Source organism: Flavobacterium sp. AJR, from assembly GCF_002156885.1.
Lineage (GTDB): Bacteria > Bacteroidota > Bacteroidia > Flavobacteriales > Flavobacteriaceae > Flavobacterium.
The window spans coordinates 1-57,671 of record NZ_NCWQ01000006.1; the positions used below are offsets into that span (position 1 = coordinate 1).

Below are 57,671 nucleotides of genomic sequence, written 5' to 3' on the forward strand. Positions count from 1 at the left end.
TGCCTATTTACCTATGAAACATATTAAGTTTATATCTGTTATTTTATTATTCTTGCTTTCCCTTTTAGGTAGCACGGAATTTTACAAATACTCTTTTGAACTAGATAATTATAATGGACAAGAGCATATTTTAGAGACTGTATCTTCAACTCTATCAATGTCTAATGATTTGGACGTGCATTTTATAATCAAAAAGATAAAAAATCGCATTGTAAGTTCTGAATCAAGTGCCTTAAAAAAAGATTACTACACCCAGTTAGTTCACTTTAAGGTTTTAAAGGACAATGTTATTTATAGTATCGCTACTATATATGAAAATCAGCGACATACTCACCTACACTTATATCAACTTTTCTAGATTTTAAGATTGTGTATTTTTATATGAAGTCTCTTTTGTAATAATGTTTTCCATTATTATAAAGGGGTTATAACTTATAAAAATAATTCTTAACGAACGGTATTCTCTCACCAGGGAATATACGATACACTTCCATATTCAATATTTTCTCATTTGCAACTCCCTATAAATCATTATTTGGGAGGCAACATATTTATATAATACTTTAAAAATTAATCATGATTATTAGTAAAAAACAATTCCTGTTGTACGGTTTATCGTTACTATTTTTAACCTCTTGCGGAGATAAAGCCCAAAAAGACTCTGCCAATATAAAAACACTACCAGTTTACAAGATTACTTTAAGAGACACTGTAGTTTCTAACCGATTTGTTGCAGATGTTCACGCCAAAAATAATGTTGAAATCCATGTACGAATACCAGGATTACTAGATAAAGTCTATGTTAGTGAAGGACAAAAGGTAAAAAAAGGACAAATCCTTTTTAAGATTAGCGATGCCGAATTACAAATACAACTTATAAAAGCTGATGCTGTTTATAAAAGCATGTTGGCAGACCTAAGAATGGCAAATGTTGAGCTTGAGCAAGCACAAACTCTTTTTAATAAAAAGGTCATTGCAAATCAGGAATTAGAATTATCTAAGGCAAAACATGATGCGGCTACAGCCAAAGTTGCCCATGCTGCTGCTGAGAAAAAATCGATTAATCAGCAAATAAGTTTTACCACATTAAGAGCTCCATTTGATGGTACAATAGATCGTATTCCGTTTAAGGAAGGAAGTCTTGTAGAAAATGGTTCGCTCCTAACTACACTTTCTCAGTTAGACGATGTATATGCTTATTTCTCTATACCAGAGAATATTTATTTCCAGATGATGGCAGATAAAAGCCTGAATACTAAAGGGGATATAAAACTGGTATTGCCAAACGGAATGGTATATGACCAACAAGGTGAACTTAAAACTGCCGATGGAGAGATTGACAGACAAACGGGTTCTATCCAATACAAAGCCAAATTTAATAATCCGCAAGGGTTTATAAAACATGGAACATCAGGAAAATTGATTATTTCTGAGCCAAGAACCAATGTTATGCTAATTCCTCATAAAGCAGTTTTCTCTATTCAGGATAAACAATTTGTATTTGTTGTAAACAAAGAGGGTATCGTAAAAATGACCAATATTACCATTGCTAGCACTCTAGATGATGTATATATCTTAAATAAAGGGTTGAAAAAGAATGATCTTATCGTACAAGAAGGTACTCAATCACTGAGAGACGGAGATAAAATCAATATAAAACAAATGCAAAGCGCAAGCTTGTAATCAATCACTTAATTACAATTAAAAAGATATAAAATGATAGAGATGTTTATCAAAAGAAAAATATTATCATTAATCATTTCGGTTATGATAGTTTTGCTCGGAATATTAGCTTTATTCCAGCTACCTATAACACAATTTCCAGATATCGTTCCGCCATCGGTAACAGTTACAGCAAAATATACTGGTGCCAATGCCGAGGTTTCTGCCAATGCAGTTGCGCTTCCTTTGGAACGAGCCATAAATGGTGTGCCGGGAATGACTTATATGTCTACAGTTACATCAAACGATGGTTTAACGCTGATTCAAGTATTTTTTGAAGTAGGAACCGACCCCGATCTGGCCGCGGTAAACGTACAAAACAGGGTTACCACAATACTAGATGAACTTCCCGAAGAGGTTATACGAGCCGGTGTAACAACCGAAAAAGAAGTTAACAGTATGTTGATGTACCTGAATGTTACTAGTACAGATAAAATTCAGGACGAACAGTTTATCTTCAATTTTACAGATATTAATATTCTGCAGGAATTAAAGCGTATTGATGGTGTTGGACGTGCAGAAATTATGGGTCAGAAAGAATATTCGATGCGAGTATGGCTTGATCCACAAAAGATGCTGTCTTATAATATTTCGGCAAACGAAGTTATAAACTCATTGCAAAAGCAAAATATATCTGCTGCTCCGGGTAAAGTTGGTGAAGGATCAGGACAACTGGACAGTCACGTTCAATATGTTATTAAATACGGAGGAAAATTCTATGAGCCTAAACAGTATGAAGAAATACCGCTAAGAGCAAACTCAGATGGTACTATCTTAAAACTAAAGGATATCTCAAAAATAGAATTGGGATCTATGAGCTACGGAATGGTTTCTAAGACCGATGGAAAACCTTCGGCTTCGATTATGCTTAAGCAAAGACCAGGTTCTAACGCCTCTGAAGTAATTGCCAGCGTAAAAGCAAAAATGGCAGAATTAAAAGGAACTTCTTTTCCTCCGGGAATGAATTATAATATTGCTTATGATGTATCTCGTTTTCTTGATGCATCTATAGACGAAGTTTTAGTCACTCTTGTAGAAGCTTTCCTTCTTGTTGCCTTTGTGGTTTTTATATTCCTTCAAGACTGGCGTTCTACTCTTATTCCTGTATTGGCGGTGCCTGTGGCTCTGATTGGTTCATTTACTTTTATGTCAATGATGGGCTTCTCTATAAACCTTCTTACGCTTTTTGCTTTAGTACTATCGATAGGAATTGTCGTAGATAATGCCATTGTGGTCGTCGAAGCCGTGCACGTTAAAATTACGGAAGAACACATGGATCCTTTACCCGCCACCATAAGTGCGATGAAAGAAATCACTGGTGCCATTATTGCAATTACTATTGTAATGGCTGCTGTATTTATTCCTGTAGCTTTCCTTAGCGGACCAGTTGGAGTTTTCTATAGGCAATTCTCACTTACTATGGCTATAAGTATTGTAATTTCGGGTGTAAATGCGCTTACGCTTACTCCTGCACTATGTGCTATAATGCTTAGAAAACATGATCCAAACAAAGAGAAGACATCATTGCTAGATCGTTTCTTTTATCGATTTAATAAATGGTTTGACAAAATTACTTCAAAATATATCAGAGTACTTTCTAAACTTGCAGATCGTAGCTCTGTTACCATAGGAATTTTGGTTTTATTCTGTATTCTTACTTGGGGTACATCTGCTCTTTTACCTTCAGGATTTATACCTTCTGAGGATCAGGGAATGGTATATGTAAGTGTAACTACACCACAAGGTGCTACTGTAGAACGTACAGAAAAAGTGCTTGACGAAGTAACCCGTATTGCAAAAGGAATAGAAGGTGTAGATAATGTTACTACACTTGCTGGTTATAGTATTGTTACCGAAATCGCTGGTGCATCTTACGGTATGGGAATGATTAACCTAAAAGATTGGAGTAATCGAGATATCTCTGTAAACGACTTTATTGCAAAATTAACAGAGAAAACAAAAGGCATTTCAGATGCGCAAATTGAAGTTTTTGCTCCGCCTACAGTTCCTGGATTTGGTAATACAAGTGGTTTCGAACTCCGTTTACTAGATAAAACTGGAGGTCCGATTAGTAACACAGATGAAGTTACTAAAAACTTTATAAAGGAACTAAATGCCACGCCCGAAATACAAAATTCATTTACGAGTTTTGATGCTACTTTCCCTCAATATATGATACATATTGATTATGATCTTGCAGCCAAAAAAGGGGTTTCTGTAGATAATGCTATGTCGACTTTACAAACAATGTTGGGATCGTTTTATGCTACAAACTTTATTCGTTTTTCTCAGATGTATAAAGTAATGGTACAAGCAAGTCCGCAGTTCAGAAAAAATCCTGAAAGTATACTAGATATGTATCTTAAGAATGATGCAGGCGAAATGGTTCCGTTTTCTACATTCGTAAAATTAGAGCGTGTTTATGGTCCAGAAGTTCTTACGCGTTATAATATGTACATGTCGGCGATGATCAATGGTGAACCTGCTCCAGGTTTTAGTTCTGGAGAAGCTATTGCAGCTGTAGAGAAAATTGCTGCCGAAAAACTCCCAGGTAAATTTGAACTAGAATGGTCAGGAATGACTCGTGAAGAAATCCTGTCAGGAAACCAAACGATATACATTTTTGCCCTGTGTTTATTGTTTGTATACTTATTACTTGCCGCTCAATACGAAAGTTTGCTACTTCCCTTCCCTGTACTATTATCGCTTCCTGTAGGTGTTTTTGGATCTTATCTTGCGCTTCTCGCTGTCGGGTTAGACAATAATATTTATGCTCAGGTTGCCTTGGTAATGCTTATAGGACTACTGGCCAAAAATGCCATCTTGATTGTAGAGTTTGCGATGGCTCAAAACAAACTAGGACAAGGTATAACCGAAGCTGCTATAGAAGGTGCCAGACTTCGTTTTAGACCTATCTTAATGACATCATTTGCCTTTATTGCCGGACTTATTCCTTTATGTATAGCTTCTGGTGCGGGTGCAATCGGTAACCGTTCTATTGGTACTGCGGCAGCTGGAGGAATGTTTATCGGGACAGTTTTTGGTCTTTTAATCATTCCTGGCCTTTATATACTATTCGCAAAACTTGAAAAAGCTTCGAAAAAATAAATTTAAACAATGAAAAATTCACTTAATAAATTCTATAAAAATACAATGCCTTCGGTAAGTTTCGAAGGAAGAAAAGCAATGTATGTTTTGCCAGTTGTATTTACCACGTTACTCTTTGCTTGTTCTGCCCCTAAAGTGGCAGAACAGCAAAAGGCTAAAACATTGCCAGAGAACTTTGATGTTAATCGTAAAACAACAACAGACAGTCTGCAAGTTTTTATTCCTGTAAAAACAGAAACGTATTTTAAAGATCCTGAGTTAGAAAAAATATTAGATATCGTTATTGCTCAAAATCCTGATTATCTGGCAATGCAAGAAAGAATTCTGATAGCAAATTCTCATTTAAAAGTTGCTAAACTGGCTTTGCTCCCATCATTTGATTTGGGGGCTGACCTTTCGGGGACGCGTTATGGTAAATATACAATGGATGGCGTAGGAAACTTTGATACCAATTTTTCTCAGAATATATCCGAAAAGCAAAGAATCAATACAGATCTTACCCCTAATTTGTTTTTAGGCGGAAAAGTATCTTGGGAAGCTGATATATGGGGGAAATTAAGCAATCGAAAAAAGGCTGCTCGTCAGCGATTTTTTGCTTCACAAGAAGGAATGAGATTATTACAAACCAGACTTTTGAGCGATGTTGCCGAACTATATTATAAACTGATAGCGCTAGATAAACAAGCTATTATTTATGAAAAAAACCTTAAAACACAGCAACGTGCACTTGATATCGTTTCTGCACAAAGGTCTGTTGGTAAGGCAACTGAATTAGCCGTACAGCAATTTAATGCTCAAAACAATAATATTTTGGCTGAAGCCGAAGAATTAAATCTTAGTATCGATCAAACCGAAAAAGCTTTGTTAACGCTTTTAGGAGAATACGGTGGTAAGATTACCAGAAGTAAAGAATTCTTATCAGGACATCTTGAGGTTTTGAATCAAAAAATAAGTGTTGATTCTATTATTCACAACCGACCAGATGTATCACAAGCGTATTTTGAATTATTGGCATCAAAAGCCGATGCTAAATCTGCTCGTGCTGCTTTCTTTCCGACTGTAAACTTGGGTGGTTATGCTGGATTTAACTCCTTCTCTTTCTCCACATTTTTTGATAGCGGATCATTTGCATGGCAATTACTTGGAGGAATTACAGCTCCGGTATTTAACAAAGGAGAAATTAAGCATGAATATTTTACAGCCAATAAAAGACAGCAAATTAGTTTTCTTGAATATCAAAAATCTATCACTGTTGCTTACAATGAGTTGAGTGCTTTATTATATCGTACAAAAGCTTTTGAAGATGTTCTAGCCTATAAATCAAAAGAAATTGAACATCTAGAAATTGCTGTAAATGTATCGAATGATTTGTATTTGAGCGGATATGCTAATTATCTTGAAATAATCAGTGCGCAAAAAAACAGACTTCAGGCTGAACTTGATTTTGTCGATATGCAATTAAAGAATGTAAACTCTCAAATACTATTGTATAAAGCTCTGGGTGGAGGAATAAATTAATTTTTTTCTTAAAATTAAGTCGCTAATAATTGAATTGATTTATAAGTAAACTTAATCATAATAAACCCGATCTTGTATCGGGTTTATTTTTTTAGACTAGTCTCAACTTAACCCTTTTTTATTATTTTTGATCGATTTTAAAAAACATCAAAAAGAACCCGTTAAGGCTGGAAATAATCTCTAAAAACCTGAAAATGAAACAGAAATCTATACTTTTTATTTTTTTAACGGCGCTTTTAATTTCTTGTAAGGATACTGTAAAACAGGAAAACAACCCTATAAAGTCTGACAGTATAAAACAAAAAGAGAAAAATACAGCATCAGTAATTACAGATTCATCAACGGCAGTTTATTTTATAAAAACCAAAATGATACCCGCTACGGATGAACTTAGAAAAGTCATCACAGAAAAAATTGAAAGCGTGGAAAGTGTTGATTTTACAGGCGATAAAATTCCTGATTATATCTGTAAAACGGCGATAGATTCATTAGGAATTGGAAATGAATACTGGATTTCATCGGAATATAAAACTATAAAAAAAGCAAAACATTATGACGGTTTTCATTATCGTTGGTTTATAAATTTAGATGATGATCCTGAACCTGAAATATTTGAAACAAACGGTGACGAGGATGGTGCAGATTACACTATTAGGGATCAGGATTTAATAATAGGAAAAGACAAAATATTGCTTTATATCAATCCGGTTATCATTGAAAATCAGAAAAAGTATTGGGGGTATTCCTGGGACGTAAAAAATATAATTGCCCGAAAAATCGGAACCGATATTGAACTGTTCTGCTCTTTAAACCATAAAGTAATCAGGGATGGGAATGAAGAATATGACCCGAAATTTCAGAAAATAATGCCCGTAATCTTTTTTACGGGACATCATACACAAGAGAGCGGAGATCATTTCATAAAAGAAGAACAATGGTTAACATTGAAAGAAATCATCAAACAAACCAAAAGATAAACCCTTAAAAAACAACACTTAATCTCTTGCCTAATTTTCTAAAACTTGTGTTTTTTTATTAAATATTCGCTCAGATCCTGAAAATTTTACTAAACACATAAACATAGATTTTATATGTAAAAAAGAGCAACGAAAAGAAATACATTTCTTTAACATAAAGAACTATGTTTATTTTAAACAAGTAAAACGCCTATTCTGAGAATCCAAAATCTATGTTTCTATGTGTTAAAATAATTACAACCAATAGATTATATTTTAAAATTCATTAGGTTTTGTTTTTGGGTTATAAAGCATTGCCGTACACAAACAGTTTTTCCTTTCTTTACTCATTAATATGGGGCAATTAATACAGGATTTGCAGCTTTCCCAAAATCGTTCGTCAGTAGTTAATTCAGAATAAGTAACGGGTTCAAAACCGAGTTCATGATTCATTTTCATTACTGTCAACCCTGTGGTTAGACTAAATATGCTAGCATTAGGATATCTTTGGCGGCTCAGCCAAAAGATTTTTCTTTTAATTCTTTTTGCAAGACCAGTATGTCTGAATTGTGGAGCGACTATTAATCCTGAATTAGAAACAAATTGTCCATTACCCCAAGAAGAAATAAAAGAGAAACCTGCCCATGTTCCGTCAGATGCAAAAGCAATAATAGCTTCTCCCTTTTTCATTTTTTCCTCTAGCGATTCTGGAGAACGTCCTGAGATTCCTGTTCCCCTTGCTATAGCCGATGATAAGGTCGTTTCGCAAATTTCTTTTATCCAAAATAGATGGTTGGCATTGGCGATTTCAATGGTGAAAGTTAGTAATTCCTCAGCTGGTTGAATACCTAATAATAAGGCTGTTTTGTCTGGGAATGGATCAGACAATAAAAAGGGGTTGTCTGAAAAACTTATGGTACGTTGTCGGGTTTTCATATCTAATTTAGCGTATTTGATTTTATTTATAATGCTAATACAAAATGAAATATTCAAATTACATACCAATGTAGGTTTATGGTTGCTGTGTAAGCGTTACAAACTGTCTTTGCTTGGTTTGCGCCAATAATAAGATATTTATTGGTAGATTCTATCCCTATCATAATGATAAGATTGTATCATTATGATATTGCTATAAACAAAAAATGATGAAATTATAAGTCTCATCATTCTTTTATATAAATATTCGCTTTGTTATTTTAGATAATCTGTTAGAGGTAAACTTTAGAAAACCTTTGAGCCTTTTTTCATTGAACCGTTAAATCTTTAGACGCACTGCGGTGCGTCTAAAGATAAACCTTTGTACCTCTGAACCTTTGCTTCTTAGAACCTTAGTCCCTCAGAACCTTCTAGTAAGCTAACAAATCCAAAAGTTCTTTCTCAAATCGACCTTTTGGTAAATATTGATCTTCAAGTGCTTTTGTAAACGGAATAGGAGAATCTAAACTCGCCACACGTTTTACAGGAGCATCTAAATAACGGAAACAGTTTTCCATAATTAATGCCGAGATATCACTTGCAATACCACCAAAAAGAGAATCCTCCTGATAAATTATTACGCGTCCAGTTTTCTTAACCGATTCAAAAATTGCTTCGGTATCCAACGGTTGTAATGTTCTTAAATCTAATAAATCAGCTGAGATTTCAGGATTTTTAGCCAACGTTTCCAGAGCCCAATGAACAGGAGCTCCAAAAGCAATGATAGTAACAGCTGTACCTTCTTTTAATAAAGCTGCTTTTCCTAACGGAATTGTATAATAATCTGTTGGAACATCTTGGTAAATACTTCTATATAATTGTTTATGCTCAAAGAACAAAACTGGATTTGGATCATTGATAGACTCATTTAATAGCCCTTTGGCATCATAAGGAAAAGCTGGGTAAACTACTTTTAAACCAGGAGTTTTTGTAAACCAGGCTTCATTGGTTTGCGAATGGAAAGGTCCTGCTTGAGTTCCGCCTCCACAAGGCATACGAACTACAACATCCGCTTTTTCTAACCAACGGTAATGTGATTTTGCCAATAAATTTACAATTGGATTAAATCCTGTTGAAACAAAATCGGCAAATTGCATTTCGACAATCGCTTTGTAACCATTTATAGAAAGTCCCATTCCGGCAGAAACCACAGCGCTTTCACAAATTGGCGTATTCCGTACACGTTCTTTTCCAAATAAATCTACAAAACCATCCGTAATTTTAAAAGCACCACCATATTCGGCAATGTCTTGTCCCATTATAACCGAATTAGGATGTAATTGCATTGATTGTTTTAAAGCTGAAGAAATAGCATCTATAAAACGGATATTTTTTTCTTCAGGATCTGGTGTGATTTCTTTATAGCTATATGGCGCATAAACATCATTTAACTCTTCTTCATACGAAGCCTCGATTTCAAATTCTACATTGGCAATAACCAAACTTTCTTCAATGTCCGTTTTAATATCTGCATGTAATTTCTCATCGTATTCAGGCGTTAATACCCCTATTTCTGTCAGGTAGTTCTTGTAATTATTTACAGGATCTTTTACTGCCCACATATCCATCAAGTCTTGCGGAACATATTTAGTACCACTCGCCTCTTCATGACCACGCATTCTAAATGTTTTAAACTCTAATAAAACAGGACGTGGATTTTCAATCATCGAAAGTTTTAATTCTGATAAAAGGTTATAAACCTCCAGAATATTATTCCCATCTATAATATGGCTTTCTATACCATAACCAACGCCTTTATCAGCAAGGTTTTCGCAACGATATTGCTCATTTGTAGGAGTCGAAAGTCCGTAACCATTATTCTCGATAATAAACATTACAGGTAATTCCCAAACAGCAGCAATATTTAATGCTTCATGAAAATCTCCTTCGCTCGTTGCTCCTTCACCAGTAAAAACAGCAGTTACCTTATTATTCTTTTTTAATTTATTAGCCAAAGCGATTCCGTCGGCAACACCTAATTGTGGTCCTAAATGCGAAATCATTCCGATAATCTTATATTGTTGTGTTCCGAAGTGGAAACTTCTGTCACGACCTTTGGTAAAACCATTTGCTTTTCCTTGCCATTGCGAAAAAAGACGGTATAATGGAATATCTCTTCCTGTAAAAACACCTAAATTACGGTGCATTGGCAAAATGTATTCATCGGAATCTAAAGCGGCAGTAACTCCTACCGAAATTGCTTCTTGCCCTATTCCAGAAAACCATTTAGAAACTTTTCCCTGGCGGATTAAGATGAGCATCTTCTCCTCTATCAATCTTGGTTTTAAAATTCTCTTGTATAAATCTAGTAGTTGGTCGTTGGTCAGTTTTTTTCTGTCAAAAATCATTTTTTGGTTTATTATTTAGTCAATGAATGTTGTAAAAATATAACAATTAAGCTATATTTTGTTATATAATTGTAAATTATTAGCATTTGTTGAAATAAAAATAACAAATTAGTTTTACATTTGCTCAAGATATGGTTTTTAAACCAATCAAGTTATCAATAAATATGTAAAGTATGCAAAACATTCCTAGTGTAGACTTACGTGATTTCCTTTCGGACAGCCCGGAACGTAAACAAAAATTTGTAAATGAAATCGGAAATGCATTTGAAAACATTGGCTTCGTTGCCCTAAAAGGTCATTTTTTAGATGATCAGTTAGTTGACGAACTTTATGGCGAAATTAGAAAATTTTTCGCATTGCCAATAGAATCTAAACATAATTATGAAATTCCAGGTATTGGAGGTCAGAGAGGTTATGTTTCTTTTGGTACAGAACACGCCAAAGGAAGAAAAGAAGGTGACTTAAAAGAATTCTGGCATTTTGGTCAGTATGTGAGTGAAGACTCAAAGTATGCCTCAGAATACCCAGAAAATGTTGAAGTAACAGAACTACCTAAATTTAATGCAGTTGGTAAAGAAGCGTACCAAATGCTTGAAAAAACTGGAGTTTATGTTTTAAGAGCTTTAGCATTACACCTTGGATTAGATGAATTTTACTTTGACAAATATGCCAAAGACGGAAATTCTATCCTACGTCCTATTCACTACCCACCAATTACATCTGAACCTAAAGATGCAATTCGTGCTGCTGCTCACGGTGATATTAACCTTATTACCTTATTAATGGGAGCGCAAGGAAAAGGATTACAAGTTCAAAATCATGATGGAGAATGGATTGATGCCATTGCCGAAGATGATCAATTGGTAATTAATGTTGGAGACATGCTTTCTCGTCATACCAACAACAGACTAAAATCGACTATTCACCAAGTAGTTAACCCTCCAAGAGAATTATGGGGAACATCTCGTTACTCAGTTCCGTTTTTTATGCACCCAGTAAGCGATATGCGTTTGGATTGTTTAGAAAATTGTATTGATGCCGAGAATCCTAAAAAATTCGAGGATATTACTGCTGGAGAATATTTATACGAACGTTTGGTAGATTTGGGTTTAATCAAAAAATAATCTTTAAATTTACCTAATAATAAAAAGACATTGAGTTTATACTTAATGTCTTTTTAATTTTAAAATAAATTACAAATGGACTTACAAGACCAACTAAAAAATCTTTTCCCGGATCACGAAGTATCTCCCGACGAAATTGTGGTTCCAGAAGATCATACGCTTTTTATTCAAAAAGAGCCTATGATTTGTAAATACGAAAAACGAAAAGGAAAAGCTACAACCATAATCGAAGGTTACGAAGGAACCGATGAAGATTTTAAAATCCTAGCCAAAGAAATTAAAACCAAATTAAGCGTTGGCGGTACTTTTAAAGATGATTCTATTATTATACAAGGTGATTACCGAGATAAAATAATGGAAATACTAAAAGCTAAAGGATTTAAAGTAAAACGTGTAGGAGGCTAGAGTTTAGTCCCGTGATCAGTTTCGGGTTTCAGTTACATAACTTTGACCGCAAAATTTTTCTTTGCGAGCCTTGCGTTTATGAAAATCTAGTATGAAACCTTTGTGCCCTTTGCGGTTAAATCATAACAAAACACATGAAAAGACGCACTGCGGTGCGCCTCTACAGAACTGAACCTTTAAAAAAATAAAAAAAAAGACGTACAGTTATGCGCTTCTATAAGAAAACCTTAGAATCTCAGAACCTTTGTCTCTTTGAACCTTTAAAAACCCTTTGAACCTTAAAAAAAAAACAATGATACAATCATCAGAATTAATACTAAATCCAGACGGAAGCGTCTATCATTTAAATCTTCGCCCAGAACATATTGCAAATGACATTATTTTTGTAGGCGATCAAAATCGTGTAGAAAAAATTACTCAGTTTTTTGACAGCATCGAGTTTTCTACACAAAAAAGAGAATTTAAAACTCAAACTGGAGTTTATAAAGGAAAAAGAATTACTGTAATGTCTACTGGTATTGGTCCAGATAATATTGATATTGTAGTAAACGAATTAGACGCTTTGGTAAATATTGATTTAGAAACTCGTAAACCAAAAGAAAACCTAACCTCTCTAAATATTATCAGAATTGGAACTTCTGGTTCACTACAAGCAGATATTCCTGTAGATAGTTTTGTAATGTCAACTTTTGGACTTGGTCTTGATAATATGCTTCGTTCTTATTTAATCGATGAAGTTTCGAATGTTGCAATGGAAGAAGCTTTTATAAACCATACCAATTGGGACATCCGTAAAGGAAAACCATATGTAATTGCTGGTTCAGAGAAATTAGAAAAGCTTATCGAAAGTGACAAAATACATAAAGGAATCACTGCAACTGCAGGAGGTTTTTATGGTCCACAAGGGCGTGTTTTACGTTTAAACATTCAGGATGAAGAATTAAATGCTAAAATGGATAATTTTACTTTTAATGATAACCGAATTACAAATCTAGAAATGGAAACTGCTGCTATTTATGGACTTTCGGCACTTTTAGGACATCATGCATTATCACTAAATGCAATTATTGCCAATCGTGCTTCGGGAACTTTTAGCGAAGACCCATACAAAGCTGTAGATGAATTAATTAAATACACGTTAAACAAATTAATTACGAATTAATATGCAAAATGCAATCTACAAGTTTGAAAAATTACTCCATGAAAATTCAGAATATTTAAAATCTTTAGACAACGAAACTTTAGAAAATAAACCTCCTGAAAAATGGTCAAAAAAAGAAATTTTAGGACATCTTGTAGATTCATCCATACATAATTTAATTCGTTTTACAGAGATAAATTATCTGCCAAAGCCGTATCATCACAGGCCATACAACCAGAAAGATTTGGTTAACATAAACCAATATCAAACAATGGATATGGAGGAGTTAATACAGCTTTGGTACTCGATAAATAAGCAAATTATTAGACTTTTAAAATCTGTTGATGAAAAAGCATTAGATTATGAAATCCTTTTAAGTGATGGTTCTATGATTAACCTCGATTTCTTGATGAAAGATTACGTTGAGCATTTGGAACATCATATTAATCAAATAAAAAAATAGTATGACTTTAAGAGTTGCTCGCCATACAAATGATCTAGGAAAACTAGTAAATTTCTATGTCAATATTTTGGGATTTGAAAGACTAGGAGGTTTTGAAAATCATAATAATTATGATGGAGCTTTTATCGGGAAACCTGATTTAGGCTGGCATTTTGAATTTACAAAGTCGAATGATAAAGCCAATCATACTTCAGATGAAGACGATGCTATAGTATTATATCCCGAAACACTTTTAGAATATAATCGATTAGTAGTTAACATTATAAATAATGACATATCATTTATAACGGCTAAAAATCCATATTGGAATTTGGAAGAAAACGGAAAAATGTTTCTTGATCCAGATGGTTTTCGCATTATAATTTCACCATTAAAGGCTAAATAAATTTTCTAAAATCTAAGTAGTCCAACTAATCTAATAATCTAAGTAGTCTAAAATGAAAACTATAAAAATAGCAGGTGTTCCCGAGCATTTTAATTTACCATGGCATTTATGTATTGAAAATGGCGAATTCGAAAACGAGGGAATCGATTTACAATGGACAGATGTTCCCGAAGGAACGGGCAAAATGTGCCAGATGCTTCGCGATGGCGAAACTGATATTGCTGTAATATTAACCGAAGGAATCGTAAAAGATATAGCTGCAGGAAACCCAAGCAAAATTGTGCAAGTATATGTACAATCGCCTTTAATTTGGGGAATACACGTTGCGGCAAAATCAGATTATAAGACCATCGGAGATTTAGAAAACAAAAAAGTAGCAATTTCCCGCTTAGGTTCAGGATCACAATTAATGGCTTACGTAAATGCCAATAATCAAGGTTGGAAAACAGATAATCTGGAATTCGAAATCGTAAACACTATCGATGGCGCAGTCGAAGCACTAACAAATAAAACTGCCGATTACTTTATGTGGGAACGTTTCATGACAAAACCATTAGTCGATAAAGGCATTTTCAGACGCATAACCGACTGTCCTACTCCATGGCCATCATTTGTAATTGCCGTGCGTGACGAAGTATTAAAAAAGAATCCAGAGGTAATTGCTTCAATTCTAGAAGTTATAAACGCCACAACCGAAGATTTCAAGTCAATACCTAGCATAGACAGAACTTTAGCCGAATTATTTGAGCAAAAAGTCGAAGATATTCAAGAATGGTTAAAACTTACACAATGGTCACAAAAACCATTAAATGAAAAAACATTTAATAAAATTCAAAATCAATTATTTGAACTGAGTATTATTGATAAAAAAGGTACTTTTGTAGAAACGGTAAAAGTTCTTTAAAAATTGCTTAGGGGGCATTATGATAAAAAATAGAAAAATTGACTTAATAAAACTTAAAAGTAGCCTTCAGGTAAAATCACCTTGGAACCAGGTTATTATTATGCTATTGAGTTTTTTAATCACGCTTCCTACTTTTATCATATTGCACCAAAATTTAATCGACCTCAACTGGCCCTTTAATTTTGATAGAGTTTTACTCTTTATATTTGTTCTCGTAGCACTCTATTTTCTCTTAATGCAATTAAAAACGATAATCATTATTTGTATCGTTTTATACCTCATAATCTTGTTTTACGGAACCGCTTTGGGCAATTATGGCTTTAGCGAAGTTGCCGAAGATTACAATTCGATTATCTATACCATGTCTGATAATCCTTATCCTCAAGATATTATTGTTGCCAAACTACTTCCGTTTCCTAACAAATCTAAGATTATTAATGCCATAGAATATCAAAATCCTAAAGTGAGGAATTTTGCTATAATGGCAACGTCTAAACATTTTAAGAACATCAAAGGATATTCGGATTATAGAACCATAATACAATGTTTTGCTGTTTTTAAAGAAATCAATAGCCGATGGAATTATGTAAATGATCCCAAAGAAGGTGACTATATCGCTACAGCAAGTGAGTCCTTAATGTATTTTTCGGGCGATTGCGACGATCATTCTATTTTAATGGCGGCAGCTGTACGCTCTATTGGCGGCACACCAAGGCTTATTCATACCAAAGGACATATTTACCCCGAAATATTAATTGGGTCAATGATAGACCTCGAAAAAGTAAATTACTTGATTAAAAATGTCCTTTTTGTAAACGAAAGCTACAAGAAAACATTGCACTATCACATCGATGAACGCGGACAAGTATGGCTAAACCTTGATTATACAGCCAAATATCCCGGAGGACCATTCATGTCCGAAGAAATTCTAGGAGAACTTACACTTAAATAAAACCCTATAGTTTGTCAATTTCGACGTAGGAAACCTGAGCGATTTAACCGCAAAGTTCACAAAGAGATACACAAAGGACGCTAAGTATTTTTTTTTTAAAATCATTTTAATCTTTTAATCTGTGACAAAAAAATTAACCGCAGAGGGCGCAAAATTTCTCTACAATTTTGTCATTTCTATTTAGCGTCTTTACGTGATATTTTTTCGGAACAGGAGAAGAATAAGGAGCTATTTCCAGCTCTCCACTCTATCTTTTCTTTGTTAAAGAAACAAAGAAAAGGATGCCGTTGCTATCTGGGCTAGAGATTTTATGGAAATATCAGTTTAAATAGTATTTTAGTGTGCTAGAAATTACCTGGAAGATGATTCCTAAAACTTCGTAAAAAATGACCGAACTAATTGCATTTATAAATACGCTACAAGAATTAGATTTCGAAACCGAACAAGCTATCAAAAAATGCTTTGTCAAGGAAACCTATGCTAAAAATGAGTTTATCGTTGAAGAAGGAAAAATATGTTCAAAAATCAGTTACATAAAATCAGGATTAGTCCGTAGGTTCTATCTTGATGATGGTGAAGAAATAACTAAATGGATTTATACCAACGACCAGTTCGTTACATCATTAAGTAGTTTTTTTGAACAAAAACCATCATTCGAAATCTTTCAAGCCTGTGAAGAAACTATACTATATTCCTTATCTTATACTGATGAGCAACTTTTATTAGAATACCCATTATTTGCAAAATTTCATATAAAACTACTAAGGCTATATCTTTCTAAACTTAATGAATTCCATCATTCATATAAACTAATGAGTGCTCAGGAAAAATATATGTACTTACTTCATTCATTTCCTTCCATCATAAAAAAAGCAAAATTAAAACATATTGCTTCCCTTATCAATGTAAGTCCAGAAACCTTAAGCCGAATAAGAGCTTCAATTAATTGATATTACATCAATCTAAATCATTTATATTTTTTCAACATTTGCCAACTAATAAAGCAAAAGTGAAAAATACAATAATAGGAAAGAAAGCCAATATTGGGAAAAATGTTCATATAGGAAATTTTACTACTATAGAAAGTGACGTCATAATTGGCAATAATACTTGGATTGGTAATAATGTAAGTATCTTAAATGGCTCAAGAATTGGCGAAAATTGCCAAATACATTCGGGAGCAGTGTTGGCAGGAATGCCACAAGATTTAAAATATAATGGAGAAAATACAACACTCGAAATCGGAAATAACAATATTATACGAGAATTTGTAACCATTAATAAAGGAACAATATCCAAACAAAAAACTATAATTGGAGATAATAATTTATTGATGTCTAATGCACATATTGGTCATGATAGCCTGATTGGAGATAATTGTATTATAGGATTTAGTGTTGGGATGGCTGGAGAGGTAATTGTAGGCAATTGGGCTAATATTAGTGGATTAACTGCAATACATCAATTTTCTGTTATTGGTGAGCACAGCATGATTAGTGGCATGAGTCGCATTGTAAAAGATATTCCTCCATACATAATGGCAGCTCGAGAACCACTGAGTTATGTGGGCATAAATACTGTAGGTTTAAAAAGGAGAGGATTTGAAACTGAAAAATTAAATGAACTCAAAGAAATATATCGTATTATTTTTCAAGAAAAGAAAAATACAACCCTTGCTTTAGAATTAATTGAAAACCACTTTAAACAAACTGTAGAACGCGATAAAATCATACACTTTATAAAACAATCAGCTAGAGGAATTATAAAAGGTAATATCTAATAAAATTTCGAAATACAACATTAACTTCTATTCTTTACATTAAAAACACTTCCTTTTTTATTCCAAAAATATTAAAACAACTAATTGTAAAACACGTATTTATACTCAATTTTCTATAAAACCTTGTTTCTATCTTTGATTTAGTAACCTACGCTAAAAATCAAAAAGAAATGAAAAAAGACGCTATTGCCCCACCTACGCGATGGACCAGAGATTATTTATTTGATATTCTCAAAGATTTAGGAATCCATTACATATTTGGTGTTCCCGGTACCAACGAAATCCCACTAATAGATGGAACCTCTTACCCCGAAAATGGAGTTAAGTATATAGAATGTTTACACGAAAATATTGCTATTGGAGCTGCAATGGGTTCAGCCCGAATGACAGGTAAACCAGGAGTACTTATAGTACATGTAACACCCGGAATTGCCCACAGTATTGGTAATCTTTTTAACGCTCATCGATCGCAAATGCCATTAGTAGTACTTTGTTGTCAGCAACAGAACGAGCTGGTAACACAAGAACCATTACTAGCATCAAACTTAGTAGATCTTGCCAAACAATACACAAAATGGGCGCATGAAGTACGCACAGCCGAAGAAATGCCACTTGTATTACAAAGAGCCTTTAAAGAAGCTATGGCGCCGCCAAATGGTCCAGTTTTTATCTCTATACCATGGGAATTTACTATGGTAGCCATCGAGGAAAATCAAAAAATAAAAGGAGTTACCCGTATTTCTCCACACTTTACAGGAGATGATGAGTCTATTAAAGAAACTGCTAATTTATTGGCTACAGCCAAAAACCCGCTTATTGTAGCTGGCGATGCAGTAGGATATGCCAATGCCTGGAAAGAAATTCAAGACCTAGCCGAATTAATTGGTGCACCCGTAGTTTTACAATCCTTTAGTAGTGTTGCAAACTTCCCAAACAATGACTATCACTGGCAAGGAGAATTAGCAGGAAGCCAAGCAGGAGTTCAAGCTGCTTTTAAAGACCATGACGTTGCATTTTTAATCGGTTTTGGAGCTCAGGCACAAGTAGCAGTATTCAAATATTCAGATGGACCGCTTATACCAGAACAGGTAAAACTAGCCTATCTTACAAACAACACTTGGGATATAGCTAAGAATTTTTATGGTGAAACAGCCATTTTAGGAGATATTAAAGCCACGTTACCCATACTAAACAATTATATCTCCCCGCAAAGACCTAAAGAAGCCGATGCAAGAAATCAAAAACTCAAGGCCTTAGATCTTGTTCGTGCACAAAAATGGGATCTGTATCATGAAAAAGCTATGAATGAGCCAGATATCTGGGCAGTTGTTATAGCCAAAGCATTAAAAGAAGCTATAGAAGATCGCAACTTAGCCGATAATTTTGTCTATGTACACGAAGCTGTATCCGATGGAGCTCCATTTCAGTATTATCTACCTTTTGGAACCAATGGAGCAAAACCTATTAGTTACTATTGTGTAGCAGGAGGCTCACTAGGATGGTCAATGCCAGCATCATTAGGAATTAAACTAGAAGACAAAACTTCACAAGGAATTGGTACTAAATTAGTCATTAATGCCATTGGCGATGGATCATCTTTATTCTATCCGCAAACATGGTGGACAGCAGCGCACGAAAAATTACCAATCTTATATATCATTACCAATAATCACGAATACCATACATTACAGTTAGGCTTACAACAAGTAGTTGCTGCCTATGGTAAAGCTCCCGGATATGGATGGAACCCTAAAACAATGGATCCCGCTTATTTGCGATTAGAAAGACCAAAAATGGATTTTGTAAATCTGGCAAAAGCTTTTGGTGGAGAACATGGCGAAGTTGTTCTTACTCCCGCTACTGTAAAAGAAGCTGTCGAGAGAGGAATAAATCATGTTTTAGGTAATAATACCTCTTATATACTAGATATGCGTATTGCATCGGATACACCACCAATACAAATAAAATCTAATGATGCAACCTTTTTGGTCGATAAACGATATGCATTACAACCAACCTTAAATATATCTCTGGAAGATTCATTAAGAGGGAATTCATTAAACATGAAAGCATCTTTAAAAAACACTGACCTTCTAGAAAACGAAAGTACAATACTTAATTTACCATCACTCTTTTAAAGAAATAATCGTTGTGAAAACAACATAAATATATAACAAAATGGAAAACGAAAAAATTGATATCGCCATAGTTGGTGGAGGTGTTTCGGGCGTATACAGCGCATGGAAACTAAAAACAAAATATCCAAACAAAAAGATTGTTCTTTTTGAAGGAGGAGATCATATTGGAGGGCGTTTATTATCTGTAATCCCCCCAGGAATTCCTAATATGGTAGCAGAGTTAGGCGGAATGAGAATTCTTGAAAACACACAACATTTAATTGTAAAATTAATAGATGATATTAATGCAAAATTATCTCAGGAGGATCAAATCAAGTTATATGATTTCCCAGTAGATCAGCCACAAAACATCGCTTATTTGCGTGGAGAGCACCTGCGTTTATCTGATTTTACAAGCGAACCAGACAAAGTACCTTATAAATTATCCTTTTTAGAAAAAGGCAATACTTCTGGAGCCATAATTGTAAATGCAATCGAACAATTGGTTCCGGGCATAACAAATACGGAATTGACGGAAAAAGAGCGTTTAAAAATGTGTCAGGAAGCTACTTTTGAAGGAGAGCCGTTATACAAATTAGGTTTTTGGAATCTGCTCTATCGCGTAATTAGTGGTGAAGCATATCAATTTAGTATCGATTCCGGAGGATATAACTCAACACTAGTCAATTGGAATGCTGCTGATGCAATCCCGTGGTACCTCTCAGATTTTGGTATTAAACCTGTATATAAAGGATTTAAAAATGGATTTCAACAAGTTCCGATTTCATTAGCAAACTTCTTCGAAGCAGATGGAGGCGAAATAAGATTAGACTCCAAACTCGAAGGATTTGAGTCTAAAAATAATTTATTTGAACTTACTGTAAATGGCGAAATAATCGAGGCGACACAATTAATATTAGCAATGCCACGTCGTTCGCTAGACTTATTAACCAATACTTCGCCTAGATTACAGGAAATTCAATCCCTTATAAGCAGTGTAACACCACGACCATTATTTAAAATATTTACGACCTATACAAGTCCTTGGTGGAGAAATGCAGGATATAATGATTCTGAAGGAGAATATGTTCCATTACAATCCGGAAGAACCGTTACCGATTTACCAATAAGACAAACTTATTATTGGCCATTAAATAACGGACATCCTTCAGTAAGTGGAGAATCAATGCTATTAGCAAGTTATGATGATGGTTCGAATATCGGTTTCTGGGATGGACTTAGACCTCAACGTAAAAAAGCCTGGAAAAAAGGCATCTCACATGCCGAACTTCTGGACGATCCGTTTATTGGAGAATATTCGGAAACAGAATCTCTTTTAAGCAAAGCTTTAAATCAAACCTGGCATCAATATCAGGCTCCACGTAAAATGGTCGAAGAATTAAGCCGTCAGTTAAAACAAATACATGATGTCGATTATGCACCAGCAGTTAAGAACGCATCGTTCCGTGACTGGGGAGAAGACCCTTTTGGAGGAGGTTGGAATAGTTGGAATATTGGAGTAAAAAGCTGGGAAGTAAAAGAAAAAATTATCCACCCGATAGACAACTGTTCTTTATATATATGTGGAGAAGCTTATTCAGATGGACAAGGCTGGGTTGAAGGAGCATTACAAACTGCAGACATGATGCTAACAAAATTCATTGCTGTAGAAAGTAAAACCCCAGTACAACAAGAAGCTACTCTATAAAGCTAAACAACTAATTTTGCCCCCCCTTTTTATACTCAAAAAAGCTCAATTCAGTTGAATTGGGCTTTTTTTTTATTAAGGTTCTGAGAGGCAAAGGTTCAAAGTTGCAATCCCGAAGCTTCGGGACTGAGGCACAAAGGCTCTGAAAAGCTTTGTGGACTTTGCGTAAAACCTTGCGTCCTCTGCGGTTAATTGTATCCAAATATCCTCAAACTTGTCACCCTGAAGCAGGAAGGGTCTCCGTAAATAACTCAATTATCCAATGAAACAATTCAAGAAAAAAAATGAGCCTTTACTCTATTTAACATGAGAGTATTTACTCTGTGTTATATGCTAACTTATTATCATCTAAATCAAATACTGTTCTTCATTTTGTCGAGCTACTAGCGGAGACCCTTCTTGAGTCAGGGTGACAAGATTATGCATGTATTGTGGCAAAATCTTACCTTATATTTTTGTTTTCTTTTTTCAACCTTAGTACCTCAGTCCCGAAGCTTCGGGATTGCAACTTTGAACCTTAGTACCTCAGAAACTTTGAACCTTTATTAAAAATCATTTACTATACAGAATATTCGTCTTATTGATACAAAAAAAGATAAAAGGAAGAGGAAATCTAGCATCAATGTAACATTTTTAAATCAAGAAAAATGCATGATATATAATTCAAAAATACCTTAGTCCCAGCATTCATAATACATTAATAACTAGTCAATTCAATCCTAAAATCTTAAATTTTATTATTTGATTGAATATTATTTTTTTGTAACTTTTCATGTTTAACTTTTAATCAAAAAAACTATGAAAAAATCTACACTGCTTATCTTCGGGATTGCCTTATTATCAATATTAATGATTTCATGTCATAAAGGAAGAAATACACTCGTTAATTCCTGGAAAGTTACCAATGTAGAGGTCAAAAAACCACTTACAGATTCAATCAAAAACATAATACTCACTAAAGGAAATCTTACGTTTACAAAAGATGGAAAAGTAACCGGGTATTTAGATTCAGAATTAAATGGAACATTTGCTCTATACAAAGCAGGAAAAAGTTTAATTATTAAAGATGAAGTAGGTACTCCCTACCCTTTTGTAAGTACTATAGAAAAAGATCAATTAATATTAGATGGTGAAGAAATGAAACTAACATTAGACAAGAAATAAACCTAGAACTTATCTAATGCTTTCAACCAAAAAAAACATAATTCTTTAAGCTCCTTATCATTTTAAGGAGCTTTTTTATTTCAAACAAAACATAAAAATTTACAATTTTATTACGCTGTACAAAATGCAATCGATATTGCTTTAATAAATAATATAAAGCTACAATACCCTTTCAAATCAAAATATCTACTAAATTAATCGTCAAACAAATAACTATAATTTAGTAATATCCTGTATGTAAATTTCTTTTCGGTTATAAACAAGAATCTGATTTGTTTCTAATTCATTAATCAGTTGTGTGGCTGTTTGCCTTGAAGTACAAATAATTTGAGCAATATCATTTTGAGTTAGATAATTCTCTATTCTAACTGAGTTTCCAGACTGAACACCTTCTTTTGCTGCCCAATCTTTTAGAAACTGAATCATTCTGGTTCTGGCATCCTTAGAGATCAGATTAGAATAACTGTTTTTGATACGTTTCATTTTTAGCCCGACAAATTTAGTGTAAGACAGCGCCAAAGCAGGATTTCGCAATAATAAATCTTCAAAATCTGACATCAAAAAACTACATATTGTAACATCGTCAGAGAGTACTTTGGCATATTCATTTGTCTGTTCATCCGTTTCGAGACTTAATTCTCCAAATAAATCTCCTTTCTGGATAATATCCTTTATATTTTCATTGCCTTCTTCATCAACAGAAACAATTTTGATATTTCCTTTTTTCAACAAAAAAATACGAGGCACATCAGAAGAAGAAAAATAAATAATTTCTCCTTTGTTTGCTTTTTTAAAACCAGTGATAATACATAATTGTTTTATTTGTCTAAAACTCAATGTTTCAAACAATTTGTGATCACGCAAATACCAATACTTTAATTCCTCATACATAACATAAAATCTATTGTTGTAAATATAACTGATTTTTATACTTTTTATAGCTGAGATATTGAATTATATAGCTTTGTTATTCTTTTTCTTAAAATAATAGAAGAAAAAAATGACAGCAGAATTATCTCCAAAATCATATTATATGCTCTATTAAACAAAAAAATGTATCTTTGTAATCTCAAAATTAAAGCAACACTATATGTGAAAAATAATTTCTTTCGGACAATCAAGAAGGTAGACTCCAAATCGAGTCTGCTTAATTTATTCATCTCAAAAGAAAGAAATTATGCTTATTCTACAAAACATTTCATATACACATCCCAACAAGGAATTGTTATTTGACACTATTAGCTTTACTGTCAACACTAACGAAAAAATCGCCTTAATAGGCAACAATGGCACAGGAAAATCGACTTTGCTTAAAATCATTGCAGGCAAATTACAACCCTCAAACGGACAAGTAAGATGCGGCTCTGAACCTTATTATATACCACAAATATTTGGTCAGTATAATGATCTTACAATTGCTCAGGCATTACAAATTGAAGAAAAACTAACCGCTCTAAAAGAGATTCTGGAAGGAAACGTATCCGAAAATAATCTTAACGCATTAAATGATGATTGGACAATCGAGGAACGCTGCAACAATGCCTTAAAATACTGGCAATTAACTGACTTAGATTTATCTCAAAAAATAGAAACTTTAAGCGGCGGACAAAAAACAAAGGTTTTCCTTGCTGGTATTTCTATTCATCAACCAGAATTAGTGCTGTTAGACGAACCCAGTAATCATCTTGATGTAGCTGCCAGACAATTATTGTATGATTTTATTCAGTCTACATCGAGCGCTTTAATTGTAGTAAGTCACGACCGAAAATTATTAAATCTTTTAAACACCGTTTTCGAACTAAGTAAGCGAGGTATTGGTGTTTATGGTGGTAATTATGATTTTTATGCTGAGCAAAAGCAAATAGAACAAAACGCCCTAAACCAGGATTTACATAGCAAAGAAAAAGCGTTACGAAAAGCCAAAGAAAAAGAACGTGAAACGCTGGAACGCCAACAAAAACTAGACGCTCGTGGCAAAAAGAAACAGGAAAAAGCTGGTGTAGCCCGAATAATGATAAATACCTTAAGGAATAATGCCGAGAATAGTACCTCGAAAATAAAGGGAATGCATGCCGAAAAGATTGATGGTATCTCACATGAACTGCAAGAATTACGTTCGGCTTTGCCAGATATTGACAAAATGAAATTTGGTTTTGATAATTCGTCATTACACAAAGGCAAAATTCTGTTTAATGCCAAAGACATTAATTATAGCTATGATAATGAGTTTGTTTGGAAGCAAAACCTAAATATTCAGATTACTAGTGGCGAACGCATTGCATTAAAAGGATCTAATGGTTCAGGAAAAACCACTTTGATAAAATTAATACTGGGGAAATTAGAACCAAAAACAGGTATATTATCCCGAGCAGAAAATACGTCAGTTTATATAGATCAGGATTATTCGCTTATAGACAATCAGCTTAAAATATACGAACAAGCACAACAATTTAATACCACCGCATTACAAAAGCATGAAATCAAGATGAGGCTTAACCGTTTCTTATTTACCAAAGAAGATTGGGATAAACCTTGCAATGTATTAAGTGGTGGAGAAAAAATGCGTTTGATGCTTTGTTGTCTAACAATAAGTAATCAGTCGCCAGATAGTATAATCCTCGACGAACCGACAAATAATCTTGATATTCAAAACATCGAGATCCTAACTGCAGCAATTAATGAGTTTAAAGGAACATTAATCGTTATATCACACGACGAATACTTTTTAGAACAAATAAATATTGAGCGAACAATTTTATTGTAAAATATATGGAATCTTTAAAAGTACAACATCAAGAATTTGAATCTCCTACAGAATTGCTCGCTGCCATAAAATGTTTTTGGTATGATAAAAGAAATTTAGGAGAATTAGAAACTAGTTTTGAAGTAGTTCCAGATGGTTATGCCGAAATAATTTTCTATTTCGGCAGCACGTGCAGCATATCTTATAATGGAAATTTACAGCCGCTCCCGTCACCATTTTTGATAGGATTACTTAATAAACCGGTTCTTTTTTATGCCAAAGATTGTTTAGAAATTATCGGTATAAGATGTTATCCCTGGACAGTATTTGATTTACTAGGATTATCCTCTGGAAAAAACGGAGTGCAATCGTTTGAACATCCTATAAGCCAGCTTCAATCAGTATTAAAAGATTTAGTACTTAACAATAAAATTGATGGCGCCATAACTCTGATAAAACAATACTTCCTGAATGTACAATCGCAAATCCCTACTAACAGTATGTTATACAAAGCTGGAGTTGCTATGAATAAAGCAAACGGCTCTATACCCGTAAGTCAAGTTGCCGAAGCTGCACATGCAACAGTTCGTACTTTAGAAAGAAAGTTTAAACAATCCTCTGGTTATAGTGTAAAAGACGTATCAGGACTCATGCGGTTTGAGCAAGTACGAAACCAATTATGGGACAATCCAAATTCGAATATTGCCAGTTTAGCTCATGAATTTGGCTACACCGATCAATCTCATCTAAGTAAAGAATTTAAGCGTTATAGTGGCACTACACCAGCGGCATTTGCACGAAAGGCAAAGAAAGAAACGTTAAGTAATGATTTTGTCGCGTTTATACAATCCTAACCTACTAACATTATTGAATTTTGTATGATAATTAATAATACAAAATCATGTTACTTAAAAATAAAAAAATAGCCATTATAGGTGCAGGACCAGTCGGTCTTACCATGGCAAAATTACTACAGCAAGAAGGAATAGATGTAACTGTTTACGAAAGAGACAAAGACGCACAAACAAGGATTTCTGGCGGAACACTCGACCTGCATAAAGGTTCTGGACAAGAAGCAATGAAAAAAGCTGGATTGCTCGAAAAGTATTATGCAATGGCAACACCCATGGGAAGAACCGTTGCTAACGAGCAAGCCAAAGTGCTATTCTCTAACAAACCTACTGCCAAAAACAGAAATGATAATCCTGAGATAAACAGAAATGATTTAAGAAAATTGCTACTAGATAGTTTAGCAAATGATACCGTAATTTGGGACAGAAAATTTACTGATATTAAAGAAGAAAACGGAAAATGGCTTTTACAATTTGAAAATAAAAAAGATGTAATCGCAGATTTTGTTATTGGTGCCAATGGCGGAATGTCTAAAGTGAGAAAATATGTAACAGATGCTCAAATAGAATACACTGGAACGCTTATTATACAAGGTGATATTTCTGAGCCAGAAATTGCCTGTAACGAGTGCTACAAATTATGCAATGATAATATACTAATGATTGCAGCCGAAGGTAATTCGCTAGTTGCAAACCCTAAGAATGGTAATATATTGAGCTACAATGTAATTTTTAAAACACCTGAAAATTGGAATCCAGAAACTGCATTAAACCCCGAAGATACCGAAAGTGTAAGAACATACCTTATCGATAAATTTGCCCATTGGCATGACAGTTATAAACAATTATTTAGCGCTACATCATCTTTTATTTTATGGCCAACGAGAAGAATACCTTTAGGAAATCCTTGGAAGAATAACCGCCCTTTGCCTATCACACTTATTGGCGATGCTGCACATATAATGCCTCCTTTTGCTGGTCAAGGCGCAAATACAGGATTATTAGACGCCTTAATTTTATCTGATAATCTGACTAATGGAAAATTTGAAACCATAGAAGCAGCAATCAATGATTATGAACAAAAAATGATGATTTATGCAACCGAAGCACAACAAGAAACAAGCCAGAACGAAATAGCCATGCATGCTTCAGACTTTTCATTCCTGAAATTCTATGAATAAATCTCATTCAATCCAATAATAAATGCACTAGTTTCAATAAAAAAATTAAATCTTCTTGCCTTCTAATTGCAATCTATAAAATTAAGCTCCTTAAGAAATTAGGGAGTTTTTTTATGTCAAAAACGTGGTATTAGTCAAAAAATCGCTTGTTATTAATTATAAAATAATCATATATTAGCAATACAAAAATTACATTTTAATACAAACTCAAACTAAATTGAGTTTACTTATTTCATTAATAATCTAATATTCAAACAAATGCAAAACCAAGAAATATTCTTTGCCAAAGGAGATAGTCCAAAAATGATAGAAGCTTTTAAAAATGCTCAAGAAACATTTAAATATTTTTGGAGAGAATTATCTTGGGAATACCGCCGAATTGTACCTGCATTAACCGTAGCGTGCGTAAAAGTAGCCTTCTCGCAAGATGTAGACGGAAATGAACATCCTATTGTAGAACATATGTGGATTAACGATATCTCTTTTGATGGTGAACAAATAAAGGGTGTTTTAATAAATGATCCAAACGAATTAACAAACATCGAGAACGGAGATGAAGTTGTAGTTCCTTTAAACCAAATTAGCGATTGGTTATTTGCAATTCAAGGTAGTGCTCCAAAAGGGCTTTCAAAACTATTCTCATCGCCTCAACCTAGAGCATATGGAGGATTTACCATTCAGGCAATACGCTCAGAAATGACCAATCAGGAAAGAAAAGATCATGATAAAGCCTGGGGATTAGATTTTGGCGATTACAATGAAGTACTTCTTGTTAACGAGCAAAAAGAAAAGCCAGAAAACCTTATAGAACATCCTATGAGCAAAAACATGAAAGAAAAACTCCAGGATTTCTTAAAGCAAAATCCTGACGAAATTACTTATCAGGATGAAGAAGGGTTCTCGTTATTACATACTGAAACCGTTGCTGGAAATTTAACTTCTATAACTCTTTTATTAGAGTCTGGCGTAGATAAAAACATGAAAACAAGTCAAGGTAAAACAGCATTAGACATTGCTAAACAATTAAACTGGGAGCATATTATTCCTGTTCTTAGTAATTAAATATGAAAAGATTTAAATATTCGATTGTTTTAGGATTAGGAACAAGCCTTATTCTAAGTTTATACTTAACCCTTACAGAAGACTTTAATAATGATGTACTTATTGTATGTGCTATTTTTGTTTTTATCATGATGACTTTAATGTCTTATTTTAAAATGTTTGCACATATAACAAATCAAGAAGTAAAATTTCAACAACTAAAAAACGTAGCATATTCAGGACGTGCAAATCATTATAAAGATGGAGTAACAGTTGGTGGGAATCTTTACCTAACAGACAATCAGCTTATTTTTCAAACCAACATGCTAAACTTTATTCAAAAGCATGAAACGGTAATTGATATTAAAGATATAACCGAAACCCATTTTGAAAAAACATTAGGAATCGTTAATAACGGATTATCTATAATCACTTCTAATGGTATGAATGAACGATTTGTTGTAACAAACAGAGAAATTTGGAAAAATGAGATCGAAAAAGCCATAAAAAACAATTAAACAATATCCCAGAATAACACCCCTAAATGAACAGTAACCTTATTTTTGATCAAATATCTAAACTGCCAGAAAGCTCCAGAAAAACCTTGGAGGAAAACATTACTTTGGTTAGTTTCCCCAAAGGACATATTTTATTAAAAGCAGGTAAAATCGAATCAAATATCTATTTCATAAAAAAGGGAATTGTAAGAGCTTATGTAAACCAGAATGACAGCGATGTTACTTTTTGGTTTGGAAAAGAAGGAGAAACAATTCTCTCGATGAAAAGCTATGTAGAAAACCAAAAAGGCTATGAAGATATCGAACTTCTGGAAGACTGTAATCTGTATGAATTAAATACAATCAATTTACAAAGATTGTTTGAAGAAGATATACATATTGCAAATTGGGGAAGAAAATTTGCTGAAAAAGAACTCATAAAAACAGAAGAAAGATTAATCTCCAGACAATTTAAAACAGCGTCTGAAAGATATAATGAACTAATAACCAACAACCCCGATTTAATCAAGAGAGTACAACTTGGTCATATTGCCTCCTATCTCGGGATTACCCAAGTAAGTTTAAGCCGAATACGAGCCGAAATAAAATAAATTCATTTTTTATCATTTGTTAAATTTTAATTGAATCCGCTAGAGGATCTTTGCCCTATTAAAATTTAAAAATATGAATTGGATTCTTTTGATTATTGCAGGATTATTTGAGGTGGCGTTTGCTTCGTGCTTGGGGAAAGCTAAAGAAGCAACAGGAAATGATGTTTATTTATGGTATGGAGGATTCTTGGCATCACTTGTTATAAGTATGTTGCTACTTATCAAAAGTACACAAACATTACCTATTGGGACTGCCTATGCTGTATGGACAGGAATTGGAGCTGTTGGAACAGTTTTAGTCGGTATTTTTGTGTTTAAAGATCCAACAAACTTCTGGAGATTGTTCTTTATTGCAACATTGGTTGGTTCAATCATCGGATTAAAATCAGTTTCACATTAATGAAACTTGTAGTAAAAAAAATGCAACTTAATTTAAGTAAAATTAAGTTGCATTTAAAATATGTCCCATTCCTGATTCCCTTCTTTTTATTCCTAAAAACGTTTCTTGCGTTTATCCTCTTCACACTTATTTTTATTTTTTGTCAGTCCATAAGATATTGCATACGCATTCCTAAATCTTTAGGATACTAGCTCCACTCCTATTCTTTATTGTAATTACTTCCTTAATTTATCATTATTTCGTACATTATTTGTACTAAAAATAGTGCTATATTAGCCTACGAAAAGGGTATTTATGATACAAAGTCTACCAGAACCAGACTATGCAAGCCTTTCTTATAGCTTATATAAGAAGGTGTTTAAAAACACTTTGTTAAAAAAATAAGGCAATTTAAAATTACAATAACACTAAATATTTATGCTTGACCTTTCTGGACACAACAATCAAAAAAAAGATATTGTTTTTGAAAAATTTAGAGAACAACTTGAACAAAGTGGTCTAAAAATCGATTCAATTGACAACGAAAATCTCATTCATATTAATGTTGACGGAAATAATTTAGAAATAAGTTTGGAAAACGTAAGACGAAATTACGAAAGAGATTCCGACGAAAGTCATATAACAGATTTGGTTCAAACTATACTATCCTATCTATCCTATCCAGCTGACGTTCCAAATTGGGAGGATTCAAAAAATAATGTCTACATCCAGCTATTTCCAAATGATTTTGATTTCAATAACTTAATTTCTGAAAAAGTTACAGATGAATTTAGTAAGATTTATGCAGTAAGCGAAAAAGAAAAACTAACTTGGATTTCTACAGATAATTTAAAAAAGTGGAAAATAACCGAGCTAGATTTAATTAAACAAGCTGATTTAAACGCTAATGAACTACTAGCAAAGACGAAGATAGATTTTGAAATAATAGAAGACAGGAAACTTGGTATGATCGAAGTTGAAAAAACATTTCTGAAAAGTTCACTCCTATTTGCCTCAAAAATAAAAGAAAAATTGAAAGCCGATATTGGATTTCCATTTTACGCAGTAATCCCGGTAAGAGATTTTTGTTATATTTTTTCTGAAAAAGATTTTGATTTCTTCGCAAACAGAATAGGAACAACTGTAGTCAAAGAATATCAAAATTCAGGTTACCCAATTACAACAGAAATATTGTTTATTTCGGAAAACGGAATAACAGCAGTTGGAAAATATCCAACCGAAAAATAAAGAATAGTGCAAAAACTGATAATCCTATTATGAAAAACCACTTAGCACTATTTTTATTTACAATAATTGTAAGCTTTACTTATGCCCAAAATTCAGATAAGAACTTTTATCCCAAGGAAACCCGAAAAGTAGATTTAAGCACAAAGACCGACAATGAAATAAAGCGTCAAAACGAACTTTTACAAAAATCGAAACTTACAGCTACAGAACAAAAAGAACTCGATATTTTATTACAGAAATATGGTGAGGTTGTAGAGAGTATGTGGGATGTTGTAGATGGTGGCTGTAGTTGGTATTGCGCAGGCGGAAATTATAAAGTAAAAGCATCATCGACTTTAAACACCGAAAAAGACACAAAATACCAAGCAAAGAATGCCAATGATTTAAGCTACCAAACTGCTTGGGTCGAAGGCAAACCAGATGAAGGAATTGGAGAATATTTAGCGTATTATTTTTACAACAAAAGTCCTAGAATTACACAAATTATAATCTCTAACGGATATGTAAAATCCGATGTCGCTTGGAAAAACAATAACCGAGTAAAAAAACTACGATTAAGCATAAACGGAAAAGTATTTGGAATCCTGAATTTAGAAGACAGTAAAAATGACCAAATATTCGATCTTGGCACTTTTGGACATAACAAAAACGGAACCGATTTAATTTTAAAATTCGAAATTGTTGAAGTCTATAAAGGAGATAAATTCAACGACACCGCTATAACCGAAATCTATTTTAACGGAATTGATGTACACTAAGAAACAACAAATGAAAAAAATATTTATCCTAATTATACTTATGCTATCTAATTATAATGCAAAAGCGCAAACTCCAAACGATGTCGTTGGTTATTACAAATTAAGAGGCGGAAGCCATTACCTAAAACCCGATGGTACATTTGTAATAATAGGATACGCAACATTAATAACCGGAAAATGGACATTAAAAGAACATGGCGAAGTAAACTTTGTTCCCGACTCTCCTAAAGAATCATTTCAGGTTTACGGAAGATATACTCCAGAGTTAAAAGAAAACTCCAAATTCATGCTCTCAAACGGATTAGACAAAGGAGAAACTTTTATGCATATCGGGAAACTTAGTGCCGTAAACCCAAAACTACAACGAGTTTATGTAAAAGGACATCATTGTATTAAATTTCCCGAAGTATATACTACAACTAAAAAAGTAGATACCATATCATTCTCTTCATTTCCTTATGATAATTTAAGAGCTAAAGATTTTAAGCCTACAATTTACACCTATAATAACACCGAGAAGTTTAACGATTTTATTGTATATCATTTTAGTGACCATCCAAATTATCATGCGTTTTCATACCTATTCAAGGATAATGTTATGTACGAGGATGAAGATGATTATAGTAAAAAACAGAATTTAAATGATGCTTTAAAAGAATCTGAATTCGGGCAAATTTCGGGTATCGATTTTGAACCAAAAATTGTACTATCTACACTAAAATATAATATTCGAGAATCAGATACAGAGGATATTAATTTTAAACTAAACTATAATCTAGATGAAAAAAGAAACGCCTACATCAATAAACTAAACTATGTGGCTGGCGAAGAAAACGCCGAGGATTATGATTACAATAATACCAACTTACTTTATATTTATAAAAAGATAGATACTTTTATTAAGTTCCAAAAAGCTTTTTTAATCGAACAAAAATCAATTTTTAAAGATCATTGCAAAGAATAAAATTTTAAGACTTCCTTCAAAAAACCATACAAACCAAGCTTAAAAATCGCTCTAAAATTATTGATTTTCAAACATTTGTAACTACTCGTACGCCTTCTTGTAAATAGTCGAACTCATTTTAAATAAAAAAATGCGTACGACTATTTTTTGTCGTACGTATTCCATAATTATCTAAAGGATATTTGTATCAAATAACAAGAACCAATAAAATTTAGAAATCATGAAAAAATTAATCCTTATCGTTTTTTTAGTATTGCCATTATTATCTATTGCACAAAAAACAACCATTAAAACTATAATTGATAGTGCCGCAACCAAAATGATCGAAAAACCTTTGATCAATTCTACCTCAATCGGGATAGTATATCAAGGACAAGAATTTATAGGACATTATGGAGAATTAGAAAAAGGAAAATCAAATGCACCAACTAATAATACAATTTATGAAATTGGTTCATTAGGAAAAACCCATACAGGTACATTAATAGCCAAAGCTGTTTTAGATAAAAAAATAAATCTTGATGATCCGGTTCAAAAATATTTAAGCGAAGATTATCCTAATTTAATATTTAACAACCACCCAATTCGCATAAAAGATTTAGTAACCCATACGAGTGGTTTGCCAAATATGATTCCATTAAGCGTAAATGAAATGCTGAAAAACTTCACCAAAAAAGAGACACCAACTGACCTCAACAATGCATTAAAAAATTATACTCAAAAAGATTTTTTCAGAGACCTGCATCAAATAAAAATTGATACCATTCCAGGATACAACTTCTCTTATTCAAGCGCAGGAATAGAACTTTTAGCAGCTGTTTTGGAGAAAGTATATAACAAACAATTTGAAGTTATATTAAAAGAATATTTTGCCAAAAATGCTCAGATGAATCATACAATGATAAATTTATCTCCAGAGGATCAAAAAAATCTTGCAGTAGGATATCATTGTGCTTACGACGAAATCACTACCCAAATGACAACATTGCCTTGGGGCGCGGGCGGAAATGTAAAATCTACAGTTCCCGATATGGTAAAATACATTAAATACCAATTAAAAAATGATGCCGTTGTAGCCGAATCTCACCGTCCATTGGTTAAAGTTAATGATCGTTTTAGCTCAGGATATTGCTGGCGAGTAACCAAAGATGAAAAACTAGGAACGTTATATATGCATCATGGAGGCGTTCCTCGCTCACAATGTTTTATTTATATAATTCCAGAATATAATTTGGGTGTATTTATTATCACAAACCAAAGTGGCGAAAACACACCAAAAGATATGAAAGATACCTTAAACGAAATATTCGAACAGATTCAGAAACTTAAATAGGCAAATATTAATCTGTTGGATACAATTATTAATAATTGCATCCAACAGATTCTATTAATAATACAATCTAAAATCTAGATGTTTACAAAGGTCATAGTGTTTTTGGTGTAATTCTTCAACAATCTCAATTACATCATCTTCCTCCTGACACAAACTAAAGAAAGCTTTGTCAAGCGTACTACAACTAGTTATTTTTTTAAGTGCAGTTCCATAACCCGAAATGGCTCTCGCTCCGGTAATATCAAGAAAATATTGCGCTTCCTCTTCACTTAAATCCAATATTTTTGCATTGGCAAAATGCAAAATTTTACCTTTCATTTTACCTTCAAAAATTTCGGCTATTTCCTCCAGACTGTAGTAATAATCATTAAGGCACACATTGTTTCCTTCCCCAGGCATCACCAAATATATTATTTCGTAATCCTTAAAGTTATGGTCGTCATAAAGCAAAGCGTTTAAGCTATCTTCCAATCCTTCGATAGTATCGCAAGTCTTATGAATACTCGAAATACCTTGGTCAAAAGCCAGTTGTTCTAAGTTTTTAACCACTTCGGTAGTCACGTCAATCTCTACATCGGGAACAGCCTCGAGGCAGAAAATAAATTTATCATAATCCATACAATTATGTTTTTGTAGATAATCAATTTATCACAAAGGTATATTTTATTGAGGAAAATAGACCGAAACCCAAAAGACATTTTAGCCAAATTTGGAGCTTTTTCCAGCTATCCGCTATATCTTTTTATCTCGAAAAAAACGAGATAAAAAGGATGCCGCTATTATCTGGGCTAGGAGCATAAATATTTATAGCATTTTTTTAGAATCTAGTGTTAAAGCTACAGCGTAGCGCTATTTGATCTCTTTTTTCCAATTACTATGTATGTCACCCCAATGGGATTTGTAAAATGAATTTGTGAATTTCTATAAATATGATCGTCCCTCTGGGACTTAGAATGTCATAAAAAAACTCTCAAAATGAGAGCTTTTTTTAGTGTTTTTATTTGTTCTAAACAACTTGTATCTTAATACATGGCATTTCAAAATACTATCATATTTCAACTAGAGGGAAAAGAATTTTATCCAAATCTGCATCTTGGTCATAAACATCCTGAAAGAAGCTAACTTCGCCCGAATCTTTTACCCATGCAGTAAAATAGCAAATATAAATTGGAACTTTACTAGGTAATTTAAATGTTATTTCTTCTGTCCCATCCATAGCCTTATCTATTCTTTCTTGTGTCCATTCCGGATAATCTTTCAGCATGGCAACAGCTAATTCTTTGGCTTTGCTCATATTTATACAACCATGGCTAAAAGTTCTTTTTTCAAAATCAAATAACGTTTTAGATGGCGTATCATGCATATAAATATCATCTGAATTGGGAAAGATAAATTTCACTAATCCCAACGAATTGCTCGGACCTGGCTTTTGTCTCAACTGATCATTTACCATTTCTATATTATGATCAGCCAAATAATTTTTATCAGAAGCAATTTTTGACTTCAATTCATTTTCTACAATACTTTGTGGTATAGTCCAATAGGGACTAAAAACAATTTTATCAATACTTCCGCTAAAAATGGTGGTTTTAGTCAGTACCGTTCCTACAAAAACTTTAGAAAGCAATTCAACTTTTCCGTTTCTTACATAAATCAATTCAAAAGAAGGGATATTTACCATAATATACTCTTTATCTTTTACTAGATTAGGAGAAATCCATCTACAACGCTCCATATTAACCATCAACGTTTTTATTTTATCAGTAATTGGAATATTCATTTCTTTGATATGAACTTCAGAAATAATGTAGTTTGGTTTAAAACCGTTACGTAATTTATATTTCATAACACCATCCATTAATTCCTGATCGTAAAAATTACTTTTTGAGTCACTCTTTAAATCTCCCATTACAAATAATCGTGTCCTGACTTGTCCAATGGTTGCCGAAGTTGCGTCTGGTCTCAAATCATTATAAGGAATGTCTGTGATAATAGGTTGCCAAGTATTATCTTGTTCTATTTTTCTGTATTTTTTTAGCGCTTCCTGAAGTTTATAATATTGATCAAAAAGAAGTTCTCCATTTACCTCTAATAACGTAGGTTTAGATATTAAAGAATCTAATAAAGTATCATAGGATATCTTTTTTTTAGGCAAAAGCCAACCAGTTTTTTTTACAGCAGCCTCGTCAAGTCCTCCATATACATTACTCATATAAATGATATAAGCAGTACTTAACAGCATATCGGTATCAGTTATAGAAGGTTTTTGTTTTGATTTTTTATCAAAAATTTGGTCAATTGCATTTTCATAAGGAATAGTAATTTGTATTCCTTCTTCATCTGTAACTTTTAATTTTTGATATAATAAATTTCCAAATTCAGTGATTTTATTTCTATCATACCAAATCGTTCCATACGATCTGTTTTTGTATAATAAGACAACATCGTTTTGATATTTTTTAAAATCAGGATATCTTTCGAAAAAATCATTTAAAACTTCCTTGTCTACTAAACGGTCATTATCATTTGTAATTTGACCATTAGAATATGTAGCAATTTTAATCTCATTTAAGTCATTTTTTTCATATCTCCCAAAAGAGGAAACAAAAAAACAAAGGCCTAAAATTATAGCGGATGGATATAATGTTTTCATTTTTTAAATTTTTACAGTAGTACATAAATGCAAAGTTTTTAAGTAAAAATTCGGGGACTCTTTTACCTACCAAATTTACCATATAACACTGTAAAACAAGTTATTACACTCTGTTTTAATGTTCTAACATTGCCATGTTATAATCCTTTATATCAAGCATATACAGGATAAATCTGTCAATTATTTCGTTTTTTTATATCATCGCATAATTAAGCATCCTCCAAAAAAACAAGCTCAGGATTAAAGAACATCGGGGATGATTTAGGTCATTCTAACATATAAAAAAACATCATCATTTCTGACGAGGTTTGGTTTGGTTTATTTTTTTTCTTTTCCTCTATAACAACAACTTTATGAGTAGCTCGAAATTCATGGGTGATAATACGTGTTTTAAATCCATTTAATCTGTGTAATCTGTGGCGAGAATTTAACCGCAAAGAGCGCAAGAGTTATGCGCAAAGGTCACAAAGCTTTGATCCTACCGATACGAGAATTTACTGCAAATAATTAGGCTAACATTTGTTTTAAATCCTTTTAATCTGTGCAAGCTGTGGCAGAAAAACCAACCAAAAAACGCTTATTACCTTTAGTAATCAAACAATTAACTAAAAAAATATCAGAAAAAATTTTGCGCAGTCAAATAACTGCACTATATTAGCAGTCAAATAACTGCAAAATGGAAATTCGTAGAGATGTATTTCAGGCAATAGCCGACCCTACTCGCAGGGCAATATTAAGTCTAGTTGCAATACAGGCAATGACTCCTGGTGCAATAGCAGCAAATTTTGACTCATCGAGACAAACTATTTCTAAACACATACAAATACTCACAGAGTGCGAATTACTGAAACAAGAACAAAACGGAAGAGAAATTTATTATCACCTTAATCCCAAAAAGATGAAAGACGTATCCGACTTTATCGAGCCATTCCGCCAAATGTGGGAAGACCGATTTAATAAATTAGAAACAATAATGAAAAACTATAAAGACATTATCTAACATGGAGAAAAAAACAAAAATCAATGCCGAAAATGGTAAACAGGAAATAGTAATTACACGAGAATTTGATTTGCCTCTGGAATTGCTTTTTAAAGCCTACACCGAACCCGAAATTGTAGCACAATGGATGGGAACCAAAGTACTGAAACTCGAAAATAAAAAACACGGCAGTTGGCAATATCAAACAAGCGACGCTAACGGAAATGTAGTATTTCAAGCCAATGGCACCATTCATGAGTTTGTTCCCAACCAAATAATCACACGAACGTTTGAAATGGAAAACACGCCATTTGCTGTACAACTTGAATTCTTAGAATTTGAAAAACTTACAGACAATACAAGTAAACTAGACATACATATCATATATAAATCGGTTGAACTTCGAGATCAAATGCTCAAACTACCTTTTGCCCAAGGCATAAATATGGCTCACAACAGATTACAAGACATTGCTAACAAATTAAAATAACATATTATGACAAAGAGAAATAAAATTATCTATTGGATTGCTACACTCTGGCTAGCATTAGGAATGTTATCAACTGGAATAGTACAAGTATTAAAACTAAAAGAAGAGGCCGATATGATGGCACATTTAGGTTATCCACTGTATTTTTTGACCATACTAGGTGTTTGGAAAATATTAGGTGTTATAACAATTCTTATCCCTAAACTTCCGTTATTAAAAGAATGGGCATATGCAGGTTTCGTTTTTGCAATGTCGGGTGCAGTATTTTCTCATTTTGCAAGCGGTGATGGTGCCAAAGAATATTTTGGACCAATATTATTACTTGTTCTAACTGCCATATCTTGGTATTACAGACCTACAGACAGAAAAACCATTTTAGTTTAATTTTTAATCAAGAAATAAAATGAAAAAAGAATTATCCCCAAAACAACAAGAAGAACTTCTTGACCTATTAAAAACTCGTTTTGAAAAAAATAAGACCCGTCACGAAAGTCTTGAATGGGTCAAAATACAAGCCAAGCTAGAAGCCAATCCCGAAAAATTATGGTCGCTTAATGAAATGGAAGAAACTGGTGGAGAACCCGATGTTGTAGGGCATGATAAAAGCACCGACGAATACATTTTTTACGATTGCTCAGCCGAAACCCCAAAAGGTCGCAGAAGCATTTGTTACGACCATGTAGCACTAGAAGCAAGAAAAGAACACAAGCCAAAAAATAGTGCTATTAATATGGCAACAACTATGGACGTTACTATCTTAAACGAAGAAGAATATCGGGAATTACATAAACTCGGAAAATTTGATACAAAAACATCCAGTTGGATACAAACCCCAGTGGAGATAAGAAAACTCGGTGGTGCTATCTTTGCCGATTTTCGTTACGATACTATCTTTATATACCATAACGGTGCCGATTCATACTATGCCGTAAGAGGATTCCGTAGCTCTCTTAGAGTATAACCCCATCTAAAAAGTTTGGACGCGGATGACACGGATTCGCTATCGCGAAAACGCGGAAAAAGACGGATTTTTTAAAAATAAGAAAAAGAAAAAAATCCGTTTTTATCTGCGTCTTTACGAAGTAAATCCGTGTCATCCGCGTCCTATTTTATGCGCAACAAGAGTTCGTTAAGGATAAACTTAGTCGAAACTCATTATGGCTCTTCGACTACGCTCAGAGTGACAAGACTACGAAGAAAACAATTGAGCATATATTCTATTTTATAGATTTTAAACTCAATCTTAAAAAACTTTGTCCCTTTGTCCCTTTGCACCTCTGAACCTAAAAAAAACCTCTGACCCTAAAAAACTACTCATATTTCAAGTACCTCAAAATATCAATTTTAGTAACCTGATATGCTTTTGCCAAAACAATAGTTAGTGTTAAAAATAATAAAGACATAAAGGCAACTACAAACGGAAATATCTGAATATTAATTCTAAAAGCAAAATAGTCGAGCCATTGTTGCAATAAGAAATACGCTGGAATAATCCCTATTATAAATCCTATTACGCAGAAGATTACATATTGCTTAGATAATTCTTTGAGTAAAACATTAGTCTCTGCTCCTAGTGTTTTCCTGATAGCAATTTCGCGTAATCTACGTTCCATAGAGAAAGAAGCCAAGGCAAATAATCCAAATACGGCAATAAGAATAACAATGACATTTAAGAACGAAAATAATTGACTTTGATTTTGATAATCTTTATAAGTTCGGGCGAAACTTCTATCTACAAAATTGAATTCAAAAGGATATTCAGCATCTACTTTTGATTTCCAGAATTTATCTATGGCATCAATCGTTTTAGGCATATCTTGTGGTGCAATTTTCACCGAAATATTAAGTAAATCTTTTTGCACCCAGTCGAATGCTGTAATGTGCATAAAAACCATTGGTGCAATTTTATTTTGCAGTCCAAAATAATTAAAATCTTTTACAATTCCGACTACTTTTAATTTTCTGTTTTCCCAAATGATTTCTTTATTAATAGGGTCTTTTTCCTGCAATGTTTTAGCAGCAGCTTCATTCAGTAGAACGTTACTAATGCTATCCGACGCAATTTTATTTGTTAAATCCCTTCCTTTAATTATTCGTACACCTAAAACATCCATCATTCCAAAATCAATTGCCATTTGTTGCGTTATAACTTCTTTATTATCTTTATAATGCATTCCTGACCACGAGTTAACATTGGATCCAATAGAAAATACTCCCGCAGAAACAGCCTGAACGCCTTTTATTTTTAAAAGCTCTTGTTTTATTGTCTTGTATCTTTCAAATTGGTTTCTTCCTTTTTTAGGCTTAAAAGAAATATCCATAACCTGAGCACCTTTAAAACCTAAGTCCTTATTTGCCATATAATTTACCTGCTGATAAACTATAAGTGAACCAATGATAAAAAATGTAGCTATAGCAAATTGTAAAACCAGCATACTGTTTCTAAGCCAAATCCCACTTTTACTACGAGAAAAATTTCCCTTTAAAACCTTCAAAGGCTCAAAATTTGAGACATAAATAGCAGGCAAAACTCCGGCAACCAGAATAACAATTATAAAAATCAATATTAATTGCAAATAAAATTGAGCACCTTCAAGAACCAGATTTTTTTCTAAAAGTGAATTATAAAAAGGTAATGAAAGTTCTACCATTACCAATGCCAATAAAAATGAAAAAAGCGTAATTAAGGTTGTCTCAAATACAAATTGAATAATAATTTGCAATTTTGTAGCGCCTACTATTTTCCTTACCCCTACCTCTTTAGCACGTTTTATAGCATTTGCGGTAGCAAGATTAATATAATTTACAATAGACAACAGCAAAATAAGTATTGATAACCCCATTAAGATTTTTAAAAACTGAAGGTTCGCAGTTCCTTCCGGAAAAGGACAATTTCCCTGATTAAGTCTCGAGCTGGAAAACGGAAGCAATTTTGGTTTTACCTGTTCGCCATATAACTTTAAAAAAGCTTCATAGGTTATTCCTTCTTCCTTAGCCTGTTTTTTAAAGTTATTTTCAATATAGATATGATTCAGACTTTTGAGTATAGCAGTTGTATCACTTTGCTTTTTTAGCTTTAGCATTAATCCGAAATTTAATCCCCAACTATCCTTCTTTTTTTCCAACTCTTCTTCAATTATAGTTGTAATTGCAGCAGGCATTACGGATGATTTTTGAGATAAACTATATACACCACGAACAACGAAAAAATTGCCAGCATATTTAACCTGTTTGCCCATTGGATTTTCATTTTTAAACAAACGAGAAGCTAGCTCTTCAGATATAGCAATGCTATTACGATCATGAAGTGCACTTTTGGCACTACCCAGAATAAATTCAAAAGGAAAAAAAGAAAAGAAACTACTTTGTGCTGAGAAAATCTTATTTACTAATTCAATTTTACCGTTATATTGTATCGTTTCTTTATTGTAATTACTTGTAAAATAACAATAATCCTGTAAATCTGAGGTAGTTGATTTTAAGATTGGGGCTGGTACAGCAGAATTTACAGCCCAAATATTACCGCCGCCAATATCATTAAGAACAGTATAAATTTTATCTTTCTCTGGATTCCACTGATCATAAGAGTGCTCCTCATTCCAATACAAAGTGGCAAAAATTAATCCAGCAATTCCAATACTCAATCCTAAAACATTTAAAGCCGTAAAAAGCCTGTTGGTTTTTATGTGATAAATAAATATGTTGATCCAGTTCTTTAGCATCTTATTCGTATTTAAGGTATTTTAGAACATCAATTTTGGTTGCCTGATAAGCTCTTGTAAGTACAACTAATAATGTTAATACCAGTAAGACGGTAAATCCGATTATAAAAGGATAAACAGAAATGCTAATTCTGTAAGCAAAATTATCCAACCATTTATTGAGGAAATAATACACTGGAAATAAAGCAATTAAAAAACCTATTATACTGAAAATAACATATTGTTTACAAAGTTCTTTTAATAAAACATTTGTATCGGCACCAAGTGTTTTTCGAATAGCGATTTCCTTCATACGACGCTCAATAGAGTACGATGCGAGAGCAAATAACCCAAAAAGTGCAATTATAATAACAATGACATTCAACAAAGTGAAAAGATTCTTTTGCTTCACATAATTACTATAAGATCTTTTATATTCTTTATCTACAAAATCGTATGAAAACGGATATTCAGTATCTACTTTTTTTGTCCAAAGGTTTTCTATATCAGCTATGGTTTGCTGCATTGTTTTAGGATCGACTGTAATATAAATATTATTCAAAAGTCCAGGGAACCAGGGTACAGTTTTAAAATGGAAAAAAGACATTGGAGGTATTGGATCTCCTGGATTTCCGATATTAAAATCTTTTACAACCCCAACAATAATGGCATCATTTCCGTTCCAGTTTAGTTTTTTACCTATCGGATTTTTTTCATTTAATAATTTTAGGGCAGTTTCATTAATTAGCATCGAAGTAATGGTGTCCTGCGCAAATTTCGGACTCAAATAGCGCCCTTTTACAATTTTTATTTTCATCATTTCCAACAGTCCAAAATCTATTGGCATATTACTACCATCAATATTTTTATCTTTATAATGATATGATATTACAGATTTTGCCCCGCTTCCAAAAACAAAGCCTCCTCCTGCAACTTGTTGTACTCCTTTTATATGTTGCAATTGGTTTTTAATACTGTTGTAGCGGGCAAATTGTTCTTTTTCAGTTATTGCTTCGCCGTAAATATTTCTGTAAGAGATATTAAGGATTTGTTTTCCGTTAAAACCCAAATCTTTTGAGTTCATAAGCTCTATTTGTTCATACACAATATAAGATCCAATAATAAAGAAAGTAGCTACCGCAAATTGAAATATCAGCATTCCGTTTCTAAGCCAGATACCATTTTTACTTCGCCCAAAATTTCCTTTTAAAACCTTTAGCGGTTCAAAATTAGCAACATAAATAGCCGGAAATATTCCTGCCACGACAACGGTTACAAAAAATATAACAACAAGCTGAGAGTAAAACTGTCCAGTTTGTAAAACAAGTGATTTCTCTAAAAAAGCATTGTAATACGGTAAAGAAATCTCGACAATAACCAATGCTATTAAAATTGAAAACAACGAAATGATAGCAGTTTCAAAAATAAATTGTTGAATTATAGAGAATTTCGAAGCTCCAATAATTTTGCGAACTCCAACTTCTTTAGCCCTTTTTATAGCATTTGCCGTTGCCGAATTAACATAATTTACAATAGATAACAGTAGGATCAAAACCGATAACCCAACCATAATAAGTAAAAATTGAAGATTACCTTTTGCTTCTATTAAACTACCAGTTTTTGAATGTAAACGAATAGATGATAAGGGTTCTAAAAGGGGTTTTACTTCGCCAAATTTCTTAATAAATTCTTCAATTTTAATACCTTGATCCTTTGCATAACGAGCTGTCATATTTTCAAAATATATTTTTTGAAGATTTTGAGTCACTCGTTTTTGGTCGTTCGGATTTTTTAATTTTAACAACAGAACAAATTGAAAATTACCCCATTGCTGAATCGTTTCTTTTACTCTTGCATCCATAAAATTGACCACACAAGAAGGATTATATACTGATTTTTTATCCAGCTTATAAACACCTCTTACAATCAGAACTTTTTTCTGTAAAACTACTTTTTTACCCAGAGCCGTTTCGTTTCCAAAAAGGGTAATAGCCAGATCTTGCGATAAACAAATACTGTTTACATCTGGTAATGCAGCTTTTTGATTCCCCTCTATAAACTCATAAGGGAAATAATCAAAAAAGTTTTTTTGTGCTACGACAACCTTGTCAGATTGCACTTTTTTATTATTAAAATACAGTATCTCATTATCATAACTTCCGCTTAAATAACAGTACGATTCTACTTCTGGACTTACAGCCTGTATCGCAGATCCTATTGGTGATGAACTCGAAGCCCAATAGGTAGTTGCATCCATTTGATTAGCGACTAAAAAGACATTTTCTTTATTAGGATTCCATTGGTCATAACTCTGTTCGTCGTTCCAATATAAAATCGCAAAAATTAAACCTGCAATTCCAATACCCAAGCCCAAAACATTCAAAGCCGTAAAAAGCTTATTGTTTTTGATGTGATAAATAAATACGTTGATCCAGTTCTTTAGCATGATTTAGTTTATTGAGTTACTTACTAAAACATCTACATTTCGATTATTCTTTTTTTCCGAAAGAACAATACCGTCTTTCATTAAAATGGTTCTCTGCGAAAATGAAGCATCATAATCAGAGTGTGTAACCATTAAAATTGTAGAACCACTAGCATGAAGATCCGTTAATAATTCCATTACTTCATTACCGTTTTTACTGTCCAGATTTCCTGTAGGTTCATCGGCAAGAATAATTTTTGGGTCATTAATTAAAGCTCTGGCAACAGCCACACGTTGTTGTTGTCCTCCCGAAAGTTGTTGCGGATAATGTTTTAAACGATGAGAAATACCTAATATAGTCGCAATATTCTCTACTTTTTTCTTTCTTTCTGATGATGGAACATTGTTGTAAATTAATGGCAATTCGATATTGTCATAAACCGATAATTCATCGATTAAATTGAAATTCTGAAAAATGAATCCAATGTTTTCTTTTCTGGCTTTCGATACAAATTTCTCTTTTAATCCAATCATTTCCTGTCCTAACAATTCATAACTTCCACCAGAAGCACTGTCTAATAATCCGATGATATTTAATAAAGTCGATTTTCCGCTTCCAGATGGTCCCATGATCGATATAAAATCGCCTTCGTTTACCGTTAATGAAATTTCGCTTAAAGCTTTTGTCTCTACTTCTTCAGTTCTAAATATTTTAGAAAGCTTTTCAATTTTGATCATAATAATTTGATTTTTGATGTTTGTTTTTCTGTCTAAGAATTGTATCGCTGAAGTAAAAAACAGATCCTAAATTAAGATAATTGATAACATAATCTATAAATATCTATTTTTGTTACATTTACTAGCAATAATGATTCTCATACTTGATGATTTACTAGTCTTAAAGTGATTTTCATGCCAAAAATTAAAAATATGTAACTAGCTTATTTTTAAGTTTTTATTTAAAGCTAAATTTAAAAGTGTCCATTATTGAACACCTTTCGTCCAAAACCGAACAAGAATGAAAAAGACAAATGCCTCAATATTGATTATAGATGACCAGGAAGACATCCTTTTTGCATCAAAAGTGTACTTAAAAAAGTATTTTGAGAACATTTATACGCTCAATAATCCAAAAAATATCGTCGAATTATTGGCAAAAAACACCATCGATGTAGTTTTGCTCGATATGAATTACAGAATAGGTTTTGAGGACGGAAAAGAAGGTTTGTATTTATTAAAAGAGATAAAAACGCTTTCGCCAAAAACAGTTGTTATCCTAATGACGGCTTTTGGTAAAGTCGAAACGGCTGTAGAAGGTTTAAAATCGGGTGCTTTTGATTATATCTTAAAACCATGGGAAAATAAAAAACTACTAGAATCTGTAAAACAAGCAGTAGATAAATCTCGTAAAGACCAAAAGAAACTGAAAGACCACGAACCTGCAGAAGATTTCTTTATTGGCAATTCAGAGATTATAAAAAAAGCATATTCATTGGCAGATAAAGTGGCAAAAACCGATGCTAATGTTTTGATTTTGGGCGAAAACGGAACTGGTAAATTTGTTTTGGCACATCATATTTACACACAATCTGAAAGAAAAAACAATCCATTTATCGCAGTCGATTTGGGATCTTTAAACTCTAATATATTCGAAAGTGAATTATTTGGCTATGTCAAAGGCGCTTTTACCGATGCTAAGGTTGATACTCCCGGACGTTTTGAAATGGCTCAGAACGGAACTATTTTCTTAGACGAAATAGGAAATGTCCCGCTGCATTTACAATCTAAACTCTTGCAGGTTATACAAACCAAAACCGTAACCCGATTAGGAGAAACAAAAGCCAGACCTCTTAATGTACGCATCATAACAGCAACTAATTTAAATCTTAAACTAGAGGTTGAGGATAAAACCTTTAGAGAAGACTTGTATTATCGTATTAATACGATGGAGATAGTGCTGCCGCCATTACGAGAACGAAACGAAGACAAAATTCCTCTGGCAGAATATCTTTTGGAAAAAATGATTGTTAAATACAGAAGAGACGAAATTACTTTTGACAAAAAAGTATTCGAACAAATCGAAAAGCACGCTTGGAAAGGTAATATCCGTGAAATGGAAAACAAAATAGAACGCGCTGTTATCCTTTGCGAAAACAATCTCATTACGGTTTCTGATTTGGATTTAAACGAAATAACAACTTATGACGAAAATCCAGATGATATTCAGCTTTCCACAGTCGAAAAAGCTACTGTCGAAAAAGCGTTACTCAAGAACAATAATAATATAAGTAAAACAGCTGAAGAACTAGGATTATCAAGAGGTTCTTTATACCGACGTTTAGAGAAATATAACATAAACCTATAAGAGATAGGGAATTTTACCACAAAGATTGAAAAGTTTTAATTCGTGAAAATTTGTGAAATTTGTGGTTATCTTTTTTTGAATCCTTTTAATCGTATAAATCTGTGGCAGAAAAATTTTATCGAAAAGGTATAAAGATTGTGGAGTTTCTTGCGGAGACCCTTCCTACGTCAGGGTGACAAGATTACGGTTTGTAACAGAAAATTAACCGCAAAGCATACAATCTTTTTAATCCTTTTAATCTGTGGCTAAAAATTTTACCGCAAAGGTCGCAAAGACTTACGCAAAGTTTCGCAAAGTTTTTAATTCGTGAAAATTAGTGCAATTACTTCGTCTGTTCGTACTTTCAGGCTCGGGTTGTGGTTAATTTTTTTTAAAATCCGTTTTAATCTGCGTCTTTACTTTTGTAAATCCGTATCATCCGCGTTCCTTTATAGACAACCTAGTTTAACCAATAATAACATTACAATCTACTATGTTTAAATCATTAAAAATATACAATCTTCTTTTTCTGAGATTAATACTTATTTTATCTGGTGTAGAAATCGCTATTTACTTTTTTAAAAAGGAGTTGGTTTTTACAGCTATATTTAGCTTGTTTATTGTTTTTTTCCTTGTACGCGAAATGTATTTTTATGTTCGGAATTTCGTTTTGCTTTATAATAAAACTATTGCATCGATATTGCAAAATGATTTTAGTTCGGATTTTTCTAAGCATAAATTCAACAAAAATTATGATGATTTATTTACTTTATATGATACTCTAAAAAACAACCAAAAAGAACAAGTTTCAAGAGATATTATATACCGCTCTATATTGAATAATATCGAAACCGGAATTTTTATTCTGCAAAAAGATGGTGATGAATGGAACATTTTTTTGATGAATGACTATTTCTCCAAATATTTTGATGTACCTAAAATTTCTAAATGGAAATATCTAAAGAACCATTTACCAACTTTATGCGAAGTTATCGAAGATCAGGATTTTCAGGAAATTAAAACATCATTAGAAATTCGTGTAAATCAGGAAAACGTGCAAACCTTTGTTATGCAAACTTCCAGAACAGAAATATGCGATTTAGATTATTTTATTGTCTTACTAGATTCAATTCAAAATGTGGTAGAGAAAAAAGAGAAAGAAGCTTGGGGAAATTTAATGAAAGTAATATCCCATGAACTTTTAAACTCCATCACTCCTATTCGTTCTATTTGCCAAAACCTACAAGATTTGGTCGATCAGGATACCATGTCGACCGAAGACCTGGAAGACATTAAAAATAGCGTGGGAACAATGCTAAGAAGAAGCGACCATTTGCAAAAATTTATCGAAGGATATCGCAAATTAGCCATGTTACCCTCTCCTAAAAAAGAGAAGATAGAATTGCAGTATTGGGTAGAAAATAGTCTTCTGGTTATGGCTCCGTTGTTTCAAAAAAATCAAATAGAAGTTATAAATACAATCGCTTTAAATCGCAAGATAAATGTTGATTCTCAGCAAATGGAACAAGTACTGATTAATCTTCTAACAAATTGTATTTATGCACTCGAAGATTCTTTAAACAAACAAATTATTATTTCGGCTGAAGCCAAAGAAAATCGAACTTTTATACGAATTACCGATACCGGAAAAGGCATTGAGAAAGAAATTGAAAATAAGATATTTTTGCCATTTTTTACTACCCGCCAAGAAGGTGCAGGAATTGGATTAACCTTGTCCAAAAGTATTGTAGAAGCCCACGGAGGTTATCTCGCTCATAAAAATGAAGATGGGAAAACTACTTTTGAACTTTGCCTGGTTGAGGGATGATATAATAATTAGCATAAAGATTAAGCCATCTTAATGAATTTATGTGTACACCTTTGTCAAAGTTAAAAAACTTTGACAAAGGTACAGAAGCAATCATATTCACAAACTTGTCATTCCTGTCAGAAGAAGACATTAACAATAATGGTTAGCTTTTATTTCCCTTTTATAATTTTCCCATCCTTAGTAAATTCCAAATCGATTTTGTTTGTTAAATCCACATCAACGTCTTTATGTCCATAATCGATATGAGTAATTTTTTCGTTTGGATAATTCTTGGCAACATACTCTTTAATTGATGCAGCAATAAACTCGGTAGGAATTGGTTTGTTCCCTCCATCTACTTCACGATAAGAACCATCTTTCCAGAATTCTATCTCGGTACCATCTTTAAGTATTACCTCATACCCTTTTTCGCCATGTTCAGCATCTTTTTTGACAATCTCTACTGTTGAATCGCCAAAATATTTTTGCAGAAATTCCTGAGATGCTTTCGGTAATTCAGTAATTGTAATTCTCTTTTGTGCACTAGCCGATAATACAGAACCTAGTATTAATGCGGCAAAAATCATTTTACTTTTCATAATTAACTCATTTACAAAATCATAACTAATTTAATAAAAATAATAACCAATATTGAAATAAATAATTATATTTGATATATCAAATACTTTTAAATCTAAATCAGTAAGCATGAAGCAGAAAACTCCAACTGGAACTGTACTTTATACAATAGAACAGACAATTAAAGAATACAGGAAAATTTGCCAAAAAAACATCCAAAAGATTGTAGATGATATTACAGTTGATCAATGTTTGGTATTAATTATCTTAAACGATAACGCAACAATTTCTCAAATAGAAATGGCCAAATTAATCTTTAAGGATAATGCTTCGGTAACCCGAATAATAGAATTAATGGTTAAAAAAGATTATCTAACGAGGGAAACAAATGAATTAGATAAAAGAAAATCCAAACTTGTAATAACCGAAAAAGGACAAAAAACTATTGTTCTATTAACTCCTGTTTTTAAGCTAAATCGCAATACTGCTCTAGACGGTTTATCTGCTGATGAAATTGAATTCCTTGATAAAATTCTACATAAAATAATTTCAAATTGTAAAACTTCCTAAAAATGAAACACATTGTAACTTTAGCATTGCTACTATTCTCCTTTTGCACGTTTTCTCAAAAAAATCCAACTGCAAAAGAAGAAATAAACCTTACCGAATTAAATAAAAAACAAATTATCGATTCGTTAACCAAACAACTCGAAGAATTCTATATCAGACCAAATGCTATTGGTGAGATAAAGAAAAAGCTGAATGAGAATTATAAGCAAGGAATGTATAAGGACATCTCAAATCCAAATGAATTTGCCTCTAAACTCTCCTCGAATCTTATAGATATTAGCAAAGATTTACATTTTAGAGTAATGTTTGATCCTGAATGGGTCGAAAGTAAGCTAAAAGACACTGATAAAGAAACATTTAAAAAAATAAAAGCGGAAGAATTAGCTGAAGCTAAAAAGAAGAACTTTGGGTTTCAACAAGCGCGAATTCTGGAAGGAAATATTGGCTATTTAGAGTTTAATTATTTTGAAGATCCTGCAATAGCCAGCGAAACTGCAGCTGCAATGATGCAAATTTTAAGCAATACAGATGCTCTAATTATAGATTTGCGCAAAAATAATGGCGGAGCAATGGAGATGGGACAATTTATTAGTAGTTATCTGTACGCTAACAAAGAATTACCTCTTTATAAATACTATTATTACGAAAAAGGCAGAAAAAAATTGGAGCGAGAAATGTGGTTATTACCATCTGTTCCAGGTAAACGTCTGGATGATATTGATGTTTATATTTTAACAAGCGGAGCTACTTTTTCTGCAGCGGAATGGATGAGTTATTCGCTCCAAAATTTAAAACGTGTTACAATTATAGGCGAAAAAACAGCTGGTGGCGCCCACCCTATCGATCGCAAAGTTTTGGCTCATGGTTTTTCTGTAAATATCCCTTTTGGAGAAGTAAAAGATCCTATTACAAATACGGATTTTGAAGGTAAAGGTGTTATGCCAGATGTTTTATGCAAAAGTGAAGAGGCGGTAAATACATCGCATTTGATTGCTTTACAAAAACTATCTTCTAAAAATAAAGATTCTTTAAACAACCTCGATTGGTTTATTCCTATTATAAAGAACAGACAAAAACCGGCACATGTTGATAGTGCAATTTTAAAATCATATCAAGGTAAATACGGGAAAGCCGAAATAGTATTTGAAGATAATAGCTTATATTACAAATGGAATAATATCGTCACTTTATTACTTACTCCTCTGGAACAAGATTTATTTTTAATTGATGGTATAGATGATTTTCGTATCAAAATTATTACTGAAAATAAATCCGTAACAGGAATTAAAAGAGTTTTTCAGGATGGACAGCAAAGAGTTTATAAAAAAGATTAAAACTACAATTTAATAAAAATAAAAGCCTCCAAAATCAGTGATTTTGGAGGCTTTTACATAATATAGAGTTGGTAGCAAATAACGTATTAATCTTAATAAAATTAGCTTTATATTAGCGCTTAATAAAGTAATAAGTTAGACACGAAATATCTTATTATGGTTTTAAAAATCAACAAACTAAATCAATATATAAAGCAAAATGAAGAAGGTATTATTTCTAATAATGTTAATCCAAATTAGTTGTCAATCGCAAAACGACTGTCCGCAAGGGATAAACTTATTACCTATGTATGGAGAAGTAAAGAAGTGCGAACAACAAATTCAATCAGACAAAGAGTTTCTTTTACAATCCGAAAAACAATTTAAGAGCAGAGAAAAAGCAGCCGAATTATATGTTTCTAAAGCTTGGGAATATTTCTATAAAGATGATAATGATACTGCTATGAAAAGATTTAATCAAGCTTGGCTTTTAGACAATACAAACCCGCAAGTATATTGGGGATTTGGAAACTTATTGGGCAAAAAAAATGAATTTGAAGAATCTATCAAATATCTAAAAAAATCGATAGAATTAGATCCCAATAATGCTCCTGTTTACGAATGTATAGCAACAAGTTATAGTCAAATGTTCCTTAAAACAAAAGATATCAAATATCTAAACCTGGCAATTGAAAGCTTGAAAAAGGCAGTGAAAATTGATCCGAAAAATGGTAGAGCATACGGACAATTAGCAAGTTCTTATGCTTACATAATGCAAAAAGATAGTTTAAGAAAATACATTAAGATAACTGATAAAATTGACCCTAAACTTGTTAATCCTGAGGTTAGAAAAATAGCAAAATAATACCTTCAATACTAAAATAGAAAACCAAAAATGAAAATAACTGAACACTCTTTTGAAGATTTTTTTATTACGACTGATAAAGCTAAATTAGACATTGTTGCCATTCATGATTTTTTATCAAAACATTCAGGTTGGAGTGACAATATTCCTTTTGATAACGTAAAAACTTCTATAGACAATTCGCTAAACTTTGGACTATTTTATAAAGACAAACAAATAGGTTTTGCAAGAGTAATTTCAGATTTTTCGACTATTGCCTATTTAGGCGATATTTATGTTTTAGATGATTATCGAGGACAAGGGCTTTCTAAAAAACTAATGGAAGTTGTAATGGGACACCCAAATTTACAAGGCTTAAGACGTTGGATTTTATTGACTTCTACAGCCGATTGGCTTTATGAAAAATACGGTTTTACTAAATTGCCAAAACCAGAAGTGTATATGGAACTATTTAATCCTAATGTGTATAAAAAAGATTAAAAATAAATTAATCTAAAGCTTAATATCTCAGAATTTCCAAAAATCACAAATAGATCTCATATTTGTCAACAACCATTTATTAGATTTATTTTAAATTAATTCAATAGATGTAATAAAATTAGTTTTATATTAGCAAGGATAAAAAATTACTAATTTTTATGAAGCAGCTGAAATCATTATAATGCTTCTACTCCTATAGGTATGTAAAAAGAATCCAAAATAATAACTAATGCAGGTGTTTTCTAAAGTTCATTATCATACGTTTGCCAAGGCAAAAAAACTTAACAGCTCTGGTTTTTAAAACTAGCTGGTTTTACATTTCTAATATCAAAGAAATATGTTCAATTGAGCAGAAACTCTTTGCGATAGATGATGTTAGGTCTTTCATAGAACTGTTCATTAGGTTGAATATATGTAAAGGTAGCAATAGAATTACTAAAACGGTGTGTAGTCCAACTACAGATGGCAAGCCTTTGGATAGTAAGTATGATAAGCATTGAAAGCCGTGACGGAAACCCTGCATTTTTTAATTAATTATGAAAAAAAAAACTAAATCTTGGTATAAACCCAAAGGTTACATTCATTTCAGTCCAAAACTTGATAAAACTCAAAAAAGTTTTGTAGAAAATTATATCTTAAATGAATTAAATAATCATAATTTTTTTCCTTTAATTCATGAAACACTTACTGCAAGAAGATATAAAGCATATTTGAATGATAAAAATGAAGTTTACAGAAGTCATTTTGATTACTTAAATAATAAATCTTCAAAAAAACCTAGAGAAATTTTTTATGCAAACCATTTAGACGCTCATATTTATTCTTATTTTTCAAATGAAATATTAGGGAAAGAATATGAAGTTCTGTTATCAAAAAATAGTGCTTTGTCAGATTCTATAATTGCTTATAGAAGAATCCCAATAAATAAGCCAGATAAAAAAAATAAATTTAAATGTAATATTCAATTTGCAAATGAATTATTTGAAGAAATTGACAAAAGACAAAATTGTGTAGTTGCTTGTTATGATATTGAAAATTTTTTTCCTTCACTAAACCATGAATATTTAAAAAAATGTTGGATAGATTTAATTGGCAACGACAAGTTTGATAAATCTCATGAAAAGACATTCAACTCATTAATAAAATATTCGTTTGTCGATATGAATGATATAATTGAGCAATGTTCAAACCAAAATTTGGGTATTAGACATAAAAATGATTTAAAAAACTCCGATTTTAATTCATACTTTATAAATTCTAAAGAGTTTCGTGATAAAATCGCAAAAAAAAATTTAATTCAGAAGCATAAGCCAAAAAACAAAAATGAAATATTAAAAGGAATACCTCAGGGAACCCCCATTAGTGCATTTCTAGCAAATCTCTATTTACTTGAATTTGATAATTTTATCATTGAAAATTTAGTAAATAAAGAGAACTGTTTTTACAGACGATATTCAGACGATATAGCTATTATTTTTAATAATATTGAAGATTATAACAAATTTAGTGTCGAAATAATTGAAAAAATTTCTGCTCCTCCATTAAATTTAAAAATAAACCAGCAAAAAACAGTTGTATCTCAATTTTCGCAAACAAACGGAATATTAAAAAGTATAACAAAAACAGAATTGAGTGAGAAATATACTGAAAATAATTCTTTAAAATATTTAGGCTTTGAAGATAATGGTAATAATGTTTTGTTGAAAGCAGCAAGCTTATCAAAATTTTATAGAGAAATGAAAATGTCGATACGTAGAAAAGCGAATAGATCAAACTCTGCGATGAGATATAATAAACGATACCCAAGAAGAAAGAAAAAAGACACTAAATTACATTTAACTAAGCTTTATAAAAGATTTACTCATTTAGGAAAAAACAAATCCAAAAGTAACTTTTTAACTTATGTTGATAGAGCGTCATCTGAGATTTATCCAAATCTAATTGGAAAAAAAAACCCAATAAAAAGACAAGTTTCAAAAGCTTGGAGTATATTCAAAAAGTCGATTATTAAATATGAAGATATTGAAAGAAAAAATAAGCGTAATTAAAAAAACACTTTGATAAAATTAGATTCTTTTGTGCAAGCATCATTTTAATTCATTATTTGTGTTAGCTCCAATAATTTTATAAAATCAGCGTAAATATGGCTTACTTTACGTAGTTAATCGTATACAATACAATGAACATTCATAATCTTCCTAACGACTTCAACATAGACTCTAAAAGTGAGATACAAATTTTTGATTATAGTGTAACTAGCTCATCTATCAAGAATAAGGTAATGCTTAATACAAATGTTTTAAGTTTTTTACTTGAAGGAACTAAAGAATTCATTACAAAAGATAAAGCCACAATTATTAATAATGATGCGTTCTTATTGATAAAATCTGGAAATTGCTTAATGACCGAAAACCTTTCGGATACCAATGTATATCGTAGTGTATTGCTATTTTTTAATGATGATATCCTTCTAAAATTATTGCAAAAAAACAATGTTTCAAAAACTGCTGATCCTAGTTCCAAACCTTATGAAATATTCCAATACGATGATTATGTTCATCATTTTGTAAAGAGTTTAATCCAAATAAAGACATACGATCATTCTCTTCGAGATAGCTTATTGCAAACCAAACTTGAGGAAATATTAACCTATTTATTATACAAAAACGGTACTGGGTTTTTAAATAATATACTCGCTCAAGACAGCCAAAACAGGCGCTTTACAGATGTAATAGAAAGTAATAAACTTAATAATTTAACCATTCAGGAGCTTGCTTTTTTATGCAATATGAGTATTTCTACTTTCAAGAGAAACTTTGAACAACAGTATCAAACAAGCCCAAGAAAATGGTTTCAAGAAAAAAGATTGGAGTACTCTGCTTATTTATTAAGTACCAAAAAGAAACGCCCTGTAGATATTTATTATGAAATAGGATTTGAAAGTTTATCTAGTTTTACACAAGCCTTTAAAACCAAATACAATACTACCCCTAAACAGTTCCAGCTAGAAAAATGAACTTCTGGAAACACTTTTAGAACTTCTTAGAACATCTCTAAACCTTCCTTGCAAAATATCTTTGTAGTCTATAATTTTAAAGAATTAAAAAATGAAAAAGATTAGTTTAGCATTGCTTGGTTTACTATTTACTACAAGTACGATTTTCGCCCAAAAGACATTTACTTTAAGTAGTAAAGATTTAGGCGGACAAGCCACAAAAACCGAAGAATTTGGAGGTTTTGGATGTACGGGTAAAAACCAATCTCCACAATTATCTTGGGCAAATGCACCAGAAGGCACTAAAAGTTTTGCAATCACCATGTATGATCCTGATGCTCCAACTGGTAGCGGATGGTGGCATTGGGTAGTATTTGATATTCCGGCGAACATTACCGAGTTAGTTACAAATGCAGGAAACTTAACTTTAAATCTTGCTCCAAAAGGAGCAATTCAAGGTGTCACCAATTATGGTGTGGCAGGATATGGCGGACCTTGTCCTCCCGAAAATCACGGTTTTCATCAATATATAATAACCGTTTATGCTCTAAAAACCGATAAACTAGGCTTAGATTCCAATACAAATCCTGCCGTTGTTGGTTACAATCTATGGGCAAATACTATTGCCAAGGCAAGTATTGTAACGTATTATCAGAGAGAAAAGAAATAACAGCTCTCCTGCTATCAGCTAAAATAAACTGCGCAAATGTCCCTACTTTGCGCAGTTCTTTATTTTCTATTAAAGTTGATAAAAGTCTGTTGACATGGTAATCCTTTTTTTATTTTACTTTAATTAATGGAAACCATTTTTTGTATGATAAACTTCTCCATAACCATTCTAATAAGCCATAGTTATACTTTTTTAACCACCAATTACTAAAAAATACTTGCAGAATATAAATAATAATTCCGGCAAGAAAATACCAATACCAAGACCAGTTTGGTCTAATACAGATGAACAAAAAGAAGGAGATTATATTTTGCAAAACATAATTTGTTAGCGTCATTCTCCCAGTAGCTTTTATAAGATTAAATGCACTCTTAAAATATCCTGAAAAATATATCCAGCAAATAAGTGAGCTTGAGAAAACCGTTAAACTTAATGCTACTGGGTAATACAGATTGTAGTAATCATTAAGAGTCCAGTCATTTTTATCTACAACCATTTGTAATAGAAACATGACTATAGAAATAATTAAACTATAGAACACTATTTTTTTTAGAACAATCCTTGGTTTTCTATCTATCATTTCGAAGAAATTACTTCTCTGAAATGCCATTCCTAATATAAAACACCCTAATTGAATTAAATGCAATATTACCGAATAACTTAAGCGTAACATCCATTTATATCGCATATATAAATTAGCTTTAACACTATCCAAAGTTGTATGGCTATTATAAAGTTCATAAAAAGTATCACGATACTTTGGTGTAAACAATAAATGATGCCGTCCCAACAATGACTGTAATGCCGGTGTCAGTAATAAAATAGTTACTGACAAAATAAAGAGTGATCTTGTGCTACAATTATAAAACATAAGCAATATTAGCCCCATGAATGCGTAATCAGTTAAAATATCACCTCCAAAAAATATGTTATTTATGAACCCAAATACAAACAACCAAAGCATACGATTTATAAAAAAAGCATAATGATTCTGTCCATTTTGCTTAATGTTTTTGAGCAAAACAGAAAATCCGTAACCAAATAAAATAGCTAATAATGTCCATCCCTTGGATTCAAAAACAGTTTCGGATATTATTTTTAAAGTTTCCGAAAGAGAATTTGAATCAGAATCCTTCGAGTGATTGTTCCAGCTATATATTGTAGAATAATTCATTACAGCCACACTAAATAATGCCCAACCTCTTAAAATATCTATAATTGGTGTTCGTTGACTTTGCGAAATTGGTTTAGTTTCTATCAAAATGATATATGATTAAATTTTAATACTGATTTTTTTTAATTGCTATCCATCACAACTCGGTAACAGATATGCCGTTTAACAATTACCAATATGATGCAATATTTTGCTATGCCTTGATTCATTTATTAGATAATCCCAAAAGAGAAAAACTAGTTCAAGA

At 32.5% G+C, this 57,671-nt stretch carries 52 protein-coding genes (1 of these 52 running past the window's edge); 42 read left to right on the forward strand and 10 right to left on the reverse strand.

Going from position 1 to position 57,671, the window contains the following annotated elements:
• The 5 genes from B8T70_RS24080 to B8T70_RS02620 form a co-directional block, all read left to right on the forward strand.
• On the forward strand, positions 1-358 hold a 358-nt coding region (locus B8T70_RS24080), incomplete at its 5' end, for a hypothetical protein (protein WP_242667415.1).
• 218 nt (positions 359-576) lie between these two features.
• Entirely contained in the window at positions 577-1,683 is a 1,107-nt protein-coding gene (locus B8T70_RS02605; RefSeq protein WP_086893811.1) for an efflux RND transporter periplasmic adaptor subunit, read from the forward strand.
• 33 nt (positions 1,684-1,716) lie between these two features.
• Positions 1,717-4,830, forward strand: coding sequence for an efflux RND transporter permease subunit (locus B8T70_RS02610; RefSeq protein WP_086893812.1), 3,114 nt, complete (start codon positions 1,717-1,719; stop codon positions 4,828-4,830).
• A 9-nt stretch (positions 4,831-4,839) separates the two neighbouring features.
• A complete protein-coding gene (locus B8T70_RS02615; RefSeq protein WP_086893813.1) occupies positions 4,840-6,348 on the forward strand; it encodes a TolC family protein in 1,509 nt (502 codons plus the stop codon).
• Between the two features lie 194 nt (positions 6,349-6,542).
• Complete coding sequence (locus tag B8T70_RS02620) at positions 6,543-7,325, forward strand: hypothetical protein (RefSeq protein ID WP_086893814.1); 783 nt, start codon at positions 6,543-6,545, stop codon at positions 7,323-7,325.
• Positions 7,326-7,580: 255 nt separating this feature from the next.
• On the opposite strand, the gene B8T70_RS02625 is transcribed toward B8T70_RS02620, so the two are convergent.
• Together B8T70_RS02625 and B8T70_RS02630 are read right to left on the reverse strand one after the other, a co-directional pair.
• Positions 7,581-8,240, reverse strand: coding sequence for a GNAT family N-acetyltransferase (locus tag B8T70_RS02625; RefSeq protein WP_242667416.1), 660 nt, complete (start codon positions 8,238-8,240; stop codon positions 7,581-7,583).
• A 410-nt stretch (positions 8,241-8,650) separates the two neighbouring features.
• On the reverse strand, positions 8,651-10,627 hold the full coding sequence (locus B8T70_RS02630; RefSeq protein ID WP_086893815.1) for a thiamine pyrophosphate-dependent enzyme: 1,977 nt from the start codon (positions 10,625-10,627) through the stop codon (positions 8,651-8,653).
• Positions 10,628-10,800: 173 nt separating this feature from the next.
• Between B8T70_RS02630 and B8T70_RS02635 the strand changes: the two genes are divergently transcribed.
• The 12 genes from B8T70_RS02635 to B8T70_RS02690 all read left to right on the forward strand — a co-directional run bounded on the left by B8T70_RS02635 (position 10,801) and on the right by B8T70_RS02690 (position 22,770).
• Positions 10,801-11,751: an isopenicillin N synthase family oxygenase gene (locus B8T70_RS02635; protein ID WP_086893816.1), complete on the forward strand. Its 951-nt coding sequence runs from the start codon at positions 10,801-10,803 to the stop codon at positions 11,749-11,751.
• A 75-nt stretch (positions 11,752-11,826) separates the two neighbouring features.
• The gene (locus B8T70_RS02640; RefSeq protein WP_039114137.1) at positions 11,827-12,156 is read left to right on the forward strand and encodes a translation initiation factor; all 330 of its coding nucleotides are present in this window, start codon (positions 11,827-11,829) and stop codon (positions 12,154-12,156) included.
• Between the two features lie 292 nt (positions 12,157-12,448).
• Positions 12,449-13,318, forward strand: coding sequence for a nucleoside phosphorylase (locus tag B8T70_RS02645; RefSeq protein ID WP_086893817.1), 870 nt, complete (start codon positions 12,449-12,451; stop codon positions 13,316-13,318).
• A gap of 1 nt (position 13,319) precedes the next feature.
• A complete protein-coding gene (locus B8T70_RS02650) occupies positions 13,320-13,760 on the forward strand; it encodes a DinB family protein (protein ID WP_086893818.1) in 441 nt (146 codons plus the stop codon).
• A gap of 1 nt (position 13,761) precedes the next feature.
• A complete protein-coding gene (locus B8T70_RS02655) occupies positions 13,762-14,145 on the forward strand; it encodes a VOC family protein (protein ID WP_086893819.1) in 384 nt (127 codons plus the stop codon).
• Between the two features lie 52 nt (positions 14,146-14,197).
• Complete coding sequence (locus B8T70_RS02660) at positions 14,198-15,049, forward strand: substrate-binding domain-containing protein (RefSeq protein ID WP_086893820.1); 852 nt, start codon at positions 14,198-14,200, stop codon at positions 15,047-15,049.
• Positions 15,050-15,068: 19 nt separating this feature from the next.
• Entirely contained in the window at positions 15,069-16,001 is a 933-nt protein-coding gene (locus tag B8T70_RS02665) for a hypothetical protein (RefSeq protein ID WP_039114143.1), read from the forward strand.
• A gap of 386 nt (positions 16,002-16,387) precedes the next feature.
• Complete coding sequence (locus B8T70_RS02670; RefSeq protein ID WP_039114146.1) at positions 16,388-16,951, forward strand: Crp/Fnr family transcriptional regulator; 564 nt, start codon at positions 16,388-16,390, stop codon at positions 16,949-16,951.
• Positions 16,952-17,010: 59 nt separating this feature from the next.
• Positions 17,011-17,781, forward strand: a complete 771-nt coding sequence (gene lpxA, locus B8T70_RS02675; protein ID WP_086893864.1) for an acyl-ACP--UDP-N-acetylglucosamine O-acyltransferase — start codon at positions 17,011-17,013, stop codon at positions 17,779-17,781.
• 170 nt (positions 17,782-17,951) lie between these two features.
• Positions 17,952-19,919 carry a thiamine pyrophosphate-binding protein gene (locus tag B8T70_RS02680; protein ID WP_086893821.1) on the forward strand — a complete coding sequence of 656 codons (1,968 nt, stop codon included), beginning with the start codon at positions 17,952-17,954 and terminating at the stop codon, positions 19,917-19,919.
• Between the two features lie 40 nt (positions 19,920-19,959).
• The gene (locus B8T70_RS02685) at positions 19,960-21,606 is read left to right on the forward strand and encodes an FAD-dependent oxidoreductase (protein ID WP_052250020.1); all 1,647 of its coding nucleotides are present in this window, start codon (positions 19,960-19,962) and stop codon (positions 21,604-21,606) included.
• Positions 21,607-22,404: 798 nt separating this feature from the next.
• Positions 22,405-22,770 (forward strand): hypothetical protein, encoded by a 366-nt coding sequence (locus tag B8T70_RS02690; protein WP_039114149.1) that lies wholly within the window; start codon positions 22,405-22,407, stop codon positions 22,768-22,770.
• Positions 22,771-22,983: 213 nt separating this feature from the next.
• On the opposite strand, the gene B8T70_RS02695 is transcribed toward B8T70_RS02690, so the two are convergent.
• Complete coding sequence (locus tag B8T70_RS02695) at positions 22,984-23,661, reverse strand: Crp/Fnr family transcriptional regulator (protein WP_086893822.1); 678 nt, start codon at positions 23,659-23,661, stop codon at positions 22,984-22,986.
• 286 nt (positions 23,662-23,947) lie between these two features.
• On the opposite strand from B8T70_RS02695, the gene abc-f reads away from it, so the two are divergent.
• The 11 genes from abc-f to B8T70_RS02750 all read left to right on the forward strand — a co-directional run bounded on the left by abc-f (position 23,948) and on the right by B8T70_RS02750 (position 34,376).
• Positions 23,948-25,534, forward strand: a complete 1,587-nt coding sequence (gene abc-f, locus B8T70_RS02700) for a ribosomal protection-like ABC-F family protein (protein WP_086893823.1) — start codon at positions 23,948-23,950, stop codon at positions 25,532-25,534.
• Between the two features lie 5 nt (positions 25,535-25,539).
• Positions 25,540-26,367 (forward strand): helix-turn-helix domain-containing protein, encoded by an 828-nt coding sequence (locus tag B8T70_RS02705; RefSeq protein ID WP_086893824.1) that lies wholly within the window; start codon positions 25,540-25,542, stop codon positions 26,365-26,367.
• A 47-nt stretch (positions 26,368-26,414) separates the two neighbouring features.
• Positions 26,415-27,545 (forward strand): NAD(P)/FAD-dependent oxidoreductase, encoded by a 1,131-nt coding sequence (locus B8T70_RS02710; RefSeq protein ID WP_086893825.1) that lies wholly within the window; start codon positions 26,415-26,417, stop codon positions 27,543-27,545.
• 258 nt (positions 27,546-27,803) lie between these two features.
• On the forward strand, positions 27,804-28,607 hold the full coding sequence (locus B8T70_RS02715) for a DUF2314 domain-containing protein (protein WP_086893826.1): 804 nt from the start codon (positions 27,804-27,806) through the stop codon (positions 28,605-28,607).
• Positions 28,608-28,609: 2 nt separating this feature from the next.
• The gene (locus tag B8T70_RS02720) at positions 28,610-29,104 is read left to right on the forward strand and encodes a GRAM domain-containing protein (protein WP_086893827.1); all 495 of its coding nucleotides are present in this window, start codon (positions 28,610-28,612) and stop codon (positions 29,102-29,104) included.
• A gap of 26 nt (positions 29,105-29,130) precedes the next feature.
• On the forward strand, positions 29,131-29,694 hold the full coding sequence (locus B8T70_RS02725; protein ID WP_086893828.1) for a Crp/Fnr family transcriptional regulator: 564 nt from the start codon (positions 29,131-29,133) through the stop codon (positions 29,692-29,694).
• 73 nt (positions 29,695-29,767) lie between these two features.
• Entirely contained in the window at positions 29,768-30,094 is a 327-nt protein-coding gene (locus B8T70_RS02730; protein WP_086893829.1) for a multidrug efflux SMR transporter, read from the forward strand.
• A gap of 417 nt (positions 30,095-30,511) precedes the next feature.
• Positions 30,512-31,321 carry a hypothetical protein gene (locus B8T70_RS02735; protein ID WP_086893830.1) on the forward strand — a complete coding sequence of 270 codons (810 nt, stop codon included), beginning with the start codon at positions 30,512-30,514 and terminating at the stop codon, positions 31,319-31,321.
• 29 nt (positions 31,322-31,350) lie between these two features.
• Positions 31,351-32,079, forward strand: a complete 729-nt coding sequence (locus tag B8T70_RS02740; protein WP_086893831.1) for a hypothetical protein — start codon at positions 31,351-31,353, stop codon at positions 32,077-32,079.
• A gap of 10 nt (positions 32,080-32,089) precedes the next feature.
• Complete coding sequence (locus B8T70_RS02745; RefSeq protein ID WP_123912060.1) at positions 32,090-33,043, forward strand: hypothetical protein; 954 nt, start codon at positions 32,090-32,092, stop codon at positions 33,041-33,043.
• 220 nt (positions 33,044-33,263) lie between these two features.
• Positions 33,264-34,376, forward strand: a complete 1,113-nt coding sequence (locus B8T70_RS02750; protein ID WP_086893833.1) for a serine hydrolase — start codon at positions 33,264-33,266, stop codon at positions 34,374-34,376.
• Positions 34,377-34,430: 54 nt separating this feature from the next.
• Here the strand turns inward: B8T70_RS02750 and B8T70_RS02755 are convergent, their stop codons facing one another.
• Positions 34,431-34,994 (reverse strand): DUF6642 family protein, encoded by a 564-nt coding sequence (locus B8T70_RS02755; protein ID WP_039114163.1) that lies wholly within the window; start codon positions 34,992-34,994, stop codon positions 34,431-34,433.
• Between the two features lie 430 nt (positions 34,995-35,424).
• Positions 35,425-37,029: a murein L,D-transpeptidase gene (locus B8T70_RS02760; RefSeq protein WP_086893834.1), complete on the reverse strand. Its 1,605-nt coding sequence runs from the start codon at positions 37,027-37,029 to the stop codon at positions 35,425-35,427.
• Positions 37,030-37,705: 676 nt separating this feature from the next.
• On the opposite strand from B8T70_RS02760, the gene B8T70_RS02765 reads away from it, so the two are divergent.
• From B8T70_RS02765 to B8T70_RS02780, 4 genes are read left to right on the forward strand one after another with little or no spacing between them, the layout of a single operon-like run.
• Positions 37,706-38,029: a helix-turn-helix transcriptional regulator gene (locus tag B8T70_RS02765; protein ID WP_039118253.1), complete on the forward strand. Its 324-nt coding sequence runs from the start codon at positions 37,706-37,708 to the stop codon at positions 38,027-38,029.
• 1 nt (position 38,030) lies between these two features.
• Complete coding sequence (locus B8T70_RS02770; protein ID WP_086893835.1) at positions 38,031-38,498, forward strand: SRPBCC domain-containing protein; 468 nt, start codon at positions 38,031-38,033, stop codon at positions 38,496-38,498.
• A 6-nt stretch (positions 38,499-38,504) separates the two neighbouring features.
• A complete protein-coding gene (locus B8T70_RS02775) occupies positions 38,505-38,882 on the forward strand; it encodes a DoxX family protein (protein ID WP_086893836.1) in 378 nt (125 codons plus the stop codon).
• Positions 38,883-38,901: 19 nt separating this feature from the next.
• Positions 38,902-39,459 (forward strand): DUF4256 domain-containing protein, encoded by a 558-nt coding sequence (locus B8T70_RS02780; RefSeq protein WP_086893837.1) that lies wholly within the window; start codon positions 38,902-38,904, stop codon positions 39,457-39,459.
• A gap of 349 nt (positions 39,460-39,808) precedes the next feature.
• Here B8T70_RS02780 and B8T70_RS02785 read toward each other — a convergent pair whose 3' ends face one another.
• Genes B8T70_RS02785 through B8T70_RS02795 form a run of 3 tightly spaced genes read right to left on the reverse strand, consistent with a single transcriptional unit; the run spans position 39,809 to position 45,362 of the window.
• The gene (locus tag B8T70_RS02785; RefSeq protein ID WP_086893838.1) at positions 39,809-42,220 is read right to left on the reverse strand and encodes an ABC transporter permease; all 2,412 of its coding nucleotides are present in this window, start codon (positions 42,218-42,220) and stop codon (positions 39,809-39,811) included.
• 1 nt (position 42,221) lies between these two features.
• The gene (locus B8T70_RS02790) at positions 42,222-44,645 is read right to left on the reverse strand and encodes an ABC transporter permease (RefSeq protein ID WP_086893839.1); all 2,424 of its coding nucleotides are present in this window, start codon (positions 44,643-44,645) and stop codon (positions 42,222-42,224) included.
• Positions 44,646-44,648: 3 nt separating this feature from the next.
• Positions 44,649-45,362 carry an ABC transporter ATP-binding protein gene (locus B8T70_RS02795; RefSeq protein WP_086893840.1) on the reverse strand — a complete coding sequence of 238 codons (714 nt, stop codon included), beginning with the start codon at positions 45,360-45,362 and terminating at the stop codon, positions 44,649-44,651.
• Positions 45,363-45,642: 280 nt separating this feature from the next.
• On the opposite strand from B8T70_RS02795, the gene B8T70_RS02800 reads away from it, so the two are divergent.
• The gene (locus B8T70_RS02800) at positions 45,643-46,989 is read left to right on the forward strand and encodes a sigma-54 dependent transcriptional regulator (protein ID WP_086893841.1); all 1,347 of its coding nucleotides are present in this window, start codon (positions 45,643-45,645) and stop codon (positions 46,987-46,989) included.
• A 472-nt stretch (positions 46,990-47,461) separates the two neighbouring features.
• Complete coding sequence (locus B8T70_RS02805) at positions 47,462-48,796, forward strand: PAS domain-containing sensor histidine kinase (RefSeq protein WP_086893842.1); 1,335 nt, start codon at positions 47,462-47,464, stop codon at positions 48,794-48,796.
• A 152-nt stretch (positions 48,797-48,948) separates the two neighbouring features.
• On the opposite strand, the gene B8T70_RS02810 is transcribed toward B8T70_RS02805, so the two are convergent.
• Positions 48,949-49,377, reverse strand: a complete 429-nt coding sequence (locus B8T70_RS02810) for a PepSY-like domain-containing protein (RefSeq protein ID WP_086893843.1) — start codon at positions 49,375-49,377, stop codon at positions 48,949-48,951.
• 109 nt (positions 49,378-49,486) lie between these two features.
• Here B8T70_RS02810 and B8T70_RS02815 point away from each other — a divergent pair, with 109 nt between their 5' ends.
• The 7 genes from B8T70_RS02815 to B8T70_RS02845 all read left to right on the forward strand — a co-directional run bounded on the left by B8T70_RS02815 (position 49,487) and on the right by B8T70_RS02845 (position 56,250).
• Positions 49,487-49,927, forward strand: a complete 441-nt coding sequence (locus B8T70_RS02815; protein ID WP_086893844.1) for a MarR family winged helix-turn-helix transcriptional regulator — start codon at positions 49,487-49,489, stop codon at positions 49,925-49,927.
• A 2-nt stretch (positions 49,928-49,929) separates the two neighbouring features.
• Positions 49,930-51,261, forward strand: coding sequence for a S41 family peptidase (locus B8T70_RS02820; protein WP_086893845.1), 1,332 nt, complete (start codon positions 49,930-49,932; stop codon positions 51,259-51,261).
• Positions 51,262-51,460: 199 nt separating this feature from the next.
• Positions 51,461-52,105, forward strand: coding sequence for a tetratricopeptide repeat protein (locus B8T70_RS02825; protein ID WP_086893846.1), 645 nt, complete (start codon positions 51,461-51,463; stop codon positions 52,103-52,105).
• A 30-nt stretch (positions 52,106-52,135) separates the two neighbouring features.
• A complete protein-coding gene (locus B8T70_RS02830) occupies positions 52,136-52,585 on the forward strand; it encodes a GNAT family N-acetyltransferase (RefSeq protein ID WP_086893847.1) in 450 nt (149 codons plus the stop codon).
• 536 nt (positions 52,586-53,121) lie between these two features.
• On the forward strand, positions 53,122-54,633 hold the full coding sequence (locus B8T70_RS02835; RefSeq protein ID WP_086893848.1) for a reverse transcriptase domain-containing protein: 1,512 nt from the start codon (positions 53,122-53,124) through the stop codon (positions 54,631-54,633).
• 131 nt (positions 54,634-54,764) lie between these two features.
• Positions 54,765-55,601 carry an AraC family transcriptional regulator gene (locus tag B8T70_RS02840; RefSeq protein ID WP_086893849.1) on the forward strand — a complete coding sequence of 279 codons (837 nt, stop codon included), beginning with the start codon at positions 54,765-54,767 and terminating at the stop codon, positions 55,599-55,601.
• Between the two features lie 91 nt (positions 55,602-55,692).
• Positions 55,693-56,250 carry a YbhB/YbcL family Raf kinase inhibitor-like protein gene (locus B8T70_RS02845; protein WP_086893850.1) on the forward strand — a complete coding sequence of 186 codons (558 nt, stop codon included), beginning with the start codon at positions 55,693-55,695 and terminating at the stop codon, positions 56,248-56,250.
• A 109-nt stretch (positions 56,251-56,359) separates the two neighbouring features.
• Here B8T70_RS02845 and B8T70_RS02850 read toward each other — a convergent pair whose 3' ends face one another.
• A complete protein-coding gene (locus tag B8T70_RS02850) occupies positions 56,360-57,511 on the reverse strand; it encodes a DUF418 domain-containing protein (protein WP_086893851.1) in 1,152 nt (383 codons plus the stop codon).
• Positions 57,512-57,555: 44 nt separating this feature from the next.
• On the opposite strand from B8T70_RS02850, the gene B8T70_RS24430 reads away from it, so the two are divergent.
• Positions 57,556-57,671: the 5' portion of a methyltransferase domain-containing protein gene (locus B8T70_RS24430; RefSeq protein ID WP_369827341.1), read on the forward strand. The gene runs 85 nt beyond the window's last position; only the first 116 of its 201 coding nucleotides appear in the window; the start codon lies at positions 57,556-57,558; its stop codon lies beyond the right edge, outside the window.

Bases quoted from the DNA above. Each gene is read 5' to 3' on its own strand.
- B8T70_RS02605 (WP_086893811.1), top strand. From the start codon at position 577: ATGATTATTAGTAAAAAACAATTCCTGTTGTACGGTTTATCGTTACTA.
- B8T70_RS02610 (WP_086893812.1), top strand. From the start codon at position 1,717: ATGATAGAGATGTTTATCAAAAGAAAAATATTATCATTAATCATTTCG.
- B8T70_RS02615 (WP_086893813.1), top strand. From the start codon at position 4,840: ATGAAAAATTCACTTAATAAATTCTATAAAAATACAATGCCTTCGGTA.
- B8T70_RS02620 (WP_086893814.1), top strand. From the start codon at position 6,543: ATGAAACAGAAATCTATACTTTTTATTTTTTTAACGGCGCTTTTAATT.
- B8T70_RS02625 (WP_242667416.1), bottom strand. From the start codon at position 8,240: ATGAAAACCCGACAACGTACCATAAGTTTTTCAGACAACCCCTTTTTA.
- B8T70_RS02630 (WP_086893815.1), bottom strand. From the start codon at position 10,627: ATGATTTTTGACAGAAAAAAACTGACCAACGACCAACTACTAGATTTA.
- B8T70_RS02635 (WP_086893816.1), top strand. From the start codon at position 10,801: ATGCAAAACATTCCTAGTGTAGACTTACGTGATTTCCTTTCGGACAGC.
- B8T70_RS02640 (WP_039114137.1), top strand. From the start codon at position 11,827: ATGGACTTACAAGACCAACTAAAAAATCTTTTCCCGGATCACGAAGTA.
- B8T70_RS02645 (WP_086893817.1), top strand. From the start codon at position 12,449: ATGATACAATCATCAGAATTAATACTAAATCCAGACGGAAGCGTCTAT.
- B8T70_RS02650 (WP_086893818.1), top strand. From the start codon at position 13,320: ATGCAAAATGCAATCTACAAGTTTGAAAAATTACTCCATGAAAATTCA.
- B8T70_RS02655 (WP_086893819.1), top strand. From the start codon at position 13,762: ATGACTTTAAGAGTTGCTCGCCATACAAATGATCTAGGAAAACTAGTA.
- B8T70_RS02660 (WP_086893820.1), top strand. From the start codon at position 14,198: ATGAAAACTATAAAAATAGCAGGTGTTCCCGAGCATTTTAATTTACCA.
- B8T70_RS02665 (WP_039114143.1), top strand. From the start codon at position 15,069: ATGATAAAAAATAGAAAAATTGACTTAATAAAACTTAAAAGTAGCCTT.
- B8T70_RS02670 (WP_039114146.1), top strand. From the start codon at position 16,388: ATGACCGAACTAATTGCATTTATAAATACGCTACAAGAATTAGATTTC.
- B8T70_RS02680 (WP_086893821.1), top strand. From the start codon at position 17,952: ATGAAAAAAGACGCTATTGCCCCACCTACGCGATGGACCAGAGATTAT.
- B8T70_RS02685 (WP_052250020.1), top strand. From the start codon at position 19,960: ATGGAAAACGAAAAAATTGATATCGCCATAGTTGGTGGAGGTGTTTCG.
- B8T70_RS02690 (WP_039114149.1), top strand. From the start codon at position 22,405: ATGAAAAAATCTACACTGCTTATCTTCGGGATTGCCTTATTATCAATA.
- B8T70_RS02695 (WP_086893822.1), bottom strand. From the start codon at position 23,661: ATGTATGAGGAATTAAAGTATTGGTATTTGCGTGATCACAAATTGTTT.
- abc-f (WP_086893823.1), top strand. From the start codon at position 23,948: ATGCTTATTCTACAAAACATTTCATATACACATCCCAACAAGGAATTG.
- B8T70_RS02705 (WP_086893824.1), top strand. From the start codon at position 25,540: ATGGAATCTTTAAAAGTACAACATCAAGAATTTGAATCTCCTACAGAA.
- B8T70_RS02710 (WP_086893825.1), top strand. From the start codon at position 26,415: ATGTTACTTAAAAATAAAAAAATAGCCATTATAGGTGCAGGACCAGTC.
- B8T70_RS02715 (WP_086893826.1), top strand. From the start codon at position 27,804: ATGCAAAACCAAGAAATATTCTTTGCCAAAGGAGATAGTCCAAAAATG.
- B8T70_RS02720 (WP_086893827.1), top strand. From the start codon at position 28,610: ATGAAAAGATTTAAATATTCGATTGTTTTAGGATTAGGAACAAGCCTT.
- B8T70_RS02725 (WP_086893828.1), top strand. From the start codon at position 29,131: ATGAACAGTAACCTTATTTTTGATCAAATATCTAAACTGCCAGAAAGC.
- B8T70_RS02730 (WP_086893829.1), top strand. From the start codon at position 29,768: ATGAATTGGATTCTTTTGATTATTGCAGGATTATTTGAGGTGGCGTTT.
- B8T70_RS02735 (WP_086893830.1), top strand. From the start codon at position 30,512: ATGCTTGACCTTTCTGGACACAACAATCAAAAAAAAGATATTGTTTTT.
- B8T70_RS02740 (WP_086893831.1), top strand. From the start codon at position 31,351: ATGAAAAACCACTTAGCACTATTTTTATTTACAATAATTGTAAGCTTT.
- B8T70_RS02745 (WP_123912060.1), top strand. From the start codon at position 32,090: ATGAAAAAAATATTTATCCTAATTATACTTATGCTATCTAATTATAAT.
- B8T70_RS02750 (WP_086893833.1), top strand. From the start codon at position 33,264: ATGAAAAAATTAATCCTTATCGTTTTTTTAGTATTGCCATTATTATCT.
- B8T70_RS02755 (WP_039114163.1), bottom strand. From the start codon at position 34,994: ATGGATTATGATAAATTTATTTTCTGCCTCGAGGCTGTTCCCGATGTA.
- B8T70_RS02760 (WP_086893834.1), bottom strand. From the start codon at position 37,029: ATGAAAACATTATATCCATCCGCTATAATTTTAGGCCTTTGTTTTTTT.
- B8T70_RS02765 (WP_039118253.1), top strand. From the start codon at position 37,706: ATGGAAATTCGTAGAGATGTATTTCAGGCAATAGCCGACCCTACTCGC.
- B8T70_RS02770 (WP_086893835.1), top strand. From the start codon at position 38,031: ATGGAGAAAAAAACAAAAATCAATGCCGAAAATGGTAAACAGGAAATA.
- B8T70_RS02775 (WP_086893836.1), top strand. From the start codon at position 38,505: ATGACAAAGAGAAATAAAATTATCTATTGGATTGCTACACTCTGGCTA.
- B8T70_RS02780 (WP_086893837.1), top strand. From the start codon at position 38,902: ATGAAAAAAGAATTATCCCCAAAACAACAAGAAGAACTTCTTGACCTA.
- B8T70_RS02785 (WP_086893838.1), bottom strand. From the start codon at position 42,220: ATGCTAAAGAACTGGATCAACATATTTATTTATCACATAAAAACCAAC.
- B8T70_RS02790 (WP_086893839.1), bottom strand. From the start codon at position 44,645: ATGCTAAAGAACTGGATCAACGTATTTATTTATCACATCAAAAACAAT.
- B8T70_RS02795 (WP_086893840.1), bottom strand. From the start codon at position 45,362: ATGATCAAAATTGAAAAGCTTTCTAAAATATTTAGAACTGAAGAAGTA.
- B8T70_RS02800 (WP_086893841.1), top strand. From the start codon at position 45,643: ATGAAAAAGACAAATGCCTCAATATTGATTATAGATGACCAGGAAGAC.
- B8T70_RS02805 (WP_086893842.1), top strand. From the start codon at position 47,462: ATGTTTAAATCATTAAAAATATACAATCTTCTTTTTCTGAGATTAATA.
- B8T70_RS02810 (WP_086893843.1), bottom strand. From the start codon at position 49,377: ATGAAAAGTAAAATGATTTTTGCCGCATTAATACTAGGTTCTGTATTA.
- B8T70_RS02815 (WP_086893844.1), top strand. From the start codon at position 49,487: ATGAAGCAGAAAACTCCAACTGGAACTGTACTTTATACAATAGAACAG.
- B8T70_RS02820 (WP_086893845.1), top strand. From the start codon at position 49,930: ATGAAACACATTGTAACTTTAGCATTGCTACTATTCTCCTTTTGCACG.
- B8T70_RS02825 (WP_086893846.1), top strand. From the start codon at position 51,461: ATGAAGAAGGTATTATTTCTAATAATGTTAATCCAAATTAGTTGTCAA.
- B8T70_RS02830 (WP_086893847.1), top strand. From the start codon at position 52,136: ATGAAAATAACTGAACACTCTTTTGAAGATTTTTTTATTACGACTGAT.
- B8T70_RS02835 (WP_086893848.1), top strand. From the start codon at position 53,122: ATGAAAAAAAAAACTAAATCTTGGTATAAACCCAAAGGTTACATTCAT.
- B8T70_RS02840 (WP_086893849.1), top strand. From the start codon at position 54,765: ATGAACATTCATAATCTTCCTAACGACTTCAACATAGACTCTAAAAGT.
- B8T70_RS02845 (WP_086893850.1), top strand. From the start codon at position 55,693: ATGAAAAAGATTAGTTTAGCATTGCTTGGTTTACTATTTACTACAAGT.